Genomic DNA, 57,671 nt, shown 5'->3' with positions numbered 1-57,671 from the left:
TCGACGCTGCGCTTGGTGAGCTTGGCGCGAAGAATGTCTTCGACCTGCACGAGCTGGAACTCGGCGTCGCCGATCATCGTGATTTCCTTGTCCTTGAGCTCGACGGCGGCGGCCGTGCCCTTGAAATCGAAGCGCGTTGCGATTTCCTTGGCGGTGTTTTCGACCGCGTTCTTCACTTCGGGCAGATTGGGTTCGCAGACGGTATCGAAAGACGGCATGGGCTCCTCCTGGATTCACGATAGCTGGATGCGACAATTCTCCCATGATCGTGGAGAACAACGTCCCGCTGCAGCCGTACAACAGCTTCGGCATCGTCGCGCGCGCGCACAACCTGGCGCGCATCGCCAACGAGGCGGACGTGGCCGAGCTGCGGGCCGACCTGCGGTGGCGCGACGCTCCCCGCTTTGTGCTGGGCGGGGGCAGCAATATCGTGATTACCGGCGACGTGAAGCCGCTGGTGCTCAAGGTCGAGATCAAGGGCCTGCGGCTGGTCGAGGAGACCCCGCGCGCCTGGATTGTGGAGGCCGGCGCGGGCGAGGTCTGGCACGAGGCCATCCAGTGGATGCTGGCAAACGGCTACCCGGGGCTCGAAAACCTGGCGCTCATTCCGGGCACCGTGGGCGGCGCGCCGGTGCAGAACATCGGCGCCTACGGGGTGGAGCTGCAAGACCGCTTCGAATCGCTCGACGCCATCGACCTGGACACCGGGCGCACCTTTACGCTGGACGCCGCGCAGTGCGCCTTCGGCTACCGCGATTCGGTGTTCAAGCATGTGCGCAGCGGGCCCAACGATTTCGGGCTTTCGGGCCGGGCGCTGATCACCCGGGTGCGCTTTCGGCTGCCCAAGCCCTGGAAGGCGGTGGTGGGCTACCTCGACCTCGAGCGCAAGATGGAAGAAACCGGCAACTTCACGCCCAGCGCCACCGACGTATTCGACTGGATCTGCGCCATTCGCCGCGCCAAGCTGCCCGACTGGCGCCTGCTCGGCAATGCGGGCAGCTTCTTCAAGAACCCCACCGTCACGCCCGAGCAATGCGCGGACATCATTGCACGCGACCCCAAGATCGTGCACTACCCCATGCCCGACGGCACCATCAAGCTGGCGGCCGGCTGGCTCATCGACGCCTGCGGCTGGAAGGGCAAGTCGGTCGGCAACGCCGGCGTGTACGAAAAGCAGGCACTGGTGCTGGTGAACCGGGGCGGCCTTGAAAACCCCGTGACGGGCGGCGAGGTAATGACGCTGGCCAAGGCCATTCAAACGAGCGTGTACGAGCGCTTCGGCATCCGGCTGGAGCCGGAGCCGGTGGTCGTTTGATGGACCTGGACTTTCTGCACCTGAACTACCGGCGGCGCATTGCCGCGCTGATGTGGGCACGCCGGGCGGTGGTGTTGGCGGCACTCGTCGCCGTGTTTTTTGTTTTTCGCCGGGGCGGCTGGCTGGTGCTGGTGCCGTTGATTCTTGGCGCATGGGCGCTTGCGGCCACGCTGGGCTTCATGGAAACCAGCCTGCGCCGGCAGTTCATTCGCGAGGCCCGCATGCCGCCGTTTCTCATAGGCAAGCTGCGTGCGGCGCATCCGGGGCTCAGCGTGCGCGACGCAGAGCTTGTGCTGCGCGGCCTGCGCCAGTTCTTCATGGCCCACTTGCGCAGCGGCCGCAAGTTCGTGGCCATGCCTTCCAAGGTGGTCGACACCGCCTGGCACGAGTTCATTCTGCATACGCAGGGCTACCAGAACTGGTGCAAGGCGGCCTTCGGCGGCATGCTGCACCACAGCCCCGCCGAGGTGCTGGGCAAGGACCCGAAGCGCAACGACGGCCTGCGCCGCAGCTGGTACTGGGCTTGCAAGGAAGAAAGCATCGACCCGCGCAAGCCCTCGCGGCTGCCGCTGCTGTTTGCGCTCGACGTGAAGTTCGGCATTCCGGGCGGCTTCGACTACGTGCCTGACTGCAAGGCGATCGACCGGCAGAGCGGCTCCGACGCCTATTGCGGCACGAGCTTCGGCGATTCGTCTTCGGACGGCGGCGGCGCCGGGGATGCGGGCGGCTTTGGCGGCAGCGAATCGAGCAGCAGCGGCGATGGCGGCGGGGGAGGGGATTCCTCCGGCGGAGACGGCGGCGGTTGCGGTGGTGGTTGCGGCGGAGGCGGCGGCGACTGATCGACCAACAAGCGCGCACGGCGCACAAAAGAAAAACGGGCCCGCGAGGGCCCGTTCGTCATTGGAAGAAAGCGCGCTGGCTTACTTGGTCTCGTCGTCGTTCGAGAGCCGCGGAACCGAGGTACCTTGGCCCGGCGACAGCAGCCCGGTGCGGGTGTAGATCGCCAGCTTTTCGCGCGTGTCGACGATGTCGAGGTTGCGCATCGTGAGCTGGCCGATGCGGTCGAGCGGCGTGAACGCGCCGGCCACCTTTTCCATGCTCAGGCGCTCTGGCTGGTACGTGAGGTTGGGCGACACGGTGTTGAGGATCGAGTAGTCGTTGCCGCGGCGCAGTTCGATCGTCACTTCACCGGTGATGGCGCGTGCCACCCAGCGCTGTGCCGTCTCGCGCAGCATGATGGCCTGCGGGTCGAACCAGCGGCCCTGGTAGAGCAGGCGGCCGAGCTTGCGGCCATGGTCGCGGTACTGCTCGATGGTGTCTTCGTTGTGGATGCCGGTGACCAGGCGCTCGTAGGCGATGAACAGCAGCGCGAGGCCGGGAGCTTCGTAGATGCCGCGGCTCTTCGCTTCGATGATGCGGTTTTCGATCTGGTCGCTCATGCCCAGGCCGTGCCGGCCGCCGATGCGGTTGGCTTCCAGGATGAGGTCGACGAGGTTCGCATGCTCCACGCCGTTCAGGGCAACGGGGCGGCCTTCTTCGAAGCGCACGGTCACGGTTTCGCGCTTGACCTCGACCTCGTCCTTCCAGAACGCAACGCCCATGATCGGCTGCACGATCTGCATGCCGCTGTCGAGGTTTTCCAGGTCCTTGGCCTCGTGCGTGGCGCCGAGCATATTGGAGTCGGTGCTGTAGGCCTTTTCGGCCGACATCTTGTAGCCGAAGCCGGCCTTGGTCATGAACGCCGACATTTCGGCGCGGCCGCCGAGTTCGTCGATGAACAGCTGGTCGAGCCAGGGCTTGTAGATCTTCAGGTTGGGGTTGGTGAGCAGGCCGTAGCGGTAGAAGCGCTCGATGTCGTTGCCCTTGTAGGTGCTGCCGTCGCCCCAGATATGGACGTCGTCTTCCTTCATGGCCGACACCAGCATGGTGCCGGTGACCGCGCGGCCCAGCGGCGTGGTGTTGAAGTAGGTAACGCCCGCGGTGGTCACATGGAAAGCACCGGCCTGCAGCGCGGCAATGCCTTCATTGGCGAGCTGAGCGCGGCAGTCGATCAAGCGGGCGTTCTGCGCGCCGTAGAGCATCGCCTTGCGGGGAATCTCGTCGTAGTCGGGCTCGTCGGGCTGGCCGAGGTTGGCGGTGTAGGCGTAGGGAATCGCGCCCTTCAGTTTCATCCAGTGCAGCGCGGCGCTCGTGTCCAGGCCGCCCGAGAAGGCAATGCCGACCTTCTGGCCGGCGGGAACGTTTTGGAGAATGGTCGACATGTGGGTGTCCGGTTGGCGGGTCTGGGTTCAGCCGAAATGGCAGATGTAGCTGTAGGGCTCGCCCGCCACACGGATCTGGAAGCTCGAATTGCCCGGTACGCTGAACTTCTGGCCGGGGCCTGCGCTGACCCACTCGGTGGTGCCTTCGAGCTGGTATTCGCAGCTGCCGGCAGTGCCTTCCATGATTTCAGGGGCGCCGGTCTTGAAGGTCAGGGTGGACGGAAGAATCACGCCGACCGATTTTTTTGTGCCGTCGGCCAGCGTGAGGCTGTGGCTCACGCACTTGCCGTCGAAGTACACATTGGCCTTGGTCGCCACTGCGGCGCTGTTGAGAGTGTCGGTAGTCGTCGTCATTGGATGGCGCCGGCGCATGCGCGGTCGGCTTGTCGAGGACGCACCACCGCGGCGGCGCACCCCTCGGGGTTGGAAAAGTCCCCGATTTTAGGGCTTGGCCGAACCCGCGCCCGCAGCCTCTACGCGGGCTTGGCTATGCACGCCTCAGCGCCAGTGGCGATGGCCCCATCCGCCGCGGTAGCCGCCCCATCCCCTGGAGTAGCCGAAATTCAGCGAGAGGCCGACCGGCGGGTAGATGTAAGGCTGCGGATAGGCGTAGGCTGGCTGCACGTACACGGGTGCCGCGTAGACCGGGGCGGGCTGTACATACGTAGGGGCCGGCGCATTGGAGAGCACCACGCCCGGCTCGGGCACCACGTTGTCCCAGGGCGATCCGCCCTGCTGCGCGGGTTGCGCGTACTGCGGGCTTTGCTGGTACTGGTATTGCTGCTGGCCGCCGTTGGCCTCGACCGGGTAGGGCTGCAGCTGCGGCTGGGGTGCGACCGGCGCCGTGGTCACGCCATAAGCGCCGGCCTGGATGGGGATGGTGGCGCCCGGCCGGCTGTTCATGCGCGTGGTGTACTGCCGCCCGTTGTATTCGTAGGTAACGTTGTAGCTGGGGCTGCTGCCGGTGGTCTCGTAGACGGGGGTGGCCGAAATGACCCGCGCCCATGCTTCCTGGGCCTGAACGCTGGCGGCCCCCGCCGCAAGGAGGCCGGCCGCCGAAAGGCCCGCGAGGGTGCGAAAGACGTGTCTGTTCATGGTGTTCTCTCCTGCAGATCGGGGTTGGAGGCTGGCCGGCAGGGCAGGGTTCCGGCGTTTACACGGCGTTCACAGCGGCAGCCCAGGCTTGCGCGTCGAACCCTGTCGTAACGCCGGTTTTGGCGCCCCAGTTGACCACCGGCCGCTTGATGAGGCTCGGGTTGGCCAGCAGCACCGCCCGGGCGGAGGCCGCGTCGACCACCGCGTTCTGTTCGGCTTCATCGAGCTTGCGCCACGTGGTGCCGCGGCGGTTGACCAACGCCTCCCAGCCCGGCTTCTGGAGCCACTGGTCGAGTTCTGCCTCGGGTACGCCCTGCTTCTTGAAGTCGTGAAAGGTGTAGGCGACGCCGTGTTCGTCCAGCCACGCACGGGCGCGCTTGACGGTGTCGCAATTGGGAATGCCGTAAAGGGTTGTCATGGACGCCAATGATGCCGATAAAACTTGGCGCGGCCCGCGCGTTCCGGGTCGGCGACAATGCCGGGCTCCATGGAAACCCTTAACGACTGGCTCGCACGCGCCGAGCAACTTCATCCGAAGAACATCGAGCTCGGCCTCGAGCGCGCGAAGGAAATGGCGGCCCGGATGGGCCTGCGCTTCGACTGCCCGGTCATCACCGTGGCCGGCACCAACGGCAAGGGCTCGACCTGCGCCATGCTCGAATCGATCCTCACGCACGCGGGCTACCGCACGGCGGTTTTCACGTCGCCGCACCTCGTGCGCTTCGAAGAACGTCTGCGACTGGCGGGCGAGGCGGTCGATGCTTCCAAACTGATAGCAAACTTCGAGGTGGTTGAGGCAGCCAGGGGCGACATGGCCCTGACGTACTTCGAATTCACCACGCTCGGCATCCTGCGCTGCATGATCGAAGAAAAGCCCGACGTGGCCGTTCTCGAAGTGGGGCTTGGCGGCCGGCTCGACGCGGTCAACATCATCGACACCGATTGCGCGGTCATCACCAGCATCGACCTCGACCACATGGACTACCTGGGGCCCGACCGCGAAAGCATCGGCTTCGAGAAGGCCGGCATCCTGCGCCCGGGCAAGCCCGCCATCGTGAGCGACCCCATGCCGCCGCAAAGCGTGATCGACCACGCAACTGCCATCGGCGCCGACCTGTGGCGCTTCGGGCACGACTTCAACGTGTCCGGCGACAAGCAGCAGTGGGGCTGGTCGGGCCGCGGCAGGCGCTACAGCGGGCTGGCCTACCCGGCGCTGCGCGGCGCCAACCAGTTGCTCAATGCCGCGGGTGTGCTCGCGGCGCTCGAGGCGTTGCGGCAGCAATTGCCCATTACCGCGCAGGCGGTGCGCACGGGGCTTGCCATGGTCGAGCTGCCCGGCCGCTTCCAGATTGTTCCGGGCGAGCCCGCGCTGGTGCTCGACGTGGCGCACAACGCGCATGCGGTTGCGGCACTGGCCGAGAACCTCGACGCGATGGGGTTCTATCCCACCACGCATGGGGTGTTCGGTGTCATGGCCGACAAGGACCTGGCCCCCATCCTCGCGCGCATCGGGCCGATGATCGATCGTTGGTACTTCACCGATCTGCCGACGCCGCGCGCCGCCAAGGCGAGCGATCTGCTCGCCAGCTGGCAGGCGCAGAACACGCGCACCGACGTCTCCGGCAGCGTGCACGCAGGGCCGATGGAGGCACTGCGCGCAGCCATCGAGCACGCAGACCCCGCTGATAGAATCGTGGTCTTCGGATCGTTCTTCACCGTGGGTGGCGTGCTGGAGCACGGCACTCCGCGGCTGCAAGCCAAACACCTGCTGCCCGGCGGCTGATCGCCGAACCGTCCGCACCATCTGGCACCACCTCGCTGCACTCCTCCAGGGATCGAACTTCATGGCGTTTTTCAAGTTCCGCACGCGCGGCCAGCAAGGCAACGAAGGACGCAGCGCACCCGCGGCTGTTCCCGCGGAAAGTGTAGAAACCATGCGCCGCCGCGCGCGGCACCGGCTGGTGGGCGCGGCCGTCCTGGTGCTGCTTGGCGTGATCGGCTTTCCGCTGCTGTTCGACACCCAGCCGCGGCCTGTGTCGGTCGACATTCCCATCGAAATTCCAGACCGCAACAAGGTCAAGCCATTGCCGGTGCCCGCTACCCCGGCGCCTGCCACATCCACGGGCGCGGCCGATGGCGGCGCGCGCGTTGCTACGGCGCCATCGTCCTCGGGCGGCATGATCACCGAAACCGCCGACGGCACCGAAATCGACGCGAGCAAGCCGGCGCCAAGCACGCCGCCGGCCGCCACGGCCCCCGCCAAGCCCGCGGCCGAGCCAAAGCCGGAGCGCAAGCCCGAGCCAAAGCCTGAACCTAAACCCGAGCCGAAGCCCAAGCCCGAAGCCAAGCCGGAAGCCAAACCCGAGCCCAAGCCAGCGGCGCCCAAGCCGGCCTCGACGGCAGACGACGGCAATCGCGCGCGCGCCCTGCTCGAAGGCAAGCCTTCCAATACCAGCACCAAGCCCGCCGCAGCTGAAGACGCCGGCCGCTTCGTGGTGCAGGTCGGTGCCTTTGCAGATGCCGACAAGGCACGCGAGGTGCGGCAGAAACTCGAGAAGGCGGGCCTCAAGACCTATGTGCACGTGGCCAAGACGGCCGACGGCGAGCGCACGCGTGTGCGTGTCGGCCCGTTCAGCTCGCGCGCCGAGGCGGACAAGGCCGCGGATAAGGTCAAGGGCTTGTCTTTGTCGGCCGCCATCCTCACGTTGTAGTAGCCATCGCTCGCTGCCGTGGCCTTGCTCGACTGGATTGCCGTCACGCTCATCGTGGTGTCGATGCTGTTCGGCCTGTGGCGGGGCCTGGTGTTCGAAGTGATTTCGCTGGCGGGTTGGGTGGCGGCCTTCATTGCCGCCCAGTGGCTGGCGTCGGACGTGGCGGCATGGCTGCCGTTCGGCGACCCGCAGGCCACCTGGCGTTATCCGCTGGCCTTTGTGCTGGTGTTCGTGGCGGTGGCGTTCGGCGTGGGCCTGGTGGCCGCGCTGACGCGAAAGCTGATTGCGGCTGTCGGCCTCCGGCCGGTGGATCGGATATTGGGTGGGGCCTTCGGAGCGGCGCGGGGTGCGGTTGCCCTGCTCGTGCTGGCGGTCATTGTTCATTTGCTGGCGTTGAGCGACAGTGCCTGGTGGCACGAATCGCACAGCGCCATTGTTCTCGATGCGGCATTGCAGGGCCTGAAACCCGCGTTGCCTGAAAAGTTGGCAAGCTACCTGCCCTGAGAGGAATCGTTCATGTGTGGAATCGTCGGCGTTGTCAGCAACGCACCCGTCAATCAGCTGCTCTATGACGCCTTGCTGCTGCTGCAGCATCGCGGCCAGGACGCGGCCGGCATCGTGACCCTGCTCGAACGCAAGTTCTTCATGCACAAGGCCAAGGGCATGGTGCGCGACGTGTTCCGCACCCGCAACATGCGCGCGCTGCCCGGCAGCGTGGGACTGGGCCAGGTGCGCTACCCGACCGCTGGCAATGCCTACAGCGAGGAAGAGGCGCAGCCCTTCTACGTGAACGCGCCCTTCGGCATCGTGCTGGTGCACAACGGCAACCTCACCAACGCGCATGCGCTGCGCGCGGAACTGTTCTCCACCGACCACCGCCACACCAACACCGAGAGCGACTCCGAAGTGCTGCTCAACGTGCTCGCTCACGAGCTCGAGCGCGCATCGCGCGGCGTGCCGCTGAATCCGGCCGAAGTGTTTGCCTCGGTCAAGAACATGCACAAGCGCCTGCGCGGCTCGTATGCCGTGGTGTCGCTGATCGCCGGCCATGGGCTGCTCGCTTTCCGCGATCCGTACGGCATTCGCCCGCTCTGCATGGGCCGCAGCGCCGACGGCACCGTGATGGTGGCCAGCGAATCCGTGGCGCTCGAAGGTTCGGGCCATGTGTTCGAACGCAATATCGAGCCCGGCGAAGCGGTGTTCATCGACTTGCAAGGCAAGGTGCACTCGATGCAGTGCGCCGAAGCGCCCACGCTGAACCCCTGCATCTTCGAATTCGTGTACCTGGCGCGTCCGGACTCGGTGCTCGACGGCATTTCGGTGTACCAGGCTCGCCTCAATCTCGGCGAAACGCTGGCCAAGCGCGTGGTGTCCACCGTGCCGCCGAACCAGATCGACGTGATCATTCCGATCCCCGAATCGAGCCGCCCGAGCGCCACGCAACTCGCGCACCTGCTGGGCGTGCCGTACCGCGAAGGCTTCGTGAAGAACCGCTACGTGGGCCGCACCTTCATCATGCCGGGGCAGGGTGTGCGCAAGAAGTCGGTGCGCCAGAAGCTCAACGTGATCGGCAGCGAGTTCAAGGGCCGCAACGTGCTGCTGGTCGACGACTCGATCGTGCGCGGCACCACCAGCCGCGAAATCGTGCAGATGGCCCGCGATGCCGGCGCACGCAAGGTCTACCTCGCCAGCGCCGCACCGCCGGTGCGCTATCCCAACGTCTACGGCATCGACATGCCCACCAAGGACGAGCTGGTGGCGCACGACCGCACGGTCGAGGAGATCCGCGAACTGATCGGCTGCGACGCGCTGATCTACCAGGACGTCGATGCCATGAAGCGCGCCATCGGCTCGCTCAACCCCAAGCTGAGCGGCTTCGATGCCTCCTGCTTCGACGGCGTGTACGTGACCGGCGACATCGACACCGAAGCCATCTCGCGCATGAACGGCAACCGCCCGCGCATCGAAGAGACCGAAGAAGATTCGTCGCGCCTTGCGCTTCCCAATCACAGCGAGTGAGAGCTGAATTGACCGAAGAACGAACCCTGCCGCCCGGACTGCACCGCGACACGCTCGCGCTGCGCACCGCGCTGGCGCCCAGCCAGCACAGCGAGCATTCCGAAGCGCTGTTCCTGACCAGCGGCTTCGTGCAGCCCGATGCAGAAACGTCGGCGCGGCGCTTTGCCGGCACCGAAGCGGGCTTTACCTACTCGCGCACCTCCAACCCCACGGTCACCAGCTTCGAGCAGCGGCTTGCGGCCATGGAAGGCACGGAGGCCGCCATCGGCGCCTCCACCGGCATGGGTGCCATCCTCATGATGTGCATGGGCCTGCTGAAGGCGGGCGACCATGTGATCTGCTCGCGCTCGGTGTTCGGCTCCACGCTCAACCTGTTCGGCAAGGAGTTCGCCAAGTTCGGCGTCGAGACCACTTTTGTCTCGCAGACCGACGTGGCCGAATGGCGCGCGGCCCTGAAGCCCAACACCAAGCTGCTGTTCGCCGAAACGCCGACCAATCCGCTGACCGAGGTGTGCGACATCCGCGCGCTGGCCGACTTGGCGCACGGCGCCGGCGCGCTGCTCGCGGTCGACAACTGCTTTTGCACGCCCGTGCTGCAGCGCCCGACCGAACTGGGCGCCGACCTCGTCATTCATTCGGGCACCAAGTATCTCGACGGCCAGGGCCGTGTGATGGCCGGTGCGATCTGCGGTCCGTCGAAGCTCATCGTCGATGTGTTCGGGCCCGTGGTTCGCACTGCCGGCATGGCGCTGTCGCCGTTCAATGCGTGGGTGGTGCTCAAGGGGCTGGAAACGCTCGGCATTCGCATGCAGGCGCAGTGCGCCAATGCGCTGGCGGTGGCGCAGTGGCTCGAAACGCAGCCCGGCGTTGCGCGCGTCTACTACCCCGGCCTTGCCTCGCATCCCCAGCATGAACTGGCCATGCGCCAGCAGTCGGGGCAGGGCGGGGCGGTAGTGTCGTTCGACGTGGTCGGCAACGACCCCGAAACGGCGCGCGCCAATGCCTTCCACGTGATCAACAGTACGCGCGTGGTGAGCATTGCCACCAACCTGGGCGACACCAAGACCATCATCACGCACCCCGGCACCACCTCGCATGGCCGCTTGACCGAAGTGCAGCGCCAAGCCGCCGGCATCAGCCAGGGGCTCATCCGCGTGGCGGTGGGCCTCGAGTACATCGACGACATCAAGGCCGACCTGCTTCGCGGCCTTGGCTCCCTGAAATCCTGATCGTTCACATGACCGGCAAAGTTCGCACCCGCATCGCTCCGTCTCCCACCGGGTTTCTCCACCTGGGCACCGCGCGCACCGCGCTCTATTCGTGGGCCTACGCGCGCCACCATGGCGGCGAATTTGTGCTGCGCATCGAAGACACCGACGTGGCCCGCTCCACGCAGGACTCGACCGACCAGATCCTGGCTTCGATGCACTGGCTCGGCCTCGACTACGACGAAGGCCCGATCTACCAGATGCAGCGCCTGGAGCGCTACCGCGAAGTCATTGCTCAGATGCTTGCGGCCGGCACGGCCTATTACTGCTACTGCACGCCGGCCGAGCTCGATGAAATGCGCGAGGCGCAACGCGCGCGCGGCGAAAAGACGCTGTACGACCGCCGCTGGCGCCCCGAGCCCGGCAAGGTGCTGCCTCCCGTGCCCGAAGGCGTGCCGCCGGTGGTGCGCTTTTGCAATCCGCCCGAAGGCGACGTGACCTGGAACGACCTCGTCAAGGGCGAGATCACCATCAACAACCGCGAGATCGACGACCTCATCATCTTGCGGCCCGACGGTGTGCCCACCTACAACTTTGCTGTGGTGGTCGACGACTGGGACATGAACATCACGCATGTGTTCCGCGGCGACGAGCACATCAACAACACGCCGTGGCAGATCAACATCTTTCGCGCACTGGGTGCGCCGCTGCCGCAGTTCGGCCACGTGCCGGTCATCCTGGGCGACGACGGGCAAAAGCTCTCCAAGCGCCGCGGCGCCGTGAGCGTGACCGCGTATGAAGAGAACGGCTACCTGCCCGAAGCCATGCTCAACTACCTCGCGCGGCTCGGCTGGAGCCATGGAGACGACGAGCTCTTCACGCGCGAGCAGATGGTGAGCTGGTTCGACGGTTCGCACCTCTCCAAGAGCCCCGCGCAATGGGACGCCGCCAAGCTTGCGTGGGTCAATGCGCAGTACATCAAGGCCAAGGCCGATGCAGAGCTCGCACCGCTGGTGGCTGCGCAGCTGAAGAAGCGCGGCATCGAGGCCGACGATCGCCTTGCTGCGATCTGCGCGCTCTTCAAGGACCGCTGCGAAACCACGGTGGCCCTGGCCGACTGGGCCGCCGCGTTCTACACGGACGTGACGCCGAGCGAAGCCGACCGCACGCAGCACGTCACCGAGGCGGTGAAGCCCGTCATTGCCACGCTCGCCGAGAAGCTCGCTAGCGTGCCGTGGGAAAAAGTTTCGATCGCCGCGGCCATCAAGGAAGTTCTGGCCGCACATTCTGTGAAAATGCCTGTGTTGGCCATGCCGGTTCGCGTCCTCGTGATGGGAACACCGCAGACGCCATCCCTCGATTCGGTGCTCGCAATTTTTTCTCGTGAAAAAGTTGTGGAGCGTCTGAAAAGGGCCTGATTTTTCGGTCTATAATTCGAGGCTCGACACCCACACGGGGGTATAGCTCAGCTGGGAGAGCGCTTGCATGGCATGCAAGAGGTCATCGGTTCGATCCCGTTTACCTCCACCATCAAAGTGTCGAGAAGAAGATAAGTGCTGATCGCAGCACGGTTCCTAAGGTTTTGACCCTATCGTCTAGAGGCCTAGGACACCACCCTTTCACGGTGGCTACCGGGGTTCGAATCCCCGTAGGGTCGCCAGTTTCATGCAAGTGAAGCCGGCACGAGTTGTCAACACTCGGCTCCGCAAGGAGTGAACGTTGTCTACCAGGAGTGGTAGTTCAGTTGGTTAGAATACCGGCCTGTCACGCCGGGGGTCGCGGGTTCGAGTCCCGTCCACTCCGCCAAACATAAGCCCCTGTAGCAGTTTCTGCTACAGGGGCTTTTTGCTGTGCGCTCCAAATCTGCGGCAGCGCGGTTTGTCCGACACGGTGAACCGACGCGTGCCGACCGGTCGATGCGCAGGGGCCTGTAGTTTGGATTGCTTGGTCACTGCGCACCAATCAACCAACGAAAGGAATCGACATGAACAAGCGCCAGCTCGAAGGAATGAAGGTCGCGATTCTCGTCACCGATGGGTTCGAGCAATCCGAAATGACCGACCCGCGCAAGACCCTTGAGGCGGCAGGGGCCAAGACGAAGATCGTGTCGCCCAAGAACGACCGCGTGCGCGGCTCCAGGCACGGCGACCCAGCCGATACCTTCACCGTCGACATCCCGCTTGCGCAGGCGGCCGCGCACGAGTTCGACGCGCTGCTGCTGCCCGGCGGCGTGATGAGCCCGGACGCACTGCGCATCAACGAGCAGGCAGTGGTTTTCGTGCAGGACTTCGTCAAGGCCCACAAGCCGATTGCCGCCATCTGCCACGGCCCGTGGACCCTCATCGAGGCCAAGGGGGTGGAGGCCCGCACGATGACCTCATGGCCTTCGCTGCGCACCGACCTCAAGAACGCCGGCGCCAAGTGGGTGGACAACGAAGTGGTGGTCGACGGCAATCTGGTGACCAGCCGCAGCCCGAAAGACCTTCCGGCGTTCGACCGCGAAATGGTCCGGCTCTTTGCCGACGCCCACGCGCACGCCTGACCGGGCTTGCTCTTGCCGCCATGACTGTTCAATGGGACGAGCTGCGCGTTGCGTACGAAGAGTGGCGCAGCCAGCGAGACAAATACGACCGGTGGATGACCGACATCGCCGCAGGCAGGCCGTATGACAAAGCGGCGCTGCAGCGCGACCTGGAAGAACTCGATGCGCTGCACAAGGTCTTTATGCAGAAGGCGCGGCCGTTAGTCCACCCGAAGCCCTGAACGCATCGCCCTCGGCGTGGATGCGCGAGGGCGCTTCCATAAGCTGCCGTTATCACTAAACAACAGGCGCAGGCATTCCGTGCCCGCGCTTGCGTGCCGATACTTCCGTCTCCCTTCAGGAGACGCACCTGTTCACGCCAAAGTATCCGCAAGAAGCATTGCAACCCCGCACCGCAGCGGGCGGCGGCGTGCGTGCCGTCGACAGTCATGCCCATGTCTTCCTGAGCAGCCTGCCGCTCGCCCCGCAGCGCCGGCACGCGCCGGACTACGACGCCCCGCCTGCTGAATACCTGGGCCTGCTGGATGCGCACGGCATCTCGCATGCGCTGCTGGTCCAGCCGAGCTTCCTGGGCACCGACAACAGCTTCATGCTTGGCGCATTGCGCGCCTGCCCGGATCGCTTGCGCGGCGTTGCCGTGGTCGCACCCGAAACGCCCCTTGCCGAACTGCGCGCACTTGCGGACGCAGGCATCTGCGGCATCCGCCTCAACCTCATGGGCCTGCCCCTGCCCGATTTTTCGCAGCCCGCGTGGCAGGCCCTGCTGCAGCATGTGCGAAGCCTCGACTGGCATGTCGAGGTGCACCGGCCTTCGCACGACTTGGCGGCGGCAGGCCAGCCGGTGCTCGATGCCGGCTGCAGGCTCGTTGTCGATCATTTTGGGCGGCCCAGTGGCAGCACGGCTGCGGATGCCGGTTTCGACTGGCTCCTGCGTGCGGCGGCAAAAGGCCGCACCTGGGTCAAGCTGTCGGCCGCCTACCGCAACTGGCCCGACCCTGCCGGCGCCGGCGCACGCAGGGCCGCGCGCTCGCTGCTCGACGCCGCGGGCCCGCAGCGCCTGCTGTGGGGCAGCGACTGGCCCCATACCGAACACCGGGAACACACGAGCTACACGCACACGCTGGCGGTGCTGGACGAGTGGATTCCTGACCCCGAAGCGCGGCGCTGCATCCTGGCCGAGACCCCGGCGGCGCTGTTCCGTTTTTCCAAGGAGACATCATGAAAGCACACAGCGCATTGCGCGCATGGATTCCGGCTGCCTGCGTCGGCACGGCACTTCTCGTCACTGCGATGAGCGCCGCGGCGCAGGCGTGGCCGGCAAAGCCGGTGAAGATGATCGTGACCTACCCGCCAGGCGGCACGGTCGACGTGGTGGCGCGCGTCATCGCGCCCAAGCTCTCGGCCCGGCTTGGGCAGCCGGTGGTGATCGACAACCGCGCCGGCGCGGGCGGCGCGATTGGCGGCGACCTTGTGGCCAAGAGCCCGGCCGACGGCTACACGATCATGCTCGACGCGTCCAACCATTCGCAGAACCCCGCGCTGCGAAGCAAGATGCCGTTCGACACGCTGCGCGATCTGGCGCCGGTCTCGCTGCTGGTCCGCGTGCCCAACGTGCTCGTGGTCAACCCCTCCGCGACGATCACGGGCGTGAAGGATCTCATCGCACAGGCAAAGGTCAAGCCCGAGCACATCAACTATGCGTCTTCCGGCAATGGCTCGGCGCAGCACCTCTCGGCAGAGCTTTTCAGCGCCATGGCCGGCGTGCGCATGACGCACGTGGCCTACAAGGGCGGCGGTCCCGCGCTCACCGATGTCATGGCCGGTCAGGTGCCGGTGTTCTTCGCAAGCCTCGCGTCGAGCCTGCAGTACATCCAGGGCGGCAAGCTGCGCGCGCTGGCGGTCACGGGCAAGGCGCGCTCGCCGGTCATGCCGCAAATTCCGACAGTGGCCGAATCGGGGCTTGCGGGCTACGAGGTTTATGAGTGGAACGGTGTGTTCGTTCCCGCCGGAACGCCCGCGGCCGTGGTCGACAGGCTGTCGAAGGAACTGGCCGCCGTGGTGCGCGACCCTGAAGTCCGCGCGCGCCTTGAAGGCATGGGGGCCGAAGTGATCGGTTCCAATCCGGCCGAACTCGATGCGTTCCGGCGCGCCGAAATCGCCAAGTGGACCCAGGTCGCCAAGACCAACAAGATCGAACTGGATTAAGCGGCGAGCATCTCGGCGAAGGCGTCCGCGAAGGCCGGGCGCGACCGCGCGAGCCACATCGCGGCAAGCTCGAAAGGCGGAAGCCCCGCGCCGTCGCGCACTTCGGCATAGCGCACGCCTTCATGCCGGAGCGCGCGAACCGAGCTCGGCAGCAGCGACCAGCCCAGCCCCGCCGCCACGCAAGACAGCACGGTCAGCGTGCGGTTGGCGTCCTGCACGATGCGCACCTCGTGCCCGGCCGCGCGAAAAGCCGCCAGCACCTGGGTGCGCAATGCCGACATCTGAAGGCTTGGAAACCACACCAGCCCGTGCGCGGCGATGTCCGCCAGGGAAACGCAGCCGTCGGCCCCGATCTGATGCGAGGCGGGCACGGCCGCCACCAGCAGTTCTTCGCCGAGCCGCTTCTCGTGTACGCGCGCATTCACGGCCACGGGCGGATGCAGCAGCGCGATGTCGATGCGGCCGCCCTCGAGCGCCTCGACCTGCTCGGCGTTGCTCATCTCGCGCAGAGAAATGTCGAGCTGCGGATAGGCCTCGCGCAGCCGCCGCAGCGCGCGGGGCAGCACTTCATACACCGCGTGGGTCACAAAGCCGATGGTCAGCCGGCCCGCGCGTCCGGCGCCCATGGCGCGAACGCGTTCGGCCGCCGCATCACCGTAGGCAAGGCTGGCCCGCAGGTCGTCGACGATGGCCAGCCCTGCCTCGGTGAGGGTGGCGCCGCGGCGTGTGCGCGTGAAGAGTTTGGTGCCGACTTCGCTTTCGAGCCGGTTCAGCATCTGCGTCAACGCGGGTTGCGCAAGGCCGAGATTTTCGGCGGCGCGGGTAAGGCTGCCGGCCTCCGCGATCGCCACGATACAACGCATCTGCCGGGTTTCCATGCGGCATTCTATGAACCGGCTGGCGTGGACAGCGCCGCGCGTGCCGAACGCCCGGCGCCCCGGGTCCCGCCCCACCTTGCCTGCACGATGCCAAGCAACGCGAGGACCGGCAGCGCCAGCTCCAGAACCTCCTCGAAGCTGAGCACCAGGTAGCGGTACAGGCCCGTGGACCCGCTCAACGCGTCCTGGTCCGCAAGCACCGCGGGTAACTGGTCGAGAACGATCGCGGTCCCGATCACTGCGGCAAAGGTCAGCAGGGTGGTGGCTTCCGGCCGCCATTGCCACCATGCGCGCAACGCGTCACGCGAAGACCAGGCGCGCCTTGCAAGCCATGCGCCGGCCACGGCAATGGGCGCGAAGACCAGGCTGCCGTGGTGCCCCAGGTGCCCATCCGCTTCGCGCGCGGCAAAGGCAACAAGCACGATGCAGAGGGCCGTCTTGTCCAGCCGCGACAGCGACGCCACCCGCACCGCCGCCAGGCATGCCGCCGCGGCAAGGTACAGCAGAACCGTGCTCTTCTCGACCGGTCCGCTTTCCTCCAGGACCGCCGGCCCGATCGAACCGGGCGTATTCAATCCGATCCATGCCGCGGCAAAGCCGAACACCAGCACGAGCGAAGGCCCTGCGGTGCCGGCTGCCAATGCGCGCAGTGGCCACGCCAGCGCGGCAGTGGGTGTGCGGACGAACCTGCGTCCCGCAGCATGAAGTGCAACCAGCACTCCAGCGATGCACGCGCCCAGCAGCGCACCCGCCGCAATGTCGAACGGAAAATGGATGCCCGCATAAATGCGCGACCAAGCCGTGACCGAGGCCACGGCAAGAACGAGCAGCCCCACGTCACGCAGCCCGCGCTGCAGCAGCAGCATGAAAGCCATGGTGAACATCACCGAGGCGTGCGTGCTGGGCAGGCCCGCACGCACGCCGTGCGGCACATGGGCGGGGCTCAGTCCCACCATGAAGGGGCGTGGCATACCGACGGAAGCCGCGATCTCGTGCGAGATCAGCGAAGCAGCGCCCCCGGCCGCCAGCACGGCCAGCACGCAAGCGCGTTCCGGAGGGCGGCGCCATGCCGCCCATGCAAGAACGGCGGCACATGCCCACGACGAGCCCAGCGCAATCGCCGATGCGAACCACAGCAGCGTGGGCGAAGGAGAGAAGCCGGCGGCGAGTGTGTCGAAGAGCGCGAGGTTGAGTGAATTCATCCAGCGTTTTCACAATCCTGGCCGTCCAATTTAGCATCCGCCGCCTTGCCGCCAGGAATGACCCCGCGGCCAGCTGTGGCGGCAGCGCCTAGAAGTCCAGCTTGGCGCTCACGCTGAAGGTGCGCGGGTCGCCGGGCTTGATGTAGTTGTCGTACTGGTATTCCCAGTAGCGCCGGTTCGTGAGGTTGTTCACCGCCACGCGGAAGATGGTGTCATGGCCGTTGATGCGCGTGGCGTAGCTCGCACCGATGTTGGCCACAGCGTAGCCCGGAAGCTTGAGCTGGTTGGCCGCGTTGAGCATGGTGCTGCCCGTGTATTTGGCGTCCGCCGAAAGCTTCAGGCCCGGCACCTGCGGCACCGCATACGACACCTGCGCCGTGGCCACGAAGTTCGGCGCACCCGCCACGCGATTGCCGATGTTGTTGATGCCGCGCTTGTACGAGGTGTCCAGGAACATCAGGTTGCCGCCGATTTGCCACTGCGAACCCAGGCGCGTGGAGGCCGCGAATTCCAGGCCCTGGTAGATCGAGCGGCCGTCCTGCACCAGCGCGTTGGCGCTGTTGGCGTACTCGGCGCCGCGTTCGATGCGGAACAGCGCGGCCGTGGCGCTCCAGCGCTCGCGGTCGGTCTTGATGCCCAGTTCGTACTGCTTGCTCTTCAATGGCTTGAGCAGCTCGCCGTTGTTGGCGTAAAGGCTGCTGACGGAGCTGCCCTGCTCGAGCGACTCGACATAGCTGGTGTACAGCGTGGTGTCGGGCGCGGGCTTGAACATCAACGCGAGCGTCGGCGTGATCACGCCCTTCTTCTTGTACTCCGAGGTCCTGACGCCGTCGGTGCCGTAGGCGCTTTGCTCGTAGTCGGTGCTGCGCAGGCCGGCCAGCACCGACCAGCGGTCCGACAGTTTCATGGTGTCGCTCGCGAAGACGGCGCGCTGGGTGATGTCGCTGTTGCGGTACATCAGTAGGTCGGTCGTGCTGGCGTAGGCATTGGTGTTCTGCCTGAAGATGCTGCCGGTGCCGATCCACTGGTAGATGCTGTTGCTGCTGTAGTCGTTGGTCTGCTTCTGCCACGACGCGCCCAGCGTGACCTGGTGCTCGACGGTGCCGGTGCGCAGCTTGCCCTCGGCCATCGCCTGCCATTGGTCGAAGCGATGGCCTTCGCGCGTGTCGGAGCGGTAGTCGTCGTAGTTGCCGCTCGCGTCCTGCAAGTAAAGAATGCCTTCGTTGCGGCTGCGCTTGGAAGTGCTGTGGCTGTAGCTGGTGCTCAGCGTCCAGTCGGGCGTCAGCTTGTACTGCAGCCCGGTCGAGTAAAGCTGCAGGTCGGTGGTGAGATGCTGGCCCGGCCCCACCAGCGTCTGGTCCTTGTCGCGAATCGTCCCGGGCAGGCGCGTGCCGGTGTAGGCGCTGGTGGCGATCGACGGGGTCTGTCCGGTGGACTTGCGCTTCTGGTAGAGCGCGTCGAAGTTCCAGGTCAGGTCGCGCGTCAGCCGGGCATCGAGCGCCAGCGACACCGAATCGCGGCGGATGCCGCCGTCGTTGAAAGCCTTGCCTTCTTCATGCGTGGCATTGAGCCGGTAGCCGAACCGGTCGTCCGTGCCAAAGCGCCCGCCCAGGTCGGCATGCTCGCTCCACACGCTGTTCGATTTGTAGCCAATGTCGATGCTGCGCACCGGCTGGTCGGTCGGCTTCCTCGTTACGTAGTTGACGATGCCGCCCGGGGAGCCGAAGCCGTACATGAAGCCCGATGATCCCTTCAGCAGCTCGATCTGCTCGAAGTGCTCGTAGGGCAGCGTGATGGCGTAGCTGAGAAAGGGCTTGCCGTCCATGCGGTAGCCGTTCTGCCAGTCCAGCGGCAGGCCGCGCACGGTGATGTAGCTCGCCCAGCTGCTGTAGGCGCCGCTGTTGTCGGACACCGAGGCGTCCAACGCAAACACGTCGCCCAGTTTCGACACCTGGCGCTCGGCCAGGTCTTCGCTCTTGACCACGGTGGTTGAAAACGGCGTGTCAAGCTGCGTGCGCGCGCCGAGGGCGCCGCTGCTCACCTTGGCGCCGAGGTGCTGCGGGGTTTCTTCCGCCGCGGTAGCGGTCACGGTCGGCAGCGCGGCGGCCGGCTTGCCGTCGGCGGCCTCCTGCGCGTAGGCCCGGCCAGCCGGGGCCGCTGCGCACAGCACCAGCAGGGCGGCGCCTGTGCCCAGGCCGAGCGTCGAGTTCTTGAAGGAGGGGAGAGCGGCGGCGGTGCCTGACGCCAGGCGTGCGCTGGCCGCGGCGATTTCCTTGAGTCTTGAGTTCAACAATTGCTATCTCTGAAGGGTAAATAACAATCATTATCATTTAAGAAGTGGGAGAAATCTTGGGAGAAGTCCTGAAAAAGCAAGGTGGCGCTGCCAGACGTCCCGGCGCACGCCTTCGGGATTCAGTCAGTCCGCCGCCGCGCAGGGTGTTGCCCGCGCCAAATGGGTGATGTGATCGAAGTCGAGGCTTTCCAACGCCTGGCGCACCGCCTTCACCAGCGCCTCGTGGCGCGGGTCTGCCGCAAACCGGTCGGCCCATTCGTGCAGGTCCGTCCAGCGTCCGTCACGCGCCAGCACCTCGAGTTCTTTTCGCGCACCGAGGGGGAGCGGTGCAATTTCGGGCACAGGCCGTACCTGGCGCCTCGGCGTGTCGAGCGGGGCATGCGGTTCGGGCGGCACGGCCTCCGCGATGGGGGCAGGGGCCTCTTCCTCCGATGCGGGGTCGACCACGACTGAAAACCGCAGCCGCGTGCCCAGGTGGCGGCGGCTGTCGAGCCGCAGCTCCCCGCCCATGCGCTGAACGATGCGCCGCGCAATCGCCAGGCCCAGCCCGCTTCCGCCCGCGGATGGGTCTGCCTGCTCGAAAGAGCGGAACACGCGCCGCTGGTCCTCCCGGTCGATGCCGATGCCGCTGTCCCAGACTTCCAGGCTCAGCCGCCATTGGCGGCGCTCGGTGGGCTGGGCGCGCACCCGCAGGCCCATCTGTCCCTTGTGCGTGAACTTGGCCGCATTCGAGAGCAGGTTCAGCAGCAATTGCTGAAAGCGCTTGCTGTCCAGGCGCACGGCGGGAGGCAGGGGCCCGCGAATCTCGAGCATGAAGCGGTTGTTGCGGCGCTGCGCCAGCGCGGATGCGTACTGCGCGATGTCTTCGATCAGCGCGGGCAGGCGAACCGGCTTGGGGTCCAATGCCAGCGGCAGCAACTCGCCCTTGGCATATTCGAGCAGGTCATCGACCAGCGCGAGCTGGTAGTTTGCGCTGCGTTCGATGGCCTGCAGCTGCGGCGGAGATGCCGGCGCCAGGTTGCCCTGCAGCATGCGCGCATGGCCCACGATGGTGGCCAGCGGTGCGCGCAGGTCATGGCTGATGTAGGCCATGAGCCGCGTCTGCTCGCGTGCGCGCTGTTCGGCTTGCTCCAGCGCGGCGTTGAGGGCGCGGGTCTTGCGCGCCACTTCGTTCTGCAGCCGCTGCTGCTCGTGCGCCTGCCACTGGACCAGCTTGCGCTGCGCCGAGTGCCGCTGGTGCGAAAGGTGATGCGTCCATGCCGCCAGCGCCACAAGGCCGATCAGCAAGCCCGGAAAGCCCAGCACGTAGGCGTCGAAGCCGGGAATGGCGTGCTCGGGCGGAGAAAGTTCGGTGAGCCGCAGGCACACGCCCAGGCTGACGACGACCATCACCGGAAAAGCCAGCCGCCCGCCCGGCCCCGCCCGGCGCATGTAGGCGAAGCTGCTGATCGTCAATGCCAGCACCAGCGCCAACGTACTCACGAGGCTCGCTTGGGCGAAAAGCGAATAGCTGCCGATCAGGGTTCCGAGCGTTACCAACGCCTGCGCCGCGGTCAGCCCGACCAGCACGTAAAGCCCCGGCTGGCGCAACGGCCCGCCGCGCGAGAGCGCATGCAGGTACAGCACCATGTTCAGCACGCAGCAGCCGGCAATGAAACTCGCCGCGCGGTAGCTCCATTCGGTGCTCTCCGGCCAGAACAGCAGCCGCGCATAGCCGCGGTAGATGGCTTCGTAGAGCGCGACCAGTGCGAATCCGAGACTCTGCGAACCCAATGCATCGTTGCGCGAAATGCCCCACACCGCGAGCGAATACACCGCCAGCACGAGCAGGCCGCCGATCAACAACCCATCGACCAGCGCGTGGTTGGTCTCGTATTCACGCCATGTGTCGGGACTGTGCAGCACAGGCGCCAGCCTGACGGTGCTGTGGCTCTGCACTCGCACAAGTACCGTGGCATGTTCGCGCGGCCGCAGTTCCAGCGCAAGCGTGGGCACGCGGTTGGCGCCGCGGTTGCGGTTGTCGGGCATCGAGATACCGGCGGCCTCATGCGCCCAGGTTCCGGGGGGCGTCTTGCCGATGGGGCCCCGCTGCACATGAAAATCGACGTATTGCAGCCACGTCGTGTTCAGCACCAAGCGCAGCGGGCGCACGGCGCTGCTGTCGTTCACCACCGAAAAGCGCAGCCAGAACACCGAGTTCGAGAAGCCCGGCCGCATGCGTGCCCGCGTGCCTGGCACAAACCCGTCAGAGAGGTTGCCGTTTTGCGCGGCCACCGCCTCGAGCGATAGTTCTGCTTTCCGGTCTTCGAGTATCTCGACCTTGTCGTCCAGCACGATGGGCAACTGCGCCGCATCGCGCAGCTCCAGCGTTGCAGCCTGCAAAGGCTGAACCCAAAGGCAGAAGAAAAAGAAAGCCGCGCACGACAGCAGAAAGGTGCGCAGCGCAGTCACGGCCGCCTCAGGCCCCGGAGACCGGCATGGACACAGGCACGGTCAAACGCGACGGGCGGGGCAACGAAGCCGCCTTGCCACCGAGCGTGCTGCGAAACCCGCTCGGCGTTTCCTGGAAGCGCTCGCGAAACGCGGTCGAAAAATTGGCTGCGCTCGAAAACCCGACGGCCAGCGCCACGTCTTCCACGCTGAGCGCCGTTTCCGCCAGCAAGCGCCGCGCTTCGGACAGCCGGGCTTCGCGCACAAACTCGAACACCGTGCGGCCCGTCAGTTCGCGAAACACGCGCGACAAGCGCTTTTCATGCGTGCCCACGCGCTCGGCCAGTTCCGGCAGGGGCGGCACGTTCGCCAGGTCCGACATCACGAGCCGCTGGGCCGCCAGGGCAATCACCCGATCGGGCCCGGCCTCCCTTTTTTCGATATCTGGCTGCGCCTCTGCGGCGGGGCTGTCTGCCCGCGGGTGCTTGCTGCTGGCCAGCACCAGGTGCACGGAGACGCGGGCCAGCACTTCGGCCGGTTCGTAGGGCTTGAGGATGTAGTCGACAGCACCTTCATGCAGGCCCGTCAGCCTTTCTTCCACCGAGGCGGACGAGGTGACGAAGATCACAGGGATATGCGCGGTGGAGGGGTCGGCCTTCAGCAGCCGGCAGGTGGCAAAGCCGTCCGCGCCGCTCATGCGCACGTCCAGCAGGATCAGGTCCGGCTGCAGCGCCGTCGCCCGCCTGTAGCCCTGCATCGCGTCGAAAGCCATGCTGATGCGGTGTCCCTCGCCCCTTAAAGCTGCCAGCAGAAGCTGCAGTTCGTCGATGTTGTCGTCGACCAGGAGGATGTGTGCGCGCCGGGCGGGAACGGAGGACCAGTAAGACATTCGTTTAGCGTAGGGCGTGGCCTATGAAAACGCATGTGACGGAATTCACGTTCCGTTGCAATCGTAAACGAATGTCAGTTTTTCAAAACATTTCGTCCGGCGCAGCAAAAGCCTGCTAGGCGCTCCCCTCGAAGAATCGCGCTCTTTCCTGGACACCTGCGCCGCATTCCGCGGCGCCCAACGCACGGTGCCGGGGCCATCAGAGCAATTACGAGGGACGGGATGCCCAACACCCCAACGATCTTGTCGGGCGCGAAAGCGCCGAGCGATTTCTTCCACCTTGCGCGGCAGGCATTGCAAAGGCGCATGGCGCGGCTTTCCGCGCGCATCGCCGTTCCGGCTGCGACTCTGCTGCTGGCCTCGGCCGCCCATGCGATTCCGCAGGTTTCCAGCCTGGTGCACACGCCCGACATTCTTCCGGCGGGCGGCACGGTCACCAGCACGGTGACCATCGCCGAAACCGACAGCCTGCCGATCGGGGCGCCGGGTACCTCGTTCACCTACGAGATTCCGGGCAACAGCATCTACATGGGCACGAGCGCCGTGCCTGTCGGCAGCTGCAGTTCGACCGTGCCGGTGGGCTCCCCGGGGCAAGGCGTGGTCACCTGCTCGGGCATCACGCTCGCGGCCAACCAGACCCTCGACTTCAAGCTGATGCTGCGCACCATCTCGCAGGGCACGCTGAGCGTCAAGGCCGAGCCTGCGGGCGGGGGCCCGTCGGAAACCAAGAACATCACCGTGAACCAGGGCGCCGACGTGGCCGTGGCCATCACGGCGCCTCCCACAGCCCCCAGCGGCGCGACGGTGCCGATCGCGTTCACGCTCACCAACAACGGGCCCGACTCGAGCTCGGGCACGACGCTCACCTACAACATTCCCACCGGCCTTTTCGTCTCGGACAACGGCCTGCCATCGGGCTGTTCCATCAGCGGCAGCCAGCTGACCTGCAACGCCGGTGTTCTTGCGCTCAACGGCACGCGCATCTTCACCGTGAACGGCGTGGTCACCGCAGCCGCGGGCTCCACCATCACGCACCAGCCGGCAATTGCACCGGCGGGTGCAATCGGCGACGGCGTGTCCGAGAACAACAACGCCACTGCCAACACCACGGTGACCGCGGGCACCGTGCTCTCGATGACCAAGACCCACAACGGCGGCCAACTGCTCGTGGGCCAGCGCTTCAACTTCACGCTGACGCCCCGCTTCAGCGGCAGCGCGCCCACTGGCGTGACGCTCTCCGACACGTTGCCGGCCAACTTCCGGATCGACTCCTTGACACCTGGCGCCGGGTGGACCTGCTCTTCCGCGGGGCAGACCGTGAGCTGCGCGCGCGCCAATATCGGCGGCGCAGGCGGTGCTGACCAGTCGCTCGGCAACGTCGTGGTTGCGGTCACTGCCATCACGGCAGGTACGGGCGTGGTCAATGAAGCGACGGTGAATGCCACCGGCCCGGTGGCAACCTCGGCCACGGGCAGCGTGCCTGCCGACGTGGCGAATTCGGCCACCGACTTCCGCGCCGACAAGCGCCGCGGATGGCCCCAGAACAACGTGCCGATCGGCCAGGCTTTCGACTACCAGGTCGGCGCCACCAACCTCGGCGGTACGCGCCTTCTTGCGGGCAGCACGATCAACCTGGTCGACGACCTGCCGGCCGGCGTGCAGATCAACAGCGTCACGCAGCGCGACGGCTACAGCTGCACGATCACCAAGGGCAGCTCCCCCGTCGTGGCACCAGTCGACGGGCCGGCCAGGGTGAACTGCACGCGCACGACCAATGCCGACATCAACGTCGACACCTCGAGCGGCAACACCGCGCGCAATGCGGGCTACGTGATTGTCAACGTCACGATCCCGTCGCTACCCTCGGGCGGCGGACAGATCGTCAACAGCATGTGCGTGAACGTGGCGCTGCCCGCGAGCGACCCCACGGCAGGCGCCGACCCTGACGCCAACACCGGCAACGACTGCGTCAACCTGGGCACCGGCGTGGACGACAGCGCCAACTATGCGGATGTCAGGGTTCTGAAGCGTGTGGTGGGCATCGGCAGCAGCGACGCGAACCGGCAGACCGCGGGTCAGGCGGTCACATGGGAGATCGAGATCGTCAACGACGGCCCCTCGACCGCGCAGAACGTCGCCGTCACGGACACATTCCGGCAGGTGCTGCAGGCGGCGGGATCGCCTTCGGTCTCGGTGGCTCCCAACGGCGCCACGTTCCCGGCCTGTTCGCTGCCTGCTCCTTCGGGCGGCGCGGGCAATACCTCGCTCGCGAACTGCAACATCACGCAATTGCCCAAGTGCCGCGCCAGCACCGACCCGGTAACGGCAACGCCGCTGTGCCCGGTGATCACGGTCGTGGCCCGGCACTACGGCGACGGCGCTTCGGCGTCGGACCACCGCTTCGATATTCCCAATACGGCCACCGCTATCGCAGCCACGCCCGCGGACCCGACCCTCAACAACAACAGCGCCGCGGCCAACGCGTACTACAACGCGCTGACCGACGTCACCGTGACGAAGACGGCAAGCCCCAATGAGGTGCCCGTGGGGCAGTTGCTGACCTACACGCTCACGGCGCTCAACCGCACCGTGCAGGACGGCAGCTTCAGCCGGGCCTACGACGTGACGGTGACTGACACCCTGCCGGCCAACCTGATGTTCCTCGGGGCCGACGCGTCGGCAGGTGGAACCTGCTCTGAAAAGCCGCTCACCACCGCACCCACGGGTGCCGCAAGCAACAACAAACTTGTGTGCAGTTGGGCTTCGCTCGACCGCAACCAGCAGCAGACCGTCAGCGTGCGGGTGAGGCCGCTGTACGCGATATACGCGCTCAACAACAGACCCGAGCTCATCACAAACAACGTCTCCGTCGCGACGCTGACACCGGAGGCCACCACATCCAATAACACGGCGACCGCCAACGCCAGCGTGACTGGGCCCAACTACGACCTGGTGATCACGAAGACCGAGGACGTCGACCCAGCGAACGTGGGCGACAACGTGACCTACATCATCACGGTGTCGAACAACAGGCCCTCGGCCGCCGAGTCGATCGAGGTAATCGACACGCTGCCGGCCGTTGGGTCGAACGGTGAACCGGGGCCCGCCTTCATATCGGCAAGCGCGCCCGCCGGCATCGTGATTGAGTCGCCGGCGATCGACTCGGTCGGGCAGAAGGTGAAGTTCACCATCCCGGTCCTGGGTGGCAACGGTACCGGAGCGACCGGCCCCGCAGATGCTCCCAACACAATGCAGCTGCGCGTAACCGTGCGCGGCATCTCACGCGGCTCATTTCAGAACCAAGCCAGCGTTTGGTTTAAAGAGGCCGCACAGAACGCCTTCGACGGGCAACCGACCAACAACGTCGTCACCGAGAACACCGCCTTTCGTTTCAAGGCCGATGTGGAGGTGGTCTCCAAAATGGCGGTGTCTACGGGCACTGCAACGCCGCTAGCCACCGTGGCCATCGGCCAGAGCTTCGACTGGCTCGTGCAGCTGCGCAACAACGGCCCCGACAGCGCCGAGACGACGAGCTTTACCGACACGCTGCCTACCGGCTTGGCGCTGACGGGCACGCCGGTGTTCACCGTAACCGGCGGCACCTTCACGCCCACGGCTCCCACCTGCACGGGCAGCGCGGGCGGCACCAGCGTGAGCTGCGCCATCACTTCGATGCCGGCGAACGGCACGGCCACCGTGCGCATTCCGGTGCGCACCACCACCGGCACCACGCCCGCCAACGGCACGCCGTTCACCAATCGCGCGCACCTGGTCACCACCGGCTCGGGCGACACCAACGGCGGCGCCGATCCGGACGCCGGCAACAACTTCAAAGAGGGCAGCATCACCGTGCAGAGCAGCGCGCTGAGCGGCCGTGTGTATGAAGACCTGGACGGCGACGGGCAGATCGACACCGGCGAGCCCGGCATTGGCGGCGTCACGATGCGCCTGACCGGCACCGACAGCCTGGGCAACGCCGTCTCGCTGACCACCACCACGGCCACCGACGGCACCTGGAGCTTCACCGTGCCCGCGGGCACCTACAGCGTGGCCGAGGACCAGCCCGCGGCCTACCAGCCGGGCATTACTCGCGCGGGTGGCGTTACCGGCGTGGGCAGCACGGCCGGCACAGTGCCGGCGGGCACCTCGAGCGGGCCCAACGGCTCCAATGCCAACCGCATCGACACCATCGTGCTTGGCTTGGGCGGCACCTCGACTGCCAACAACTTTGGCGAAGTGCGCCCCGCAAGCCTTGCCGGCCGCGTGTACCGCGACGCCGACTACAACTACGCCGCGAGCGCAGGCGACCCCGGCATTGCGGGCGTGACGGTCACGCTCACCGGCACCGACATGTTCGGCAACGCCGTGTCGACGACCGCTACCACGGCCAGCGGCACCGGCAACTACGCGTTCAACAACCTCCTGCCCGGCAGCTACACCGTGACCGAGACGCAGCCCGCCGCCTTTGCGGACGGCAGCGATGCGGCCGGCACGGCCGGCGGCACAGCGGCCAACGACGTGGTGAGCGCGATTGCATTGCGCTCGAACGTGAACGGCACAGGCTATGACTTCGGCGAGCTGCTCACCCGCATTCCGGTGCGCGTGTTTGTCGACGGCAACAACGACGGCCTGCCGCAGGCGGGCGACACGGGCATTCCCACCGTGGAAGTGCGCCTCACCGGCACCGACGCCGCGGGCAACCCGGTCAACATCGTCGCCGTGCCCTCGGGCCCGGACGGCAGCTACGAGTTCCGCAATGTGCCGCCTTCGGCAGCCGGTGGCTACACCATCACCGAGACACAGCCGTCCAACTACGCGCCTGGCAAGGCCAATGCCAACGGCCATCCGGGCACGGCCCAGGCTGGCGGCAACGCGATCACCGGCGTGACCGTGGCCGGCACCAACCCGCCGCTCACTCAGGGCGACTACTACTTCGGCGAGCTGCTGCCCGCCGGCATCTCGGGCCGCGTGTACTACGACCGCGACGGCAGCGGCGCGCAAGGCGCACCGGCCACCGAGCCCGGCATTGCGGGCGTGACGATCACTCTCACCGGCACTGACGTCAACGGCAATTCCGTGACGCGCACGACCACCACCGATGCGAGCGGCGACTACAACTTCGCCAACCTCGCACCCGGCAGCTACACCGTCACCGAAACCCGTCCCACCGGCTACGAGCCAGGGATCACGCGCGCCGGCAATGTCAGCGGCGCCGGCAGCACGCCGGGTTCCGTGCCCACCAGCGGCAGCGGCGTGTCGAACGGACCGAACGGATCGAACGCCAACGTCATCCAGAACATCGTGCTCGCAGCGGCGGGTGCGGGTTCGGCCGCCAACAATTTCTCCGCCGTGCGCCCGGCCAGCGTGTCCGGCTACGTGTATGCCGACGTCGCTCCTTCGAACGGCACCCGCGACACCGCCGAGCCCGGCATTGCAGGCACCACGGTGCGCGTGACCGGCACCGACTTCCTCGGCAACGCGGTCACGCAAACAGTGCAGGCCGCTGCCGACGGCCGCTACCTGGTCGACAAGCTGCTGCCCGGTACCTACCAGATCGACGAGACGCAGCCGGACGGCGTGGCCGACGGCCCCGAGTCGCTCGGCACCGTGGGCGGCACGCCGCGCGGCACGGTGAACCCCGGCAGCGTGAACGACCGCTTCGGCGCGCTCGTGCTCACATCGGAAGACGCAGGCATCGACTACAACTTCGGCGAGCGCGGCGGCCAGATCGCGGGCTGGGTGTATGTGGACACCAACAACGACGGCATCCGCCAGGCGGGCGAGCCGGGCATTCCCGGCGTCAGCGTCACGCTCACCGGCCGCTCGGCCAGCGGGCTGGCGGTGAACGCCACCGTGGTCACCGATGCGAATGGCCGCTACGTCTTCACCGGCCTGCTCCCGGCCGACGCCACCGGCTACACCTTGCGCGAAACGCAACCCGTGACGTTTGCCGACGGCCTCGACTCGGTCGGTTCGCTCGATGGCACGGCTGTCGGCAAGCCCGGCAACGACGTGCTCTCCGCCATCATGTACCGGGGCGGCAATGGCGACGACTACAACTTCGGCGAGCGCGGCGCATCCATTGCGGGCACCGTCTACAACGACGCGAACCGCAACGGAACGCGCGAACCGCAAGACCTTCCGATTGCGGGCGTGACCATCACGCTCACCGGCACCGACGCCGCGGGCAACCCCGTGACGCGCACCGCCGTTACCGGCCCCGACGGCCGCTATGAGCTCGCAGGCCTGCCGTTGCCTGGCACCGGCGGCTACACCGTCACCGAGACGCAGCCCAGCGGCTACGACGAGGGCATTGCCATTCCTGGAACGCTCGGCGGTTCGGTGCAGGGCACCAACCAGATCCGCGTCAACTTCACCACGCTGGCGGCCAATGGCACGGGCTACGACTTCAACGAGCACAACAACCTGCCTGCGTCGCTGACCGGCACCGTGTGGTTCGACCAGAACCACAACCGCAGCCGCGAAAGCGGCGAAGGCCAGGGCGAAGGCTGGACCGTGGAGCTGATGCGCTGCGCCGACGGCGGCAACGCCTGCCCCGAAACCGCCGCCACCGTGCTCTACACCGTGACCACGGCTGCGGACGGCAGCTACCGCTTCGGCGACCTCACGCCGGGTGAATACCGCGTGCGCTTCCGCTCGCCCGACGGCCGCACCGTCGGCGGCGTGTGGCCTACCGATGCGGCGCAGAACGGCGCGGGCGGCCCTTACCCCACGCCGGCCGCGAGCGACCCACGCTTCTCCATCAAGGTGCGTGTGAACGCCGGTGCCAACGTGCAGCGGCAAGACCTGCCGTACGACCCAGGTGGCGTGGTGTACGACAGCGTGAGCGGCACGCCCGTGCCCGGCGCCGTGGTGCGCCTGGTCGGCCCGCCGGGCTTCGATCCGGCGCAGCATCTGCTCGACGGCCGCGACACCTACACCACCGGCCCCAACGGCTACTACGACTTCTTCGTGCTGCCGGGCGCACCGGCGGGCGAGTACCGCCTGGCGGTCACGCCGCCCGGCAGCTACCTGCCGTCGTCCATCTACCCGCCGGCGGCGGGCGGGCTCGGCACGCAGTCGTGCTCCGCACCGGCGAACGGACCCGCACCCGCGCAGAGCAACCCCTGCGTGGTGAGCCCGGGCGCGGGGCTGGTGCCCGGCGCCGGCTACTACCTGGCGTTCCAGATGCCGGGCGGCGGCGGCCAGCATGTGGTGGCCAACAACATTCCGCTCGACCCGTCGGACGCCACGCTCATCGAGCTGCGCAAGACCAGCTCGAAGCTGACGGTGAAGAAGGGCGAACTGCTGCCCTACCGCATCACGGCGCGCAACACCCGCGGCAACCCCGTGCCGGGCGTGGCCGTGGTCGACACCCTGCCGCCGGGCTTCCGCTACGTGCAGGGCTCGCTCACCGTGCGCACCATGCCGGGCGGCGTCGCGCTGCCGGTGGTGCCGCAGATCAACGGCCGCCAGGTCGTGGTGCCCGGCCAGAACTTTGCGCCCAACGAGACCAAGGAATACCTGATGGTTGCGGGCGTGGGGGTCGGCGTGGGCGAGGGCGAGTTCGTCAACCAGGTCATCGCCACGCAGGGCGTGGGCGGCCGCGTGCTGTCGAACCTGGCCACCGCCACGGTGCGCGTGGTGCCCGATGCGCTCTTCGACTGCACCGACGTGATCGGCAAGGTCTACGACGACAAGAACGCCAACGGCTACCAGGACGAAGGCGAGCCCGGCCTTGCGAACGTGCGCATCGCCACCGTGAACGGCGTGCTGGTAACCACCGACGCCGAAGGCCGCTACCACATTGCCTGCGCTGCCATTCCGAAGGAAGGCACCGGCAGCAACCTGGTGCTCAAGCTCGACGACCGCACGCTGCCTTCGGGCTACCGCACCACCAGCGAGAACCCGGCCGCCGAGCGCGCCACGCGCGGCAAGGTGCTGAAGGTGAACTTCGGCGCGACGGTGCACCGCGTGGTCCGCCTCGCGCTGCAGGGCACTGCATTCGAAGACGGCAACGCCGCACTGCGCGCCGGCTTCGTGCCCGAGCTCGACCGCACGGTGAACGTGCTGGCCGAGAAGGCCTCGGTGCTGCGCTTGGCCTACAAGGCCGCGCCCGGCGAAGCCGAAGCGCTCGGCCGCCAGCGCACCGATGCGGTGAAGGCCGCCGTGCTCTCGCGCTGGAAGCAGCTGGGCGAGCAGCGCGAAAGCCGCAAGGAGCCGCCGCTCTTCAACCTGGACATCGAAGTCGAGCTGGTGCCCGCTGCCACGCCCGCGGTGAAGCCATGACGCGAGAACGAGTGAACGCCATGAAAAGCCACCTGACACCGAAGAACCCGTTCAAGCGAGCCGATATGAGAAAGCTTCCGAAGCGCATCGCCCTGGCGGGCGCCGTCACCGCCGCCTGCATGGCCATGGGGCTTGCCGCGGCGCAGGAAACCGCCGTGCGCGGCCGCATGCTCGACCATGCCGCGGCCGACCCACGCGCGGTGGACATCGACGGCGCGCGCCACCTGCCGCGCAGCGGCGAGCGCGAGCTGCCCAAGGCCACCTTCGTTCTCGGCGATGCGCGCGAGCCGGCGGCAACACCGGTTGCCGCTGTCGCACAGGCCACTGCTGCGGCCACGGAGCGCAGCGAAGCCGAGACCCCGCAATTCGCATCGGGCTCCGATCTTCTGGCTTCGGCAGACCGGGCGCAGCTCGACCGCATCGCCGGCCTGGTGAAGGGCCGCGACAAGCTGCGCTTCGAGATCGTGGGCCATACCGACGCGCAGCCGTTGAGCGCCAAATCGCGCGAGCGCTTTGCCGACAACCACGCCCTGGGCCTGGCACGTGCACAGCAGGTGGCGCGCTATCTCACGCAGCGCCTCGGCCTGCCCGAATCCGCGGCGGCCGCAAGCTCCCGCGGCCCTGACGAGCCCGTTGCAGCGCCCGCGTCCGATCCGGTCAACTGGCCGGCCAACCGGCGCGTGGAAGTGCGCGTGTACTGGACCGACGCGGCACCCGCCGTGGCGAGTGCGCCCGCCGCTGCACCGGCCGAGCCCGGCGTGTGCCGCACCTTCACCGCCATCGGCACCGACGATGCGCCGCTGCGCCTGAGCGTGGACGGCCAATTGCTCGACGGCAAGGGTGCCGCGGTACCGGGCGGGGAGGGTGCCACCAGCGCCGACCGCCAGCGCTGCGTCGACGTGCAGCTCGAGCGCAACCAGCTGCGCCTGCAATACGACAACCTTTCGCAGCCGCGCCGCCTGAGCGCCGCCGCCTGGCCCACCACCGTGGTGGCCGGCGACACCGTGCGCTTTGCGGGCTACAGCAACTACCTGCTGTTCACCGCCAAGGCCGAGCTGCGCATCTTCACGGCCAATGACGTGATGCAGCGGCGCCTGCTCGCCACGCTGCCGCTCAATACCGAAATGCGCGGCGAATGGCAGGTGCCTGCAGGCCTGCTCGACCGGCTTGCGGATGGCGCCGGCGGCAAGCTCTACTACCGGCTGCGCGTGTACGACCGCCAAGGCCGGTTCGACGAGACCGACGATCTTTCGCTCACCGTGGCCGAGCGCCACGCGCCCGAAACGACAACCCCCGACCCGGCCCGCGAACTGCTGCGCGCCTATGGCCAGAACAACGTCGCCATCGCCAACATTCCGCTCGCGGCGGGCACCGTCACCGCCAGCGGCGCGGCCATTCGCCCCGGCGAGAAAGTGCGCGCGCTCGGCTTTGCGGTGCCGGTGGACGACAACGGCCGCTTCGTGTTTCAACAGCTCGTGCCGCGCCGCGTGCAGACCGGCGAGATTGCGGTCACCGATGCGCAGGGCGCCACGCGCTCGTACCGCCGCGACTTCGACCTGCCCGCAAGCGACTGGTTCTTCGTGGGCCAGGCCGACCTGACGGTGGGCAGCAACAGCGTGAGCGGCCCGGCCGCGATCATGACCAACGACAAGAACCGCTACGGCGGTGGCGGCTGGAGCGAAGGCCGCATCGCGGGTTATGCCAAGGGCCAGCTCAACGACCGCTGGACGCTCACGGCCAGCGTCGACACCGAGGAGCGTCCGCTCAAGGACCTGTTCCGCAACCTCGACCGCAAGGACCCGACCTCGCTGTTCCGCCGCTTCGACCCCGAAGATTCGTGGACCACTTTCGGTGACGACTCCACCACCATCGAGGACGCGCCCACGCAGGGCCGCTTCTACCTGCGCGTGGACGACGGCCGCTCGCAGGCGATGTGGGGCAACTTCAAGCTCAACTTCGGCGACACCGAACTCACCCGCGTGAGCCGCGGCCTCTATGGCTTCCATGGCCGGTACCTGGGCGACGAATCGACCTCGTTCGGCGAGGCGCGCCTGAAGGTCGATACCTTTGCGGCCGAGCCGGGCACGCTGGCCGCGCGCGAGGAATTCCGCGGCACCGGCGGCTCGCTGTACTACCTGCGCAACCAGGACATCACACGCGGCGCCGAGCGCGTGAACATCGAAATCCGCGACCGCGATTCCGGCTTTGTGCTCAAGCGTACGCAGCTCGTGCCCAGCTCCGACTACGAGATCGACTACCTGCAGGGCCGCGTGCTGCTCTCCGCACCGCTGCCCAGCCTGTCGGACGACGGCTCGCTGGTGCGTGCCGGCGGCCTCACGGGCATGCCGACCTTCCTGGTGGTCGACTACGAATACACGCCGATCGCAAGCTCGCTCGACACGCTCGCCATCGGCGGACGCGTGTCGTGGTGGGCCAACGACCATGTGGGCGTCGGCGTGACCGCGTCGCGGCAAGACCAGATCGGCGCCGACCAGCGGCTGGCGGGTGCGGACATCACGCTGCGCAAGACCGAGACCACCTATCTCAAGGGCGAGTTCGCGCGCAGCAAGGGCCCGGGCACCGCCCAGCTCGACTCGCTCGACGGCGGCTTCAGCTTCAGCGGGCGCAACGGCGCCCTGGGCAACACATTGGGCAACGGCCCCACCGGCAATGCGAACGCATGGCGCCTCGAAGGGCAGGCCGACCTGGCCGACTTCGAGATGAAGGGCGGCGGCCGCATCAGCGCCTATGCGCAGTCGCGCGATGCGGGCTTCTCGGCACCGGGCCAGTACGCCAGCAACGCCACGCGCCAGGTCGGAGTGTCGGCCGCCGTGCCTTTCGGCGAGAAGGGCGAGGGCGGCGAGCTGCGCCTGAAGGCCGACCGACGCGACGAGCGCGACGGCTACAACAGCAGCGTGATCGACGCGCAATACGGCCTGCGCCTGTCGTCCGACTGGAAGCTGGGCCTCGGCATGCGCTACGACGACAAGACCGGCGACTCGCTCATCACCAGCCCGTCGCTGCCCAGCACGCAGGCGGTCTCCGGCGAGCGCGCCGACGCCGCGGTGCAGCTGGAATACACCGGCAACGACCGCTGGAGCCTCTACGGCTTTGCGCAGAAGACGCTGCGCCGCACCGGCACGCGGCTGGACAACGACCGGCTGGGCTTTGGCGGGCGCTATCGCGTCAGCGACAAGCTCGCGCTGCGCGGCGAGCTCTCGACCGGTGACGGCGGCCTGGCAGGCAAGGCCGGTGTCGACTACCAGTTCGACGACCGCTCCAACCTCTACATGACCTATGTGGCGGACACCGGCCGCACCGACGAGAACCTCATCGGCCGCGGCGGCAGCCTGGTGACCGGCGTGCGCTCGCGCGTGGCCGACGGGCTCACCATGTTTACCGAGCACCGCCATGCCACCGGCACGCAACCCGGCCTCACGCATGCCTACGGGGTGCAGTACGCGCCCGACGCCAACTGGACCGTTGGCGTCAATTTCGAGAACGGCTGGGTCGGCGCCGAAACGCTGGGTGCCACGCGCCGCGAAGCAGTGGCGCTCACCGCCGGCTACTCGAGTGAACGCCTCAAGTACAGCGGCGGCCTCGAGTACCGCAAGGACCGCACCACGGCGGAAGCGCGCACCAGCTGGCTGGTGAAGAACTCGTTCTCGTGGAAGGTGAACGACGACGCGCGCTGGGTCGGCAAGTTCAACTGGGCCGACAGCGACAGCAGCACCGGTGCATTGGCCGCGGCCAAGTACACGGAGGCGATGCTCGGCTACGCACTGCGCCCCGCGCTGGACGACCGGCTCAACCTGCTCTTCAAGTACACCTACCTGTACGACCTCTCTTCGCCGGGCCAGGTGGTGTCGGCGGGCGGGCTCGATTCGAGCCTGGGCACCGTGTCGACCACCGGCATCGACTACCAGCAGCGCAGCCATGTGTTCGCGATCGACGCCACCTACGACATCAACGAGCGCTGGACCGTCGGCGGCAAGTACGCATGGCGCCGCGGCGAACTGCGCGCGAGCCGCGACAACTCGGCGCCGTGGTTCAAGAGCTCGGCCGAACTGGCGGTGCTGCGCGTCGACTGGAAGCTGGTGCGCAACTGGGACTGGATGGTCGAGTGGCGCTCGCTGCGTGCCAAGGAACTCAAGGACCGCAAGAACGGCTGGGTCACGGCCGCCTACTACCATGTGAACGAGAACCTCAAGGTGGGCGTGGGCTACAACTTTACCGACTACTCCGACAACCTGACCGACATGAGCTATCGCAGCAAGGGATGGTTCCTGAACGTGCTCGGCAAGTTCTGAAGCGGCGGCGCACGGGAGAAAAACGCATGCGCGAACGACATGAAATCGACCTGATCGTGCCCTTGGTCGACATCGCCGAAGCGCTTGTCTCCCGGCAATACCCCGGCGACAGCCGCGGGCGCTACAAGCTCTACGAGGAGTGGGCGCAAGACTTTCTTGCGGACTTCGTCAGCCGAGCCGCCGCGGGGCGAAGGCCCGAGGAAACCTACCGGAAGGACATCGCCGACTTCGCGATTCGCAAGGCCGCGGCGTACGGGTTCGCGGCCTAGCGGGAGAGCGGCGCCTTTGCTCCTGCCCGTCAATGCAGGGCAGCCTGCAGCGCCAGGAATGTTTCCATCTCCGCAGTGGCGGTAGTGCCCGAGCGATTCGCCAGCGCTCGCACCACCTTCAGCACTTCGCGGAAGATCTCGGCGTCGTGGGCCGCCGAGCGCTGGTCTTCTTCCTTCCAGCCGAACGTGGCCCAGCCATTTCGCGCCGACACCTGATGGTCCAACGGGCCGAGCGCCTCGAACAGCGCCTTCATCAAGGCCGCGCCGCGCAATTGGCCGTCGTGCACTACCGGGCTGCCGTCTGTGTAGGTGATCCGCATCAGGTCGGGCGGCAGTTCGAGCCGGCCCCAGGGGTCCAGCAGCGTTGCAAGGCGATTCCACATTGCACTGGCCGCGTAGCTTTCGGAGAACACCTGCGCTTGCAGGGCCTGCAACGTGCCGGGCAGGGGACGCTCCGGCCCCGCGCCCGGGCGCAAGGCGTATTCAGCCCACCGCGCGGTGCCTTCCAGCAGCCAGCGCGCCTTGAACATGGTGTAGCCGTACTGGTATTGGTGAAAGAGTTCGTGGGCGGGCGATACGTTCTGGTTCGAATGGCTGTTCAGCAGGTCGATGCGCAACGCGCAGTGCCCCTGGGGGCCATCGATGCCAAGGCGGTAGTTCGTTGCTTCGTCATAGGAGCGGCCGTTGCCTTTCTCCATCTTGAACAGGAAGACGTCGATCGACGCGGTGCGCGCATTGCGAGCCTGGCGCATCGGATGCGTGAGGCCCATCACTTCGGAGAAGATGCGCCGCCCCACCACCAGTTGCGTGGCCACGTCCTCGACCTTGTCGGGCACGCCGTTGCGGTTGGCATCGCGGGCGTCGGGCAATCTGTGCTCCCCATCCAGCGTGTAGAAGATGCGGAACTCATCGTGCACATGCATGCGATCGAGCCGGGGAAGGTCTGCATTGCGTGCTGTGCGGCATTCTTTCGGGCCTGTTCCCTGCGCTGCGGCAGGAAAGGCGGCAACGAGCACGGAGCCGATGAAGAGAAGGGCTTCTTTCCAGCAAGAGTGCCGGAAAATTCCACGAGAACTCCGCCGTTTGCCGAACGGCGCGGAGGTGGCATCTCGCGGGTGTCTCATTGCGTTTTCAGTATGCCACCGGCAGGCAAAGCGGCGCATCGCCTTCGCGCGCCCGCGGTTCACGGGTTGCCCGACTTTGCGTAGGCCGTTTTCGCAATCTCAGTTCGCCAGTTGCGCCTGCAACTCGGCGACCTGCTTGCGCAGGGCGTCGTTCTCGGCCGTGAGCTCGGCCACGCGCTGCTCGAGCAGTGCAAGTGCGTCGGCCTTTGACGGCTGATCGGCCTCGTTCGACTCAGCCGATTCAGCAGCCTCGGCCGCTTCTTCGCGCGGCTTGCGCTTGGCTTCGCGAACCCGCTTGGCGGCCTGCTTGAGTTCGTCCTTGCCGGCGTTCGCCGCAGAAACCTGTTCTTCAGCGGGCAGGCTGGCCACTGCCGCGGCCGTGTTGATGGAGATGACGCCCGACTTCACGGCCGCGACCAGTTCAGGCGCGGCCTGTTTCTGGATCTTCTCGATCATCACCACCTGGTTGCTGCTGAGCCGCGCTGCGCGTGCAATGGCCTCGCGGCTGCTCAGCGGGGCCGGCGGGGGCAGGGCGGGCGCGTTGTCATCGGACGAGCCGGCGGGCGGGTCGGCATCGAAGGGGGCATCGTCGCCCGGCGGTGCCGTGTCGGCCATTGCGCGCGCGCGGCGCTCGTCGACGATGTCTTTCTTGCGCAATGCCAGCACGCCGCGAAGAAAATCGGAAATGCTGCGCCGGCCCAGGTGCTGGTCGATCATCCAGAGGTGCACGTCCTCTATCGTCTTGAAGCGCGTGTTCTGCACCGTTTGAAAAGGCAGGCCGTGCTTCTGGCAAATGCCATAGCGGTTGTGGCCGTCCACCAGCACGTCGCCCCACAGCACCAGCGCATCGCGGCAGCCCTCGGCAAGGATGCTGCGCTCCAGCGCCTCGTGCTCCTCCGGAGTCAATGGATCTATATAGGCTTTGAGTTCTTCGTTGACGACGATGTTCATGAGGCAGGGATCGGAGAAAGGGCCGGAATTCTAGTTGCCGGCCGTACGCGATCATTTGGCTGTCATGCAAGCGGCCCACCATCGCCGAACGTTTGGTTGCGCTAAATCCGGCGCCTGGCTGTCTCGCTTTGGTGCGCTCGAACGTCTAGTGGGTATGGAGCATGAAGGGATCGGGAAATGGGGCATTTTTGTATCCACAAGTAGTAATAATTCTCATTTGTATTGAGCACTTCAGGAGTACCTCCCTCATGTTCATGTGTCTTCAACCTCGTCAACGTCCTTTCGCGCGGTCTGCGCTGCGCCTCGCATGATGAGAGAGCCCATCGACATGGCGTTGCCTCTTTCCGAGCCCACGCTCGCCGAAGTCTTCATTGCGAACCGCCCGCAGCTTTTGCGCGTGGCACGGCGGATCGTGCGCACCGCGGAACTCGCCGACGACGTGCTGCAGGACGCCTACCTGAAGATCACCGACGGCCCCTGCGTGCGCAAGGCCGACCGGCCGATCGGCTATTGCTGCCAGGTGGTGCGCAACGTGGCGCTCGACTGCTGCCGGCGCCATACCGTGGAAGCCAACTACCGCACCTTCGACGTCGATGTCGAAGCGCTGGACGTGGCCGGCCCGCCTTCGCCCGACCGCCTGATGCGCGAGCGGCAGGCGATCCACGCCATCGACAAGGTGCTGGCGGCACTGCCTGCACGAACGCGCCTCGTGTTCGAGCTCTATCGCCTCGAGGGCCTCACACAGCGCGAAATCGCATTGCGCCTGGGTTGCGCGCTCGGGCTGGTGAACGGGTTGATCGCCGAGGCGGCACAAGCAATCAAGGAATGCGGCCGGCTGCTCGACGACGATTGAGCCCTGGGCATTCGAGGCCCTGAACGCGTGCGAGATTGGTGTAAGGTAAAAGCCTTAGCGCCGATGCATTGTGCTGCCGCGCAATGCCACACACCTTCACGCACATGACACAAGAGCAGGACGATCCGATCTGGAACGCCGCATGGCAATGGGTTCAGCGCGAGTACGACCGCGAGAGCTTCGATGCAGCCGCGCGCAGCGAGATGACCGCCTGGCTTCTTGCCGACCCGCTTCACCGCAAGGCCTACGACAAGGCGGCCCGCCTGTGGCTGCTGGCGGGCCTGGTGCCGCCTGAGTCTCCGCCTGCTTCTCCCCCGGCTCCTTCGGAGTGAACAGATCGCGTCCTGAAACGTCTTGTTGAACAGAGGAGCGAACAGATGGCCCGCCGGGCCGCCCGATCGCCACAACCTGTTCAACCGCATAAGGACGCATCCATGTCGACGAGCTGCTTCGATCGCGAAGACGAGACCTTCATTGTTCTGGTCAACCACGAAGACCAGTATTCCATCTGGCCCCACTGGAAGGCCGTGCCAAAGGGGTGGACCGCGGTCGACGGCATCAAGGGCGACAAGAAGACCGCGCTTGCCTACGTCGAAGCAACGTGGACCGATATGCGGCCACGCTCGCTGCGCGAATGGATGGCGCAGCAGCAACAGAACCCGACCACCGAACCTGCCGCCGGTTGATCCGCGTGGAGACCAGCGTCTCGCTGCTGTGCCTGCCGTGCGCGGGTGCCAGCGCCACGATGTACCTGCGCTGGCGCCGCCTGCTGCCGCACTGGATCCGCATCGTGCCGGTGGAGTTGCCCGGCCGCGGGAGCCGCTCGGCCGAAAGCCTGGTTTGCGATTTCGACAGCCTCGTGGCGCAGATCTGTGCGGAGCAGTCCGAAGCCATGCGCGGCAACTTCGCGATCTTCGGCCACAGCATGGGCGCACTGCTGGCCTACGGCATTGCATGCCGGCTGCGCGAGATGGGGCGTGCGTTGCCAATGGCGCTGCTTGCCTCAGGCACTTCGGCACCCGGCCGGCGTGACCCTGCGCGCTTTGCCGGAAAGGCCGACGACGCATCGCTGATTGCCGACCTGCGCAAGCAGGGCGGAACGCCCGAAGAAGTGTTTGCCAGCGCGGAGTTGATGCGCATCACCCTCGACGTGCTCGGTGCCGACTACCGCGTGTGCGAAGGCTTTCGCCACTCGGCCGAAGCGCCGCTGCCGATGCCGCTGCATGTGTTTGCGGGGCGCGATGACGACATCGAAGCCGAACGCATCCGCGCCTGGTCGGCCGAGGCGGGCGGCGTCTTCACGCTCGACTGGTTCGACGGCGGCCACTTCTTTATCCGGCAGCAAGAGGCGGCCTTTCTGGCTGCGCTCTCGCAGCGCCTCGGCCAGGTCGTCGCAGGAGATCGCCATGCGGCTCATGCCCTGGCCTGATCCGGTGGGCGAGGGCATCGAGGTGCATTGCCTTCACTTCGACCTGGCCGCAGAGCCGCTGGCAGCGCGCCAGCAGCTGACGCACGCCGAACGCGCGAAGGCCGACCGGTTCGCAAGAACCGCCGATCGCGTGCGCTTCACGGAAACCCGCGCCGCGCTTCGCAGGCTGCTTGCAGGGCGCGTGGGCTGCGAGCCCGCTGAAGTGCCGATCGCATCGGGCCCGCACGGCAAGCCGTACCTCGACCTTGCTGGCAGCAACGCGCCGCTGTTCAACCTTTCGCACTCGGGTGCGCATGCGCTCATCGTGCTCGGCGACGCCGCAGTGGCGAGCGCGGTTGGCGTCGACATCGAAGAGTGCAAGGCAGACGTCGATGCAGAGGCTGTCGCGTCGTTGGCTTTTACCGAGCGCGAATGCAATGAGCTGCACGCCGCCGCAGATCGGCTGCATGCGCTCTACAGCCGCTGGGTCGCCAAGGAGGCGGTGCTGAAGGCCATTGGCGTTGGCGTGGCCGAGCACCTGAAATCCATTGGCATTCACCACGGCGCCGAAGGGAAGATGGCCCTCGAGTGCGCCGTTCCCGAATGGACAAATTTCAAAGCCGTGGCGCTCCAGGCGCCGTCCGGCTATGCAGCCGCCATTGCGTGGCGTGCAAAGGAACCGACATGACCGATATGCTGCAAACGGCAACCCCGCAGCCGAAGAATCTTGTGGCGCACCTGCGCACGCTCGCGCATACGCGGCCGGACGACACCTGGCTGACCGTGGCCGGCACGGTGGACGGCGAGTTCCATGAAGAGCCGATCAGCTACGGCCTGTTCGAGCGCCGCGTGCGCGCACTTGCGGCGCGGCTCCAGCAGCAGTTTGCCAAGGGCGAGCGCGCACTCATCATGCTCGACAACGGCGACCATTACGCGGTGTGCATGCTGGCCTGCTTCTACAGCGGCGTGATCGCGGTGCCGGTGTTCCCGCCCGAGTCGATGCGGCCGCAGCACCTGGCGCGGCTCGCCGGCATTGCCGCCGATGCGCAGGCGCGCTGCGTGCTGACCTCGGCCGCCATCTCTCTCGCAATGAATGCGGCCAGCCGGTTCGCCGATGCGGAAATCATCGCCGTGGATGCGGTGGATGCCGCGCTGGCCGATGCATGGGCACCCTTCGATCCCGCCGAGGGCGACATTGCATTCCTGCAATACACCTCCGGCTCGACCTCTGCGCCCAAGGGCGTGATGGTGACGCACGGCAACCTGATTGCCAACCACATCGCCATGACCCAGGGCATGGGTGTGGGGCCGGAAGACAAGTTCGTCAGCTGGGCGCCGCTCTATCACGACATGGGCCTGATCGGCGGGCTGCTGCTGCCGCTTTTCAACGGCATTCCGCTGGTGCTCACTTCGCCGGGCTACTTTCTCGAACGCCCGGTGCGATGGCTCGAACTCATCTCGCGCCACCGCGCCACCCACAGCGGCGGGCCCGACTTTTCGTTTCGCCTGTGCCTGGAGCGCGTGAACGATGCGCGCCTTGCGCAACTGGACCTGTCGAGCTGGCGCGTGGCCTACACGGGTGCGGAGCCGGTGCGCGCGGACACGGAGACGGAGTTCATCGAACGCTTTGCGCCTGCAGGGTTCAGTCCGAACGCGGCCTACCCATGCTACGGACTCGCGGAGGGCACCCTTTACGTGACCGGCGGCGTGCGCGGCGGCGGCATGGTGGCATGCACCTTCTCTTCCGACGCCCTGGCGCAGGGGGTCGGCACACCGGCCGCCCAGGGCACCGTACTGGTCGGCTGCGGCATGGCCGCGCCGGGCCATCGCGTCGAAATCGTCGATGTAGAAACGCTGTCGGCAGCAGCGCCTGGAAAGATCGGCGAAATCTGGACCAGCGGCCCGAGCATCTGCCTCGGCTACTGGGGCAAGGAGCGCGAGACGCGCGAAACCTTCGTGGAGCGCGACGGCGAGCGCTGGCTGCGCACAGGAGACCTCGGCTTCATGCACGAGGGCCAGCTCTATGTGACGGGGCGGATCAAGGACCTGATCATCGTCCGCGGTCACAACATCTATCCGCAAGACATCGAGCGGCTCATAGAGGCCGAGGTCGACGCGGTGCGCAAGAGCCGCGTCGCCGTCTTTGCGGTGCAGGGCGCGGACGGCGAAGGTATTGGCGTGGCGGCCGAAGTGTCCCGCAGCATGCAGAAGCTGGTGCCGCCGCAGGCACTGGTCGATGCGCTGGGCGCCGCGGTCAGCGAAGTGTTCGGCGAACCGCTCTCCGTGGTGCTGCTGCTCAACCCGGGCGGCCTGCCCAAGACCACCAGCGGCAAGCTGCAGCGCAGCGCCTGCCGCGCGGGCTGGCAAGACGGCACGGCCGACGCCTATGCGGTCTACCAGTACGGCACCTTCGTGCGAGGCGGCCCTGGCGAGACGGCCTCCGAAGCCGCGCTCGACGAGGTCGAGATGGCGGTCGCCGCCATCTGGCGCGAGGTCTGGAAGCATGACGACGATCGCCCGCTCGGGCGCGATGCGCACTTTTTCAACCGCGGCGGGAGCTCGCTCACCGCCACGCAAGCAGCCTCGCGCATCTCGGCGCATTGGCAGATCGACTTTCCGGCCCGCATGCTGTTCGAGCAGCCGCGCTTGAAGGCGTGCGCTGCGGCCATTCGCCAACTGCAGGCACAAGGCCTTCGTCCGCAGAACGCACCGGTGCCCGTGCTCTCGGCGGAGCGCCGGCTGTTGCCGATGCCGCTCTCGCACGCACAGGAGCGCCAGTGGTTCCTTTGGCGGATGGACCCGCAAAGTGCGGCGTACCACGTGAGCGGCGCGCTTCGCCTCACGGGAGCGCTCAACGCCGATGCCTTGCGCGCCGCGGCGGACGACCTCGTCGCACGCCACGAATCGCTGCGCACGGTGTTCAGCGCCGCGGCCGACGGCAACCCGGAGCAATGGATAAAACCTGCCGGTGAGTTGCCGATGACGCTCCTCGACTTGCGCAGCCTCGATGCCGGCGAGCGCGACAGGCAACTGGCGGAACAAATACGGCGCCTCAAGGCCGAGCCCTTCGACCTGACGCAAGGCCCGCTGCTGCGCTCTGCACTGATCCGCACTGCCGACGAGACCCATGTGGTCGCAGTGGTGATGCACCACATCGTTTCCGATGGCGCCTCGATGCAGTTGCTCATCGATGAGCTGGCCGCGGGCTATGCCGCGCATCTGGGCACGGAGCCCAGGCGCTTGCCCGCGCCGCGCGTCCAGTACGCCGACTACGCACTCTGGCAGCGCGACTGGCTTGCGGCAGGCGAGGGCGAACGGCAACTGGCCTGGTGGCGCGCGCAGCTCGGCGACGCGCATGAAGTGCTGGACCTGCGCACCGACCATCCGCGCAGGCCGCAGGCCGGCTACAGCGCGGCGCGGCATGCCTTCGAACTGCCGGGCAGCCTGCTGGCCAAGCTTCGCGGCCTGGCCGACGCGCAGGGCGCCACGCTTTTCATGGTGCTGCTCGCGGGCTTCCAGTCGCTGCTGCACCGCTACACGGGGCAGCAGGACATCCGCATCGGCGCGCCGATTGCCAACCGCAACCGCATGGAAGCCGAAGGCGTGGTCGGGCTGTTCGTCAACACCCTGGTGCTGCGCAATTCCATTCACGGCCGCCTGAGCGCATCGCGCGTGCTGGCGCAGGCCCGCGAGGCCGTGCTGGGCGCGCAGGCCAACCAGGACCTGCCTTTCGAACAGCTGGTGCAGGCGCTGCAACCCGAGCGCAGCCTGAGCCGGACGCCCTTGTTCCAGGTGATGTTCAATCACCTGTTCGAGGACTTCCGCGCATTCTCGAAACTGCCCGGCATCGCGGCAGAGGACCATGCATTGCCCGATCTCGCGGCCCAGTTCGATCTCACGCTCGAAGCGCGCGAAAGGCCTGAAGGCCAGCTTTCGCTGTCGTTGATCTATGCGGCCGAACTGTTCGAGCCGGACACCATCGAGCGCATGGCCGGCCACTATGTCGCCATCCTGCAAGCGCTGGCCGACCGCCCCGGTCAGCCGGTAGGCGACATCGAACTGCTCGGTGCACCCGAGCAGGTGCGGTTGGCGCAATGGGGTGTGAACACGCACCGCGAGCCGCAACCCGAGCCCGTGCACCGCATGATCGAGCGGCAGGCGCGAACGCAGCCCGACGCCACCGCACTGCTCTTCGCCGACGAGTCGCTGAACTTCGCCGAGCTGAACCGCCGGGCCAACCGCCTCGCGCATCGGTTGATCACGCTCGGCGTCAAGCCCGAAGTGTTGGTGGGCATCGCGATGGAGCGTTCCGTCGAGATGGTGGTGGCGATCCTCGGCGTGCTCAAGGCCGGCGGCGCCTATGTGCCGCTCGATCCGGAATACCCGGCGGAACGCCTGGCCTACATGGTGCAGGACAGCGGCATCGGGCTGCTGCTCACGCAGCGCAGCCTTGCCGATTGCGTGCCCGACCGCCGCGCATTGACCGTGCTGGAAGTCGATGCTGCCAACCTCGGCGGCGAGCCCGACAGCGATCCGCACGTTGCCCTGCACATCGAGAACCTTGCCTACGTCATCTACACCTCGGGCTCCACCGGCAAGCCCAAGGGTGCGGCCATACGCCACGGCGCGCTGCACAGCTGCATGGTGTGGATGCAGGACAGCTACCGGCTGACGCGCGATGACACCGTGCTACACAAGGCGCCGTTCGGCTTCGACGTGTCGGTGTGGGAGCTGTTCTGGCCGATGACCTCCGGCGCGCGGCTGGTGGTGGCCAACCCCGGCGACCAGCGCGACCCGTCCCGGCTGGTCGAACTGATCCAGCGCCACCAGGTCACTACGCTCAACTTCGTGCCTTCGATGCTGCAGGCCTTTTTGGCGCACGAGGGCATCGAAGCCAGCACGCGCCTGCGCCACATCATTTGCGGCGGCGAGGCGATGCCGGCCGAAACGCAGAAGGAAACGCTTGAGCGGTTGCACGGCGCGGGCCTGCAAAACCTCTACGGCCCGACCGAGACCACCATCCATGTCACCCACTGGGCCTGCCGCAATGATGGCCAGAGCCAGGTACCCATCGGCCGGCCGATCAGCCACACCAGCACCCATGTGCTGGATGCCAGCCTGAACCTCGTGCCGCAGGGCGTTGCAGGCGAGCTGTACCTGGGCGGCATCAGCCTGGCCCGGGGCTACCTGAAGCGGCCCGGCCTGAGTGCGGAGCGCTTCGTGGCCGATCCCTTCGACAGCGAAGGCGGCGGAAGACTCTACCGCACCGGCGATCTCGTGCGATGGAACGCCGAAGCGCAGCTGGAGTACCTCGGCCGCATCGACCATCAGGTGAAGATCCGAGGCTTGCGCATCGAACTCGGCGAGATCGAGGCACAGCTTCTCGCGCAGCCTGCCGTGCGCGAAGCCGTGGTCGTGGCGAAGGAGGGCCCGGCCGGCGTACGCCTCGTGGCTTACCTCGCGGCGCATGCGGATCACATCATCGACACCGCCGCGCTCAAGGAGCGCCTTCCACAAGTGCTGCCCGACTACATGGTCCCGCGTGCCTTCGCCGTGCTCGACAGCCTGCCGCTCAACGCCAACGGCAAGGTCGATCGCAAGGCGCTGCCGGAGCCTGTGTTCGCCAGCGAGCTGGCCTATGAAGCACCGCAAGGCCACGTGGCGCAGACCTTGGCTGGCGTGTGGTCCGAGGTGCTGAAGGTCGGGCAGGTCGGGCAGCACGACAACTTCTTCGACCTTGGCGGCCACTCGCTGCTGTTGATTCGCGCGCATCGCCTGCTGGAAGACCGGCTGCAGATTGCAATTCCGGTTGTCAACCTTTTCAAGTACCCCACCATCGAATCGCTCGCCCGTTGGATCGAGCAGGCACCGGCCGGTGCCGCGTCGTCCGCGGCCGCTGCCACAGCTGGCGACGACAGGGCGCTGCGCCAGCGCGCCGCCATGCTTCAACGCCGCAAGGCGGCAGAGAGAGTCAACTGATGTCCAACTCCAACGCTACCTTCCAGGAACCCTCCGAAGCTACAGGCATCGAGATCGCCATCGTCGGCATGGCCGGTCGCTTTCCGGGCGCCGACGATGTGGATGCTTTCTGGCGCAACGTGCAGGGCGGTGTGGAGTCGGTGTCCCGCTTCACGGACGACGAACTGCGCGCACGCGGCGTGCCGCAAAGCCTGCTGGACGATCCCGAGTACGTGAAGGCCGGCGTCAAGTTCGACGGAGTGGACCAGTTCGACGCGGGCTTCTTCGGCTACACGCCGCGCGAAGCCGAGACTCTCGATCCGCAGCAGCGCATCTTCCTGGAATGCGCCTGGGCGTCGCTCGAGCACGCAGGCTGCGACACCGCGCGCTGGCCCGGCAAGGTCGGCGTGTATGCGGGCGAGGGCACCAACCTGTACCTCATCCGCAACCTGCTTCCGTCGTTCGGCCTTGGCGCGGAGAGCGGCATTGCAGACCTGCTGGGGCTGATGAACGGCAACTCCGGCGGGTCGCTCTGCACGCGCGTGGCCTACAAGCTCGACCTGCGCGGCCCCGCGGTTACCGTGCAGACCGCCTGCTCGACATCGCTTGTCGCAGTACACACCGCGTGCCAGGCCCTGCTGGGCCACGATTGCGACATGGCCTTGGCCGGCGGCGTGTGGCTCAACCTGCTGCAGGAAGGCGGCTACCGCTATCAGTCCGGTGCCATCCTCTCGCCCGACGGCCACTGCCGCGCTTTCGACGCAAAGGCCGCGGGCACGCTCATCGGCAGCGGCGCTGGCGTGGTGGTACTCAAGCGGCTGGACGACGCGCTGCGCGACCGCGACACCATCCATGCGGTGATCAAGGGCTCGGCCGCCAACAACGACGGCGCGGGCAAGGTGGGCTTTACAGCGCCCAGCGTGGACGGGCAGGCCGAAGTCATTCGCGCGGCCCAGCTTATCGCCGGTGTGGCGGCAGACACCATCGGCTATGTGGAAGCGCACGGCACTGGCACCACGCTGGGCGACCCGATCGAGATGGCCGCACTGACCCAGGCGTTTCGCGCCGATACCGAGCGGCGCGGCTTCTGCGCCATAGGCTCGGTAAAGACCAACATCGGCCATCTCGACGCAGCCGCCGGCGTGGCAGGGCTCATCAAGGCGACGATGGCGCTCAAGCACCGCGTGCTGCCGCCGAGCCTCAATTTCGAGCAGCCGAATCCGCAGATCGATTTCGCGGCGAGCCCGTTCTACGTGAACACCCAAGCGCGCGCCTGGGCCGAGGGCCGTGTGCCGCGCCGTGCCGGCGTGAGCTCCTTCGGCATCGGCGGCACCAACGTGCATGTCGTGCTCGAAGAAGCGCCGGCCGTCGCAGGGAATGCGGCAAGGGCGCCGGCCTGGCAGGTTCTGCCCCTGTCGGCAAAAAATGAAACGGCATTGGCGCAAGGCCGAGCGCAACTCGCGGCGCACCTGCAGGCACAGCCCGCACTGGCCCTGCACGACGTGGCGCACACCCTGCAAACCGGGCGCCGCACCTTCGCATGGCGCAGCGCCGTGGTCGCAAGCGATACGCAGATGGCTTCGCAAATGCTGTCTTCGCCAGGCGCCACGTTCCGCAAGGCACCGGCCACCGCGCCCGAGGTGGTGTTTCTCTTTCCGGGCAGCGGCAGCCAGCATGCCTTCATGGGCGCTGCGCTCCACAGCGAAAGCGCCGTGTTCCGCGCGGCACTCGATCGCTGCATCGACTTGCTGCGCACGCAGAGCGGCATCGACCTGCAGCCGCTGCTTTTCCCGGCAGCGGATGAAGAAGCATCGGCGAACGAGCGCCTGTTCCACATCGAGGTCGCGCAGCCAGCGCTTTTCGCCGTCGAATATGCACTGGCCCAATGGTGGCTGCACAGCGGCGTGAAGCCCGCCGTGATGATGGGGCACAGCCTTGGCGAATACGTCGCAGCCTGCGTGGCCGGCGTGTTCTCGCTGGAAGACGCGCTGCGCATCGTCGCGCAGCGTGCGCGCCTTGTGCAGGCGCTGCGGGGCGGTGCCATGCTCTCGGTGCCGCTGGCCGAATCCGCGCTCGCGCCGTTCCTCGAGATGGGGTGCGACCTTGCGGCGGTGAACGGAGAACAACTCTGCGTGCTGGCCGGCACGCCCGAAGCCATTGCACGGGCTGAAGAAGAACTGCGCGCGCGCCAGCATTCGGCGCGCCGCTTGCACGTTGCCGTGGCGTTCCATTCGCGGCTCGTCGATCCGGCGGTTGCCGCACTGGAACAGCTGATTGCATCGGTGCCGCGCCATGTGCCGCGCATTCCATTCATCTCGAACCTCACCGGCCTGCCGATCACCGCGCAAGAGGCCACCAGCCCCGCATACTGGGGCAGGCATCTGCGCAACACGGTTCGCTTTTCCGAAGGCCTGGGCCACATCTTCAGCAAGCCCGGACGTGCCGTACTCGAAGTCGGCCCCGGCGAAACGCTGGCCGGGCTCGCCCGCCAGCATCCGGGTGCCAGCTCGGCCGCGGGCATCTGGGCCAGCCAGGCTCATGCGCAGCAGACCGCGCGCAACAGCCAGCAATTGGCAAATGCGGTTGCGGGCCTGTGGACGGCCGGAGTCGACATCGACTGGGCTGCGAACCAGGAGGGCGGCCAACGCCGCCGCGTGCCGCTGCCGACCTATGCCTTCCAGCGCCAGCGCTACTGGGTGGAGCCGGGCAAGGCCGTACCGCCTTCTTCGCCAAGCGCAGATGCCGATATTCTTTACGCACCCCGCTGGCAGCGAAGCACACCGCCAGCGCCCTCCGAAAAACCTGCGGAGCGAACAGGCAGCACGCTGATCCTGGGCGATGCCGACAGCTTCACCGACCGGCTCGCACGCACGCTGCGCGAGCGCGGCGAACAGGTGGTGCTGGCACTGCGAGGCCCGCGCTTCGCGCGCACCGCGCCGCGGCAATACACCCTGCGGCAAACCGAGCGCACCGACCACGAAGCGCTGCTGCGCGAGGTGGAAGCCGAGGCAGGCCCGGTGCGGCACATCCATCATCTGTGGAGCCTTGGCGGCGGCCGGCCCGCGCCGCCGCATGCGGACGCTTTGGAGAACGGCTACTTCAGCCTGCTGGCACTCGTGCATGCGCTCGACGCACTGGGCTTGTCCGGCCGCGCTCCGACGGCGCTGACCATCGTCACCGATGGCGTCGAGGACGTTTCCGGCACCGAGGCGCTGGTGCCCTCGAAGGCAACCCTGCTGGGCATCGCCAAGGTCGTGGGCCAGGAATATCCGTCGGTCTCATGTCGCGTGATCGACGTGGTGTTGCCCGCACCGGAAAGCGCGGCTGAAACCGATTTGGCGCGCCGCGTCGCCGACGAGGCGGTGTCTGCGCAAGACGATTTCGTGGTGGCCTATCGCGGGCCACACCGCTGGCTCAAGAGCTACGAGCCGTTGCCCAAGCAGGCCGCCACGCCGCGCCTGCGCGAAGGCGGTGTGTACCTCATCACCGGCGGCATGGGCGGTGTAGGCCTTGCGCTCGCGCGGCACCTGAGCCGCGCATGGAAGGCACGCCTGGTGCTGCTCGGCCGCACGCCGCTGCCCGCGCGCGGCGAGTGGGAGCGTATTGCCGCATCGTCCGACGAGCCCGCTGCACTGCGGCGCAAGCTGCGGCAGCTGATCGAACTCGAAACGACCGGCGCGCAAGTGCTGACGGTCACGGCGGACGTGACCGACGCCGCGCAGCTGAGCGATGCACTCGCGGCGGCGCATGCGCGCTTCGGCACCCTAAACGGAGTGGTTCACGCGGTGATGGACCCGGGGCTCGGCATGATCGCCCAGCGCACCCGCGCCCAGGTGGAAGCGGCGTTCGCCCCCAAGGTGGCGGGCACGCGCGAGCTGCTTGCCGCCCTGCGCGAAGAGCCGCTGGACTTCGTGCTCTTCTGTTCTTCCATTGCCACGCTCGCCGGCGGGCTGGGCCGCAGCGACTACGCGGCTGCCAATGCCTATCTCGACGCACTGGCGGCAGCGCATCGCCGCACATCGGCGCTGCCGGTGTTTTCGGTCAACTGGGATGCGTGGCGCGATGTGGGCTCAGCGGCCGACATGGACCTGCCGGAGGGCGTCGGCCTGGACGAGCGCACCGGCGTGCTCGCCTTCGAGCGCATCGTCAACGGCCCCGACCTGCCGCAGACGGTGGTGTCGGTCTCGCCGCTCGCGCCGCGCCTTCGTCCGCTGGGCAATCTGCTGGACGCGGTGGAAGCGCAGGGCGCAGCGGGTGCGGCGCCAGCGGGCGATTCGCGCGCGAGCCATTCGCGCCCCGCGCTGCCCACGGCGTACGCCGCGCCCGAAGGCGAACTGGAAGAAGGCCTGGCTGCGCTGTGGACCGAGGCACTTGGCATCTCGCCAGTGGGCGCGCACGACAACCTGTTCGAACTCGGCGGCGATTCGCTGCTGGCCATTCGACTGCTGTCCCGCGTGCGCAAGGCCTATGGCGTCGAGCTGCAGCCTGCCGATTTCTTCAAGGCGCCCACCGTGGCCGAGCTGGCCACATTGATCGAGCTGCGGCTGATCGAAGAGATCGAGCGCGAGGCCGAGGCCAGCGCAGACCCACAACCGGCAACCGATCGCATCACCGCAGGTTTTTTATCATGAGCGAGACATCTCACCTTTCCGAACGTCGCGCGCGCCTGTCGCCAGAGCAGTTGAGCCTGCTGCAAAGCCGCCTGAAGCAGGGCGGCAATGCGGCACCCGCGCGCGAGAGCATCGTGCGCGGCCACAACGCCGGCCCCGCGCCCGTTTCCTTCGCGCAGCAGGGCCAATGGTTCCTGTGGCAGCTGAACCCCGGCAACACGGCGTACCACGTCGGCGGCGGGCTTGGTTTTTCAGGCCCGCTCGATGTCGGGGCGCTGCAGGCTGCAATGCAGTCGCTCGCCGAACGCCACGACGCATTGCGAACCGTGTTCGCTTCCGGCCCTGAAGGCGTGCCGGAGCAGCGCATTCTGGAAGAGGGTCGAATCGACATTCCTTTCGCCGATCTCAGCCTGCTCGACGCGGCCGAGCGAGAGATCCGTTACGACGAGGCGGTGGCTCGGGTCTGCCGCACGCCCTTCGACCTGACGGCCGGCCCCTTGCTGCGCTGCGCCTTGCTGAAGATGGCGCAGGGCGAGCACCAGCTGCTCCTCATGATGCATCACATCATTTCCGATGCGTGGTCCGTCCAGCTCATGCTGGACGACCTTGCGCAGGCTTACGCCTTGCGAGTGCGGGGCCTGCCGGACACGCGGCCCCAGCCCGAGATCGGCTATGTCGACTTCGCGCTGTGGCAGCGCAAATGGCTCGAAGAAGGCGAGGGCGAACGGCAGCTCGCCTACTGGCGCAAGCGCCTCGGCGCGAGCCAGCCGGTGCTTGCGCTGACCACCGACCGGCCGCGGTCCGCCGAAGGCCGCTACAGCGCTGCGCAGTATTCGCTCGACATACCGGCCGGCCTTGCAGAGGGGCTCAGGCAGCTTTCGCGCGCGCAGGGCGGTACCTTGTTCATGGCGCTGCTCACGGCCTTTCATGCGCTGCTGTTCCGCTACACGGGCCAGAAAGAAATTCGCGTCGGCGTGCCCGCCTCGGGCCGCGGCCGGCCGGAGACGGCGGGCGTCATCGGCGTCTTCATCAACACACTGGTGCTCGATGCACGCCTTGCCGCGCACACCAGCCTGGCGGACCTCCTGGCGCAGGTTCGCGACACTTCGATCGAAGCGCAGGCGCACCAGGACCTGCCGTTCGAACGCCTGGTGCAGGCCCTGCGCGCGGAGCATGGGCACGGCTCTGGGTCGCTGTTTCAGGTGATGTTCAACCACCTCGGCCAAGGGGACCAGCCGCTGCGGGGCTGGCCCGACCTGAGCGTGCGGCGCATCGACCTGGAGCAGCGCGCCGCCCCCTTCGAGTTGACGCTGGAAACCATCGAGCGCGAAGACGGCGGCATCCGGGCCAACTTTCGCTATGCGGCCGAACTTTTCGAGCCGAGCACCATGGAGCGCATGGCGGGCCATTACCAGCGCGTGCTCGAAGCGCTGGTAAAGCTGCCGGCAGCGAAGCTCGGCGAGCTGGAGCTGCTCTCCGACGCAGATCGCACCCAACTCGCGCAGTGGGGCGTCAACACCCACCGCCGCGGCGAAGCGCAAACGGTGCACCGCACCATCGAACAGCAGGCGGCTGAAATTCCCGATGCCGTTGCCCTCGTTTTCAACGATGAAGTGCTGAGCTACGGCGAACTGAACCGCCGGGCCAACCAACTGGCACACCGGCTGGTGCAAGAGGGCGTGCGCCCTGAGGTGAAGGTCGGAGTGGCGCTGGAGCGCAGCATCGAGCTGGTGGTCGGTCTGCTCGCCATCCTGAAGGCGGGCGGCGCCTATGTGCCGCTCGACCCGGAGTACCCCGCGGATCGCATTGCCTACATGGCCGAGGACAGCGGCCTCGCGCTGGTACTGACGCAAGAGCGTCTGAAAGAGCGGCTGCAATTGCCGACCGGCATGCCGGTGCTCGCGCTCGACACGCTGGACCTTGGCGGCTACCCGCAAGCCGATCCGGCGGTGGCGCTCGACAGCGAGAACCTGGCGTATGTGATCTACACCTCGGGTTCGACCGGCAAACCCAAGGGCGCGGCCAACCGCCATGGCTCGCTCTACAACCGGCTGGTGTGGATGCAGCAGGCCTATGCGCTCGGCGAAGCGGACACCGTGCTGCAGAAAACGCCATTCAGCTTCGACGTGTCGGTGTGGGAATTCTTCTGGCCGCTGATGTTCGGCGCCAGGCTGGCCGTCGCCAACCCCGGCGACCACCGCGAACCGGCGCGGCTCGTGCAGCTGATTCGCGCGTATGAGGTGACCACGCTGCACTTCGTGCCATCGATGCTGCAGGCCTTTCTTGCGCACCAGGGCGCAGACGCTTGCACCAGCCTGCGGCGCATCGTCTGCAGCGGCGAGGCATTGGCCGCAGAAGCGCAGAACGAAGTCTTCAGGCGATTGCCGCAAGCCGCGCTCTACAACCTGTACGGCCCCACCGAGGCCGCCATCGACGTGACGCACTGGCGCTGCCGCGACGACGGGCGCACCCAGGTGCCGATCGGCCGGCCGATCGACGACACGCAGACCTATGTGCTCGATGCCGAAATGAACCTGGTGCCACCGGGCGCCGCGGGCGAGCTCCACCTGGGCGGCGCCGGGCTTGGGCGCGGCTACGTGCGCCGTGCCGCGCTCACTTCCGAGCGCTTCGTGGCCGACCCTTTCGACCGCGAAGGCGGTGCAAGGCTCTACCGCACCGGCGACCTGGTCCGCTGGAACAGCGAGGGCCAGCTCGACTACCTGGGCCGCATCGATCACCAGGTGAAGATCCGCGGATTCCGCATCGAGCTGGGCGAGATCGAGGCGCAACTGCTTGCGCAACCCGAGGTGCGCGAGGCCGTCGTCGTGGCAAGCCAGGGCGCGGGCGGCGCTCGGCTCGTGGCCTATGTATCGGCGCAGGCGGAGCACGCCATCGATGCGGCGCGCCTGCGCGAGCAACTCGGCCGCGCATTGCCCGACTACATGGTGCCGGCGCTCTTCATGGTGCTGGAGACCCTGCCGCTGAACGCCAACGGCAAGGTCGACCGCAAGGCGCTGCCCGAACCCGAACGCGCGAGCGCACGGGCCTACGAGCCGCCGCAGGGTGCCAGGGAAGAAGAACTCGCAGCCATATGGGCCGAGGTGCTCGGCGTGCAGCGCGTGGGCCGCCACGACAACTTCTTCGAACTCGGCGGGCATTCGCTCATGTCCGTGCAGGTGGTCGCCCGGGTGCAGGGCGCCATGCATGCGGACCTCACGGTCTCCGATATTTTCAGGCAGCCGGTTCTCATGGACATGGCTGCGCTCATTGCCGATGCCGGCGAAAGGAAACCCGTGGCCCAGTCTCTTTCGGACATCGACGCCTTCATGGACAGCCTGGAGATCGCTTGATGGACATCGCGGCCACGCACGACCAGATCGGCAAGCGCTTTTCGCGCCTCAACCCGGCGCAGCGCCGGGCGGTGTACCAGAAGATCCGCGCCGAGGGGCTGACCATCGGGCAGTTTCCGATTCTCCAGCGCGACGATGCAGCGCGCGTTGCCTGCGCGCCCTCGTATGCGCAGATGCGCCAGTGGTTTCTGTGGCAACTGGAGCCGGGCAGCTCGGCCTACCATATCTCGGGCGCGCTGCGGCTCCAAGGCACGCTCGACCGGGACGCGCTGCAGGCGAGCTTCGATGCCTTGGTCGAGCGGCATGAATCGCTGCGCACGGTGTTCCGCGCGAACGCCGAAGGCCTGGTCGAGCAGGTGGTGCAGCAGCGCGCGGGGCTGGGCATTCCGCTCATCGATCTTGCTTCGTTCCCGGCAGGGGAGCGCGATGCGAGGGCGGACGAGGAAGCGAGGCGCATTGCCGAGACGCCGTTCGACCTGACCGCCGACCAGCTGCTGCGCGTGGCATTGATCCGGCTTCATGACGCGGAACATCTGCTCGTCGTCGTGATGCACCACATCGTGTCCGACGGCTGGTCGCTCAAGATCCTTGTGGACGAGTTCGTGGACCACTACCGCGCACGCGCCGATGGGCGGCCATCGCGATTGCCGCCCTTGCCCATCCAGTACGCCGACTATGCCGTGTGGCAGCGGCACTGGCTCGAGGCTGGCGAGAAGGAACGGCAGCTCGACTACTGGAAGGCGCATCTCGGCACCGAGCATCCGGTGCTGCAGCTGCCGACGGACCACCCGCGGCGCCCGGACGGCCGGTACCGCGCGGCGCGCCATGACGTGGCGTTGCCGCAGCCACTGGCCGACGCGCTGCACAAGCGCGCGCAGGCCCAGGGCGCGACGCTTTTCATGGTGCTGCTCACGGGGCTGCAGGTGCTGTTGCACCGCTACACCATGCAGCAAGACATTCGCATTGGCGTGCCCATTGCCAACCGCCACCGTGTGGAGGCTGAAAAGGTCATCGGCTTCTTCGTCAACACGCAGGTGCTGCGCAATGTGCTGAACAGCCGAACGAGCCTGCTGCAGGCATTGGAAGCCACGCGCAGTGCAGCGCTCGGTGCCCAGTCGCACCAGGACCTGCCTTTCGAGCAGTTGGTGGAAGCCCTGCAGCCCGAGCGCAGCCTTGGCACCGCGCCGCTGTTCCAGGTGATGTTCAACCACCAGCGGCGCGACCTTCGCGCACTCGAAAACCTGCCCGGGCTTAACCTGCAAGACCGTGAACTGGGCGGCCAGGCTGCGCAGTTCGAACTCACGCTGAGCGTCATCGAAGACGCGCAAGGCCGTGCGCAGGCCAGCTTCCACTACGCGCAAGAGCTGTTCGATGCACAGACCGTGGCGCACATGGCGGGGCACTACCTGGCCGTGCTCGGCGCGCTGGCCGCCAACCCCGCACAGGCGGTGGGCGACATCGACCTGCTCGCGCCCGCCGAGAAAGAACGGCTTGCGCAGTGGGGCGTCAACGCACCCGCAACCCAGGGCAGCGAGCCGGTGCACCGGCTCATGGAGCGGTGGGCCCACGAGCGCCCCGACGCCGCGGCGCTGCTGTTCGGCGATGAAGCATTGAGCTACGGCGAGCTCGACCGCCGCGCCAATCGCCTGGCCCACCGGCTCATCGCGTTGGGCGTGAAGCCCGATACGCGCGTCGGCATTGCCGTGGAGCGCTCGTTCGACGTGGTGGTCGGCCTGCTCGGCATTCTGAAAGCCGGCGGTGCCTACGTTCCGCTGGACCCGGAGTACCCCGCGGACCGGCTGGCCTACATGGTTGCCGACAGCGGCATCGACCTGCTCGTGACGCAAAGCCATGTGAGGGCACGGATTCCGTCCGGCGAGCATATGCGCGTCCTGCAGCTCGACACGCTCGACCTGGACGCCGAGCCCGTGCATTCGCCCGCCGTTGCGGTGCATGCTGGCAATCTCGCCTACATCATCTACACCTCGGGTTCGACCGGCATGCCCAAGGGCGTGATGGTTTCACACGGTCCCTTTGCCGCGCATTGCGTTGAAACGGCTGTGCTGTACGAAATGACGCCGCACTCCCGCGAACTGCACTTTCTGTCGTTCTCGTTCGACGGCGCGCACGAGCGTCTCTTCACGGCCCTGTGCTGCGGCGCCTCGCTGCTGTTGCGCGATGCATCTCTTTGGACCGCCGAGCAGACGCTGGACGCGATGCAGCGCCACGGCGTTACCAACGCGGGCTTTCCGCCCGCCTACCTGCGCCAGCTGGCCGACTGGGCGCGAGACACAGGCCAGTGCCCGCCGGTGCAGTTGTATTCCTTCGGCGGCGAGGCCATGTCGCGCGAAGGCTTCGATGCCGTGCGCCGGCACCTGAAGCCCGAGCTGCTGACCAACGGCTACGGACCTACCGAAGCGGTCGTCACGCCGATGCTGTGGAAGGTCGATGGCGCAGCGAGCTTCGAAGAGGGCTACGCGCCCATCGGCCGGCCCGTGGGCGACCGCAGCGCGCGCGTGCTCGATGCAGACCTCAACCTGGTGCCGCGCAACGTGGCGGGCGAGCTGTACCTTGGCGGCGAGGGGCTTGCGCGCGGCTACCTGCACCGCGCCGCACTCACCGCGGAGCGCTTCGTGGCCGACCCCTTCGACGCGAACGGTGGCCGCCTGTACCGCACGGGCGACTGGGTGCGCTGGCGCGACGACGGCCAGCTCGAGTACCTGGGCCGCATCGACCACCAGGTGAAGGTGCGAGGTTTCCGCATCGAGCTTGGCGAGGTCGAGGCGCAACTGCTGGCCCGGCCCGAAGTGCGCGAGGCCGTGGTCGTTGCGCGCAGCGGGCCGGCCGGCGCGCGGCTGGCGGCCTATGTGTCGCTGAACGCCGGGCAGTCCATAGGCGCAGCGGCATTGAAAGAGCAGCTCGCGCGCGCACTGCCGGACTACATGGTGCCTTCGGCCATCGTGGTGGTCGATGCGCTTCCGATCGGCCCCGCCGGCAAGGTCGATCGCCAAGCCCTGCCTGAACCCGAACTCCTGCAGGACGACAAGGCCTACGAGGCGCCGCTCGGCCAGGCTGAAGAGGCGATTGCCAAAGTATGGTGCGGCGTGCTCGGTCTCGAGCGGGTGGGCCGCAACGACAATTTCTTCGAGCTGGGCGGCGACTCCATCCTGAGCCTGCAGATCGTCGCGCGGCTGCGCCTTGCGGGCCGGAAGGTGAGCCCCAAGCAGATCTTCGAACGCCAGACCGTGGCGCAGCTTGCAGGCGTGGCCGAACCAGTAGGCGATGCAAAGCGCGCGGCTGCCGGTGATGCGGCAGGCGAGGCGCCCCTGCTGCCATTCCAGCACGCGTTCTTCGAGATGCAGATGCCGGTGCGCAACCACTGGAACCAGGCGGTGCTGCTGAAGTGCCGCGAGCCCTTGCAGCTGGCCGCATTCCGGCAGGCCTTGCTGGCCGTGGTGCGGCACCATGACAGCCTGGGCCTGCGCTACAGCCAGGACGCCG

Annotated in this window: 36 protein-coding genes and 3 tRNA genes (2 of these 39 running past the window's edge); 27 read left to right on the top strand and 12 right to left on the bottom strand. The window is 67.1% G+C overall.

What is annotated here, in order from left to right; translation table 11 throughout:
* Positions 1–218 carry the 5' portion of a YajQ family cyclic di-GMP-binding protein gene (locus tag QHG62_RS23780; RefSeq protein WP_028259207.1) on the bottom strand. Its footprint begins 268 nt before the window's first position, so only the first 218 of its 486 coding nucleotides appear in the window; it begins with the start codon at positions 216–218; its stop codon lies beyond the left edge, outside the window.
* Positions 219–262: 44 nt separating this feature from the next.
* Here QHG62_RS23780 and murB point away from each other — a divergent pair, with 44 nt between their 5' ends.
* Both murB and QHG62_RS23770 read left to right on the top strand, forming a co-directional pair.
* Positions 263–1,315, top strand: coding sequence for a UDP-N-acetylmuramate dehydrogenase (gene murB, locus QHG62_RS23775; RefSeq protein WP_281148083.1), 1,053 nt, complete (start codon positions 263–265; stop codon positions 1,313–1,315).
* On the top strand, positions 1,315–2,154 hold the full coding sequence (locus QHG62_RS23770) for a glycine-rich domain-containing protein (RefSeq protein ID WP_281148082.1): 840 nt from the start codon (positions 1,315–1,317) through the stop codon (positions 2,152–2,154). Before murB ends, QHG62_RS23770 begins: the two co-directional genes overlap by 1 nt.
* Positions 2,155–2,235: 81 nt before the next feature.
* On the opposite strand, the gene argG is transcribed toward QHG62_RS23770, so the two are convergent.
* From argG to QHG62_RS23750, 4 genes are all read right to left on the bottom strand, one after another.
* The gene (gene argG, locus QHG62_RS23765; protein ID WP_281148081.1) at positions 2,236–3,576 is read right to left on the bottom strand and encodes an argininosuccinate synthase; all 1,341 of its coding nucleotides are present in this window, start codon (positions 3,574–3,576) and stop codon (positions 2,236–2,238) included.
* A gap of 27 nt (positions 3,577–3,603) precedes the next feature.
* A complete protein-coding gene (locus QHG62_RS23760; RefSeq protein WP_281148080.1) occupies positions 3,604–3,930 on the bottom strand; it encodes a pyrimidine/purine nucleoside phosphorylase in 327 nt (108 codons plus the stop codon).
* A gap of 144 nt (positions 3,931–4,074) precedes the next feature.
* Positions 4,075–4,671 (bottom strand): hypothetical protein, encoded by a 597-nt coding sequence (locus tag QHG62_RS23755; protein ID WP_281148079.1) that lies wholly within the window; start codon positions 4,669–4,671, stop codon positions 4,075–4,077.
* A 58-nt stretch (positions 4,672–4,729) separates the two neighbouring features.
* Positions 4,730–5,089 carry an ArsC family reductase gene (locus QHG62_RS23750; RefSeq protein WP_281148078.1) on the bottom strand — a complete coding sequence of 120 codons (360 nt, stop codon included), beginning with the start codon at positions 5,087–5,089 and terminating at the stop codon, positions 4,730–4,732.
* Between the two features lie 57 nt (positions 5,090–5,146).
* Between QHG62_RS23750 and folC the strand changes: the two genes are divergently transcribed.
* The 13 genes from folC (at position 5,147) to QHG62_RS23685 (ending at position 15,356) form a co-directional block, all read left to right on the top strand.
* Positions 5,147–6,454 carry a bifunctional tetrahydrofolate synthase/dihydrofolate synthase gene (gene folC, locus QHG62_RS23745; RefSeq protein ID WP_281148077.1) on the top strand — a complete coding sequence of 436 codons (1,308 nt, stop codon included), beginning with the start codon at positions 5,147–5,149 and terminating at the stop codon, positions 6,452–6,454.
* A gap of 61 nt (positions 6,455–6,515) precedes the next feature.
* Complete coding sequence (locus QHG62_RS23740; protein ID WP_281148076.1) at positions 6,516–7,382, top strand: SPOR domain-containing protein; 867 nt, start codon at positions 6,516–6,518, stop codon at positions 7,380–7,382.
* Between the two features lie 18 nt (positions 7,383–7,400).
* Positions 7,401–7,886, top strand: a complete 486-nt coding sequence (locus QHG62_RS23735; protein WP_281148075.1) for a CvpA family protein — start codon at positions 7,401–7,403, stop codon at positions 7,884–7,886.
* Between the two features lie 12 nt (positions 7,887–7,898).
* Positions 7,899–9,401 (top strand): amidophosphoribosyltransferase, encoded by a 1,503-nt coding sequence (purF, locus tag QHG62_RS23730; protein WP_281148074.1) that lies wholly within the window; start codon positions 7,899–7,901, stop codon positions 9,399–9,401.
* 8 nt (positions 9,402–9,409) lie between these two features.
* Positions 9,410–10,630 (top strand): O-succinylhomoserine sulfhydrylase, encoded by a 1,221-nt coding sequence (locus QHG62_RS23725; RefSeq protein ID WP_281148073.1) that lies wholly within the window; start codon positions 9,410–9,412, stop codon positions 10,628–10,630.
* Between the two features lie 8 nt (positions 10,631–10,638).
* Positions 10,639–12,027 (top strand): glutamate--tRNA ligase, encoded by a 1,389-nt coding sequence (gene gltX / locus QHG62_RS23720; RefSeq protein WP_281148072.1) that lies wholly within the window; start codon positions 10,639–10,641, stop codon positions 12,025–12,027.
* A 36-nt stretch (positions 12,028–12,063) separates the two neighbouring features.
* Positions 12,064–12,139, top strand: a tRNA-Ala gene (locus tag QHG62_RS23715).
* Positions 12,140–12,193: 54 nt separating this feature from the next.
* Positions 12,194–12,269: transfer RNA gene (locus tag QHG62_RS23710), tRNA-Glu, on the top strand.
* Between the two features lie 69 nt (positions 12,270–12,338).
* Positions 12,339–12,415, top strand: a tRNA-Asp gene (locus QHG62_RS23705).
* Between the two features lie 178 nt (positions 12,416–12,593).
* Positions 12,594–13,151, top strand: coding sequence for a type 1 glutamine amidotransferase domain-containing protein (locus QHG62_RS23700; protein ID WP_281148071.1), 558 nt, complete (start codon positions 12,594–12,596; stop codon positions 13,149–13,151).
* A 20-nt stretch (positions 13,152–13,171) separates the two neighbouring features.
* Positions 13,172–13,372 carry a hypothetical protein gene (locus QHG62_RS23695; RefSeq protein ID WP_281148070.1) on the top strand — a complete coding sequence of 67 codons (201 nt, stop codon included), beginning with the start codon at positions 13,172–13,174 and terminating at the stop codon, positions 13,370–13,372.
* 158 nt (positions 13,373–13,530) lie between these two features.
* The gene (locus QHG62_RS23690) at positions 13,531–14,373 is read left to right on the top strand and encodes an amidohydrolase family protein (protein WP_281148069.1); all 843 of its coding nucleotides are present in this window, start codon (positions 13,531–13,533) and stop codon (positions 14,371–14,373) included.
* Positions 14,370–15,356, top strand: coding sequence for a tripartite tricarboxylate transporter substrate binding protein (locus QHG62_RS23685; RefSeq protein ID WP_281148068.1), 987 nt, complete (start codon positions 14,370–14,372; stop codon positions 15,354–15,356). Before QHG62_RS23690 ends, QHG62_RS23685 begins: the two co-directional genes overlap by 4 nt.
* Here the strand turns inward: QHG62_RS23685 and QHG62_RS23680 are convergent.
* The 5 genes from QHG62_RS23680 to QHG62_RS23660 form a co-directional block, all read right to left on the bottom strand.
* Positions 15,353–16,234 carry a LysR family transcriptional regulator gene (locus tag QHG62_RS23680; protein WP_281148067.1) on the bottom strand — a complete coding sequence of 294 codons (882 nt, stop codon included), beginning with the start codon at positions 16,232–16,234 and terminating at the stop codon, positions 15,353–15,355. The genes QHG62_RS23685 and QHG62_RS23680 overlap by 4 nt on opposite strands.
* Before the next feature lie 8 nt (positions 16,235–16,242).
* On the bottom strand, positions 16,243–17,436 hold the full coding sequence (locus QHG62_RS23675; protein WP_281148066.1) for a phosphatase PAP2 family protein: 1,194 nt from the start codon (positions 17,434–17,436) through the stop codon (positions 16,243–16,245).
* 88 nt (positions 17,437–17,524) lie between these two features.
* Positions 17,525–19,630, bottom strand: a complete 2,106-nt coding sequence (locus tag QHG62_RS23670; protein WP_432445629.1) for a TonB-dependent siderophore receptor — start codon at positions 19,628–19,630, stop codon at positions 17,525–17,527.
* 222 nt (positions 19,631–19,852) lie between these two features.
* Complete coding sequence (locus QHG62_RS23665) at positions 19,853–22,180, bottom strand: sensor histidine kinase (protein ID WP_281148064.1); 2,328 nt, start codon at positions 22,178–22,180, stop codon at positions 19,853–19,855.
* A gap of 7 nt (positions 22,181–22,187) precedes the next feature.
* The gene (locus tag QHG62_RS23660; protein ID WP_281148063.1) at positions 22,188–23,048 is read right to left on the bottom strand and encodes a helix-turn-helix domain-containing protein; all 861 of its coding nucleotides are present in this window, start codon (positions 23,046–23,048) and stop codon (positions 22,188–22,190) included.
* A gap of 222 nt (positions 23,049–23,270) precedes the next feature.
* Here QHG62_RS23660 and QHG62_RS23655 point away from each other — a divergent pair, with 222 nt between their 5' ends.
* From QHG62_RS23655 to QHG62_RS23645, 3 genes are all read left to right on the top strand, one after another.
* A complete protein-coding gene (locus QHG62_RS23655) occupies positions 23,271–31,337 on the top strand; it encodes an SdrD B-like domain-containing protein (RefSeq protein ID WP_281148062.1) in 8,067 nt (2,688 codons plus the stop codon).
* Between the two features lie 65 nt (positions 31,338–31,402).
* Positions 31,403–35,647, top strand: a complete 4,245-nt coding sequence (locus QHG62_RS23650) for an OmpA family protein (RefSeq protein WP_281148061.1) — start codon at positions 31,403–31,405, stop codon at positions 35,645–35,647.
* A gap of 26 nt (positions 35,648–35,673) precedes the next feature.
* Positions 35,674–35,916, top strand: coding sequence for a hypothetical protein (locus tag QHG62_RS23645; protein WP_281148060.1), 243 nt, complete (start codon positions 35,674–35,676; stop codon positions 35,914–35,916).
* A 29-nt stretch (positions 35,917–35,945) separates the two neighbouring features.
* Here QHG62_RS23645 and QHG62_RS23640 read toward each other — a convergent pair whose 3' ends face one another.
* Both QHG62_RS23640 and QHG62_RS23635 read right to left on the bottom strand, forming a co-directional pair.
* Positions 35,946–36,839, bottom strand: coding sequence for a hypothetical protein (locus QHG62_RS23640; protein ID WP_281148059.1), 894 nt, complete (start codon positions 36,837–36,839; stop codon positions 35,946–35,948).
* 300 nt (positions 36,840–37,139) lie between these two features.
* Positions 37,140–37,991, bottom strand: a complete 852-nt coding sequence (locus QHG62_RS23635) for a plasmid replication/partition related protein (protein WP_281148058.1) — start codon at positions 37,989–37,991, stop codon at positions 37,140–37,142.
* A gap of 307 nt (positions 37,992–38,298) precedes the next feature.
* Here QHG62_RS23635 and QHG62_RS23630 point away from each other — a divergent pair, with 307 nt between their 5' ends.
* The 9 genes from QHG62_RS23630 to QHG62_RS23590 form a co-directional block, all read left to right on the top strand.
* Positions 38,299–38,844 carry a sigma-70 family RNA polymerase sigma factor gene (locus QHG62_RS23630; protein ID WP_432445558.1) on the top strand — a complete coding sequence of 182 codons (546 nt, stop codon included), beginning with the start codon at positions 38,299–38,301 and terminating at the stop codon, positions 38,842–38,844.
* 104 nt (positions 38,845–38,948) lie between these two features.
* Positions 38,949–39,176, top strand: a complete 228-nt coding sequence (locus QHG62_RS23625) for a DUF4880 domain-containing protein (protein WP_281148057.1) — start codon at positions 38,949–38,951, stop codon at positions 39,174–39,176.
* Between the two features lie 102 nt (positions 39,177–39,278).
* Entirely contained in the window at positions 39,279–39,530 is a 252-nt protein-coding gene (locus QHG62_RS23620) for an MbtH family protein (protein ID WP_281148056.1), read from the top strand.
* Between the two features lie 5 nt (positions 39,531–39,535).
* On the top strand, positions 39,536–40,273 hold the full coding sequence (locus tag QHG62_RS23615) for a thioesterase II family protein (protein ID WP_281148055.1): 738 nt from the start codon (positions 39,536–39,538) through the stop codon (positions 40,271–40,273).
* Entirely contained in the window at positions 40,251–40,940 is a 690-nt protein-coding gene (locus QHG62_RS23610; RefSeq protein WP_281148054.1) for a 4'-phosphopantetheinyl transferase family protein, read from the top strand. The genes QHG62_RS23615 and QHG62_RS23610 overlap by 23 nt, the downstream gene beginning before the upstream one ends.
* Entirely contained in the window at positions 40,937–46,231 is a 5,295-nt protein-coding gene (locus tag QHG62_RS23605) for a non-ribosomal peptide synthetase (protein WP_281148053.1), read from the top strand. The genes QHG62_RS23610 and QHG62_RS23605 overlap by 4 nt, the downstream gene beginning before the upstream one ends.
* Positions 46,231–50,841 carry an SDR family NAD(P)-dependent oxidoreductase gene (locus tag QHG62_RS23600; protein WP_281148052.1) on the top strand — a complete coding sequence of 1,537 codons (4,611 nt, stop codon included), beginning with the start codon at positions 46,231–46,233 and terminating at the stop codon, positions 50,839–50,841. Before QHG62_RS23605 ends, QHG62_RS23600 begins: the two co-directional genes overlap by 1 nt.
* The gene (locus QHG62_RS23595) at positions 50,838–54,170 is read left to right on the top strand and encodes an amino acid adenylation domain-containing protein (RefSeq protein WP_281148051.1); all 3,333 of its coding nucleotides are present in this window, start codon (positions 50,838–50,840) and stop codon (positions 54,168–54,170) included. The genes QHG62_RS23600 and QHG62_RS23595 overlap by 4 nt, the downstream gene beginning before the upstream one ends.
* Positions 54,170–57,671, top strand: the beginning of a protein-coding gene (locus tag QHG62_RS23590; RefSeq protein WP_281148050.1) for a non-ribosomal peptide synthetase. Its footprint extends 4,367 nt past the window's final position; the window shows 3,502 of its 7,869 coding nt (coding positions 1–3,502); it begins with the start codon at positions 54,170–54,172; its stop codon lies off the right edge, out of view. Before QHG62_RS23595 ends, QHG62_RS23590 begins: the two co-directional genes overlap by 1 nt.

The organism is Variovorax paradoxus (assembly GCF_029919115.1).
Classification (GTDB): Bacteria; Pseudomonadota; Gammaproteobacteria; order Burkholderiales; family Burkholderiaceae_C; genus Variovorax; species Variovorax paradoxus_O.
The sequence above is the reverse complement of the archived record's forward strand: the minus strand, read 5'-3'. Positions and strand labels throughout refer to the sequence as shown.

Excerpts from the sequence above, each read along its gene's own strand:
- murB (WP_281148083.1), top strand. The coding sequence starts at position 263 with ATGATCGTGGAGAACAACGTCCCGCTGCAGCCGTACAACAGCTTCGGC.
- QHG62_RS23770 (WP_281148082.1), top strand. The coding sequence starts at position 1,315 with ATGGACCTGGACTTTCTGCACCTGAACTACCGGCGGCGCATTGCCGCG.
- argG (WP_281148081.1), bottom strand. The coding sequence starts at position 3,576 with ATGTCGACCATTCTCCAAAACGTTCCCGCCGGCCAGAAGGTCGGCATT.
- QHG62_RS23760 (WP_281148080.1), bottom strand. The coding sequence starts at position 3,930 with ATGACGACGACTACCGACACTCTCAACAGCGCCGCAGTGGCGACCAAG.
- QHG62_RS23755 (WP_281148079.1), bottom strand. The coding sequence starts at position 4,671 with ATGAACAGACACGTCTTTCGCACCCTCGCGGGCCTTTCGGCGGCCGGC.
- QHG62_RS23750 (WP_281148078.1), bottom strand. The coding sequence starts at position 5,089 with ATGACAACCCTTTACGGCATTCCCAATTGCGACACCGTCAAGCGCGCC.
- folC (WP_281148077.1), top strand. The coding sequence starts at position 5,147 with ATGCCGGGCTCCATGGAAACCCTTAACGACTGGCTCGCACGCGCCGAG.
- QHG62_RS23740 (WP_281148076.1), top strand. The coding sequence starts at position 6,516 with ATGGCGTTTTTCAAGTTCCGCACGCGCGGCCAGCAAGGCAACGAAGGA.
- purF (WP_281148074.1), top strand. The coding sequence starts at position 7,899 with ATGTGTGGAATCGTCGGCGTTGTCAGCAACGCACCCGTCAATCAGCTG.
- gltX (WP_281148072.1), top strand. The coding sequence starts at position 10,639 with ATGACCGGCAAAGTTCGCACCCGCATCGCTCCGTCTCCCACCGGGTTT.
- QHG62_RS23700 (WP_281148071.1), top strand. The coding sequence starts at position 12,594 with ATGAACAAGCGCCAGCTCGAAGGAATGAAGGTCGCGATTCTCGTCACC.
- QHG62_RS23695 (WP_281148070.1), top strand. The coding sequence starts at position 13,172 with ATGACTGTTCAATGGGACGAGCTGCGCGTTGCGTACGAAGAGTGGCGC.
- QHG62_RS23685 (WP_281148068.1), top strand. The coding sequence starts at position 14,370 with ATGAAAGCACACAGCGCATTGCGCGCATGGATTCCGGCTGCCTGCGTC.
- QHG62_RS23680 (WP_281148067.1), bottom strand. The coding sequence starts at position 16,234 with ATGGAAACCCGGCAGATGCGTTGTATCGTGGCGATCGCGGAGGCCGGC.
- QHG62_RS23675 (WP_281148066.1), bottom strand. The coding sequence starts at position 17,436 with ATGAATTCACTCAACCTCGCGCTCTTCGACACACTCGCCGCCGGCTTC.
- QHG62_RS23660 (WP_281148063.1), bottom strand. The coding sequence starts at position 23,048 with ATGTCTTACTGGTCCTCCGTTCCCGCCCGGCGCGCACACATCCTCCTG.
- QHG62_RS23655 (WP_281148062.1), top strand. The coding sequence starts at position 23,271 with ATGCCCAACACCCCAACGATCTTGTCGGGCGCGAAAGCGCCGAGCGAT.
- QHG62_RS23650 (WP_281148061.1), top strand. The coding sequence starts at position 31,403 with ATGAGAAAGCTTCCGAAGCGCATCGCCCTGGCGGGCGCCGTCACCGCC.
- QHG62_RS23645 (WP_281148060.1), top strand. The coding sequence starts at position 35,674 with ATGCGCGAACGACATGAAATCGACCTGATCGTGCCCTTGGTCGACATC.
- QHG62_RS23640 (WP_281148059.1), bottom strand. The coding sequence starts at position 36,839 with ATGCATGTGCACGATGAGTTCCGCATCTTCTACACGCTGGATGGGGAG.
- QHG62_RS23635 (WP_281148058.1), bottom strand. The coding sequence starts at position 37,991 with ATGAACATCGTCGTCAACGAAGAACTCAAAGCCTATATAGATCCATTG.
- QHG62_RS23630 (WP_432445558.1), top strand. The coding sequence starts at position 38,299 with ATGATGAGAGAGCCCATCGACATGGCGTTGCCTCTTTCCGAGCCCACG.
- QHG62_RS23625 (WP_281148057.1), top strand. The coding sequence starts at position 38,949 with ATGACACAAGAGCAGGACGATCCGATCTGGAACGCCGCATGGCAATGG.
- QHG62_RS23620 (WP_281148056.1), top strand. The coding sequence starts at position 39,279 with ATGTCGACGAGCTGCTTCGATCGCGAAGACGAGACCTTCATTGTTCTG.
- QHG62_RS23610 (WP_281148054.1), top strand. The coding sequence starts at position 40,251 with ATGCGGCTCATGCCCTGGCCTGATCCGGTGGGCGAGGGCATCGAGGTG.
- QHG62_RS23605 (WP_281148053.1), top strand. The coding sequence starts at position 40,937 with ATGACCGATATGCTGCAAACGGCAACCCCGCAGCCGAAGAATCTTGTG.
- QHG62_RS23600 (WP_281148052.1), top strand. The coding sequence starts at position 46,231 with ATGTCCAACTCCAACGCTACCTTCCAGGAACCCTCCGAAGCTACAGGC.
- QHG62_RS23595 (WP_281148051.1), top strand. The coding sequence starts at position 50,838 with ATGAGCGAGACATCTCACCTTTCCGAACGTCGCGCGCGCCTGTCGCCA.